This window comes from Enterococcus sp. S183_ASV_20 (assembly GCF_018919685.1).
Lineage (GTDB): Bacteria > Bacillota > Bacilli > Lactobacillales > Enterococcaceae > Enterococcus > Enterococcus faecalis.
The window spans coordinates 57,672-98,449 of the sequence record NZ_JAHLRI010000005.1 but is presented as its reverse complement, the minus strand read 5'-3'; the positions used below and the strand labels follow the sequence as shown (position 1 = coordinate 98,449).

35 protein-coding genes and 2 pseudogenes (1 of these 37 only partly in view) are annotated in these 40,778 nt (G+C 40.0%); 6 read left to right on the top strand and 31 right to left on the bottom strand.

All coding sequences use genetic code 11. From position 1 onward, the window contains the following. The 4 genes and pseudogenes from KQI94_RS03595 to gnd all read right to left on the bottom strand — a co-directional run. Positions 1-1,028: ISL3-like element IS1251 family transposase (locus KQI94_RS03595; RefSeq protein WP_216454298.1), on the bottom strand; the 1,028-nt coding region annotated here is incomplete at its 3' end. A gap of 130 nt (positions 1,029-1,158) precedes the next feature. Further along, positions 1,159-1,617, bottom strand: a pseudogene (locus tag KQI94_RS03590) (iron-containing alcohol dehydrogenase); the annotation flags it as partial. 14 nt (positions 1,618-1,631) lie between these two features. Then, a complete protein-coding gene (locus KQI94_RS03585; protein WP_002368455.1) occupies positions 1,632-2,633 on the bottom strand; it encodes a D-isomer specific 2-hydroxyacid dehydrogenase family protein in 1,002 nt (333 codons plus the stop codon). A 12-nt stretch (positions 2,634-2,645) separates the two neighbouring features. Then, a complete protein-coding gene (gene gnd, locus KQI94_RS03580) occupies positions 2,646-3,581 on the bottom strand; it encodes a phosphogluconate dehydrogenase (NAD(+)-dependent, decarboxylating) (protein ID WP_002368456.1) in 936 nt (311 codons plus the stop codon). 373 nt (positions 3,582-3,954) lie between these two features. Between gnd and KQI94_RS03575 the strand changes: the two genes are divergently transcribed. Then, complete coding sequence (locus tag KQI94_RS03575) at positions 3,955-4,842, top strand: MurR/RpiR family transcriptional regulator (protein WP_002383224.1); 888 nt, start codon at positions 3,955-3,957, stop codon at positions 4,840-4,842. A gap of 404 nt (positions 4,843-5,246) precedes the next feature. On the opposite strand, the pseudogene KQI94_RS03570 reads toward KQI94_RS03575, so the two are convergent. From KQI94_RS03570 to KQI94_RS03545, 6 genes and pseudogenes are all read right to left on the bottom strand, one after another. Then, positions 5,247-7,030, bottom strand: a pseudogene (locus tag KQI94_RS03570) (ABC transporter ATP-binding protein). Then, positions 7,030-7,629 (bottom strand): MarR family winged helix-turn-helix transcriptional regulator, encoded by a 600-nt coding sequence (locus KQI94_RS03565; protein ID WP_002368458.1) that lies wholly within the window; start codon positions 7,627-7,629, stop codon positions 7,030-7,032. The pseudogene KQI94_RS03570 and the gene KQI94_RS03565 overlap by 1 nt, the downstream one beginning before the upstream one ends. Before the next feature lie 247 nt (positions 7,630-7,876). Further along, on the bottom strand, positions 7,877-8,455 hold the full coding sequence (pgsA, locus tag KQI94_RS03560; protein WP_002365382.1) for a CDP-diacylglycerol--glycerol-3-phosphate 3-phosphatidyltransferase: 579 nt from the start codon (positions 8,453-8,455) through the stop codon (positions 7,877-7,879). Positions 8,456-8,579: 124 nt separating this feature from the next. After that, entirely contained in the window at positions 8,580-9,446 is an 867-nt protein-coding gene (locus KQI94_RS03555) for a RodZ domain-containing protein (RefSeq protein WP_002359020.1), read from the bottom strand. Positions 9,447-9,613: 167 nt separating this feature from the next. Further along, the gene (locus tag KQI94_RS03550) at positions 9,614-10,918 is read right to left on the bottom strand and encodes a pitrilysin family protein (protein ID WP_002368459.1); all 1,305 of its coding nucleotides are present in this window, start codon (positions 10,916-10,918) and stop codon (positions 9,614-9,616) included. Beyond that, a complete protein-coding gene (locus KQI94_RS03545) occupies positions 10,911-12,179 on the bottom strand; it encodes a pitrilysin family protein (RefSeq protein ID WP_002368461.1) in 1,269 nt (422 codons plus the stop codon). The genes KQI94_RS03550 and KQI94_RS03545 overlap by 8 nt, the downstream gene beginning before the upstream one ends. A gap of 208 nt (positions 12,180-12,387) precedes the next feature. Between KQI94_RS03545 and mscL the strand changes: the two genes are divergently transcribed. Beyond that, positions 12,388-12,837, top strand: a complete 450-nt coding sequence (gene mscL / locus KQI94_RS03540; protein WP_002359018.1) for a large conductance mechanosensitive channel protein MscL — start codon at positions 12,388-12,390, stop codon at positions 12,835-12,837. 40 nt (positions 12,838-12,877) lie between these two features. Here the strand turns inward: mscL and KQI94_RS03535 are convergent, their stop codons facing one another. The 3 genes from KQI94_RS03535 to treR form a co-directional block, all read right to left on the bottom strand. After that, complete coding sequence (locus KQI94_RS03535; protein WP_002368462.1) at positions 12,878-13,594, bottom strand: WxL domain-containing protein; 717 nt, start codon at positions 13,592-13,594, stop codon at positions 12,878-12,880. A gap of 96 nt (positions 13,595-13,690) precedes the next feature. Beyond that, positions 13,691-14,398: a WxL domain-containing protein gene (locus tag KQI94_RS03530; protein ID WP_025186757.1), complete on the bottom strand. Its 708-nt coding sequence runs from the start codon at positions 14,396-14,398 to the stop codon at positions 13,691-13,693. Between the two features lie 401 nt (positions 14,399-14,799). Then, positions 14,800-15,513 carry a trehalose operon repressor gene (gene treR / locus KQI94_RS03525; RefSeq protein WP_002354877.1) on the bottom strand — a complete coding sequence of 238 codons (714 nt, stop codon included), beginning with the start codon at positions 15,511-15,513 and terminating at the stop codon, positions 14,800-14,802. Between the two features lie 260 nt (positions 15,514-15,773). Here treR and KQI94_RS03520 point away from each other — a divergent pair, with 260 nt between their 5' ends. Further along, positions 15,774-18,518: a glycosyl hydrolase family 65 protein gene (locus KQI94_RS03520; RefSeq protein WP_002368465.1), complete on the top strand. Its 2,745-nt coding sequence runs from the start codon at positions 15,774-15,776 to the stop codon at positions 18,516-18,518. A gap of 14 nt (positions 18,519-18,532) precedes the next feature. Beyond that, positions 18,533-19,183: a beta-phosphoglucomutase gene (gene pgmB / locus KQI94_RS03515; RefSeq protein WP_002368467.1), complete on the top strand. Its 651-nt coding sequence runs from the start codon at positions 18,533-18,535 to the stop codon at positions 19,181-19,183. 171 nt (positions 19,184-19,354) lie between these two features. Here the strand turns inward: pgmB and pepG1 are convergent, their stop codons facing one another. The 11 genes from pepG1 to KQI94_RS03460 form a co-directional block, all read right to left on the bottom strand. Next, positions 19,355-19,498 (bottom strand): type I toxin-antitoxin system toxin PepG1, encoded by a 144-nt coding sequence (pepG1, locus tag KQI94_RS03510; protein WP_002392696.1) that lies wholly within the window; start codon positions 19,496-19,498, stop codon positions 19,355-19,357. Between the two features lie 231 nt (positions 19,499-19,729). Continuing rightward, positions 19,730-20,701: a ribose-phosphate diphosphokinase gene (locus KQI94_RS03505; RefSeq protein ID WP_002381060.1), complete on the bottom strand. Its 972-nt coding sequence runs from the start codon at positions 20,699-20,701 to the stop codon at positions 19,730-19,732. 174 nt (positions 20,702-20,875) lie between these two features. Next, positions 20,876-21,313: a peptide-methionine (R)-S-oxide reductase MsrB gene (msrB, locus tag KQI94_RS03500; RefSeq protein WP_002354871.1), complete on the bottom strand. Its 438-nt coding sequence runs from the start codon at positions 21,311-21,313 to the stop codon at positions 20,876-20,878. 132 nt (positions 21,314-21,445) lie between these two features. Continuing rightward, entirely contained in the window at positions 21,446-22,000 is a 555-nt protein-coding gene (locus KQI94_RS03495; protein WP_002354869.1) for a Maf family protein, read from the bottom strand. 24 nt (positions 22,001-22,024) lie between these two features. Then, positions 22,025-24,157 carry a DNA mismatch repair endonuclease MutL gene (gene mutL, locus KQI94_RS03490; protein WP_002368469.1) on the bottom strand — a complete coding sequence of 711 codons (2,133 nt, stop codon included), beginning with the start codon at positions 24,155-24,157 and terminating at the stop codon, positions 22,025-22,027. Positions 24,158-24,188: 31 nt separating this feature from the next. Beyond that, entirely contained in the window at positions 24,189-26,765 is a 2,577-nt protein-coding gene (mutS, locus tag KQI94_RS03485; RefSeq protein WP_002368470.1) for a DNA mismatch repair protein MutS, read from the bottom strand. Continuing rightward, on the bottom strand, positions 26,766-27,152 hold the full coding sequence (locus tag KQI94_RS03480) for a YlbF family regulator (protein ID WP_002368471.1): 387 nt from the start codon (positions 27,150-27,152) through the stop codon (positions 26,766-26,768). 73 nt (positions 27,153-27,225) lie between these two features. Continuing rightward, positions 27,226-28,023, bottom strand: a complete 798-nt coding sequence (locus KQI94_RS03475) for a TIGR00282 family metallophosphoesterase (RefSeq protein ID WP_002354864.1) — start codon at positions 28,021-28,023, stop codon at positions 27,226-27,228. Between the two features lie 159 nt (positions 28,024-28,182). Next, positions 28,183-29,739, bottom strand: coding sequence for a ribonuclease Y (gene rny, locus KQI94_RS03470; RefSeq protein ID WP_002354863.1), 1,557 nt, complete (start codon positions 29,737-29,739; stop codon positions 28,183-28,185). Between the two features lie 396 nt (positions 29,740-30,135). Beyond that, the gene (recA, locus tag KQI94_RS03465) at positions 30,136-31,182 is read right to left on the bottom strand and encodes a recombinase RecA (RefSeq protein ID WP_002354860.1); all 1,047 of its coding nucleotides are present in this window, start codon (positions 31,180-31,182) and stop codon (positions 30,136-30,138) included. A 113-nt stretch (positions 31,183-31,295) separates the two neighbouring features. Beyond that, the gene (locus tag KQI94_RS03460; RefSeq protein WP_002354857.1) at positions 31,296-32,540 is read right to left on the bottom strand and encodes a competence/damage-inducible protein A; all 1,245 of its coding nucleotides are present in this window, start codon (positions 32,538-32,540) and stop codon (positions 31,296-31,298) included. A 191-nt stretch (positions 32,541-32,731) separates the two neighbouring features. Between KQI94_RS03460 and KQI94_RS03455 the strand changes: the two genes are divergently transcribed. Beyond that, positions 32,732-33,931, top strand: coding sequence for a hypothetical protein (locus KQI94_RS03455; RefSeq protein WP_002368472.1), 1,200 nt, complete (start codon positions 32,732-32,734; stop codon positions 33,929-33,931). A 79-nt stretch (positions 33,932-34,010) separates the two neighbouring features. On the opposite strand, the gene KQI94_RS03450 is transcribed toward KQI94_RS03455, so the two are convergent. The 3 genes from KQI94_RS03450 to KQI94_RS03440 form a co-directional block, all read right to left on the bottom strand. Further along, positions 34,011-34,640, bottom strand: coding sequence for an NAD(P)-dependent oxidoreductase (locus tag KQI94_RS03450; RefSeq protein WP_002354854.1), 630 nt, complete (start codon positions 34,638-34,640; stop codon positions 34,011-34,013). Between the two features lie 58 nt (positions 34,641-34,698). Then, positions 34,699-35,124, bottom strand: coding sequence for an Rrf2 family transcriptional regulator (locus tag KQI94_RS03445; protein WP_002383201.1), 426 nt, complete (start codon positions 35,122-35,124; stop codon positions 34,699-34,701). A gap of 88 nt (positions 35,125-35,212) precedes the next feature. Then, on the bottom strand, positions 35,213-35,596 hold the full coding sequence (locus KQI94_RS03440) for a YccF domain-containing protein (RefSeq protein WP_002358999.1): 384 nt from the start codon (positions 35,594-35,596) through the stop codon (positions 35,213-35,215). Between the two features lie 163 nt (positions 35,597-35,759). Here KQI94_RS03440 and KQI94_RS03435 point away from each other — a divergent pair, with 163 nt between their 5' ends. Continuing rightward, complete coding sequence (locus KQI94_RS03435) at positions 35,760-36,551, top strand: hypothetical protein (protein ID WP_002368473.1); 792 nt, start codon at positions 35,760-35,762, stop codon at positions 36,549-36,551. Between the two features lie 52 nt (positions 36,552-36,603). Here the strand turns inward: KQI94_RS03435 and KQI94_RS03430 are convergent, their stop codons facing one another. The 4 genes from KQI94_RS03430 to KQI94_RS03415 form a co-directional block, all read right to left on the bottom strand. Next, positions 36,604-37,740: an ArgE/DapE family deacylase gene (locus tag KQI94_RS03430; RefSeq protein WP_002368474.1), complete on the bottom strand. Its 1,137-nt coding sequence runs from the start codon at positions 37,738-37,740 to the stop codon at positions 36,604-36,606. A 129-nt stretch (positions 37,741-37,869) separates the two neighbouring features. After that, complete coding sequence (locus tag KQI94_RS03425; RefSeq protein ID WP_002365402.1) at positions 37,870-38,754, bottom strand: RsiV family protein; 885 nt, start codon at positions 38,752-38,754, stop codon at positions 37,870-37,872. 24 nt (positions 38,755-38,778) lie between these two features. Further along, entirely contained in the window at positions 38,779-39,276 is a 498-nt protein-coding gene (locus KQI94_RS03420) for a sigma-70 family RNA polymerase sigma factor (RefSeq protein ID WP_002368475.1), read from the bottom strand. Positions 39,277-39,512: 236 nt separating this feature from the next. Next, positions 39,513-40,778, bottom strand: the 3' portion of a protein-coding gene (locus KQI94_RS03415; protein WP_002368476.1) for a helix-turn-helix domain-containing protein. The gene runs 216 nt beyond the window's last position; only the last 1,266 of its 1,482 coding nucleotides appear in the window; its start codon lies off the right edge, out of view; its stop codon occupies positions 39,513-39,515.

Here is a 40,778-nt window from a genome sequence, read left to right as displayed (position 1 = left end):
ACAGCGTAAAGAAAGTCTTGATATAACTGATAGCCTACACGCAAAGCAGGGCTCCCTTTCAGTAAGCGATCCACAATATCGGTCTCTGTTAAATGAGCTTTGAAGCCAGGTCGCCAAAGGCGTCGAGTATAATCAAGCTTGCGTTCATCTTTTTGAAGAAGTTTCCAGTATCTTTTTAATTGCTTACCTAATTGATAGTGTTTTTGTTCTTTGCTTTTTAATAGTTGGTTCGTTTCTTTGATTCGATGATTGCGAAAGGTACGACCAATATGTTGGACGATGTGAAACCGGTCAATAATCAGCTGTGCTTTTGGAAACAGCTTTTTAACGAGCGATACATAAGGAGCGTACATATCAATCACGATCCATTCGACCGCTTCACGAATTTCTCGTGAAAAATGACTAAAATAACGTTTTAAAAAAGGCAGTTGTCGGTTCTCGACAATGTCCAATAAGCGCTGTGTTTGTCCATCCATCATGATGAAACTCATAGCACCTGAAACACCCCGAACTGATTTGAATTCATCAAAACAAAGTACCTTAGGTAACGGTGTCCGAAAAGGATTCAACGGACGATAAAATCGCTTCATAATACGGTAAACAGAAGAGACCGATAGATTTTTCTGAGCGGCGATCTCTGTCATTGAGGTATTTTTTTTCAGACGAGTCACGACAGACCAGCGGACTTTCTCACTGATGAAACAATGTTTTTTCGCAACAGAAGTATCTGCGACAAAGGTCCGCTGACAAGCTTTGCATTTGAAGCGTTGCTTTTTCAATTCGAGGTAGGTACGGTATTCAGAAACATCGTTCATTAACAACCGGACGGTTGTTGTACCCCAACGCACAATATCTGAAGCAATCTGGTGTTTACAGTGGATGCATTCTTGGGCTGTATAAATCAAGTTTCCACGATAAATATGACAGATTTGCCCTTTGTATTTTTCTTTTGTGAGACAATTTTCGTTAAAAGTAACTGATAAGTCTAGAATATCTAATGTTTCTTTGATAAGGTGAGTGTAAGACATCTTGATTCCTCCTTTTGGGTTGGTTCGCCAAATTAATTCTAAAGGATTTCAAGGTGTCTTTTCTATATGTTTTGGAAAATAAAAAAGATGCTGGTGTCATCCACCAACATCAAAAAGTATAGAGCCTTAAAAACGCAGCTTGGCGAAAGAAATGTTCCGTTTTGCCTTCGGCCGCGCCATTTTCTTGATACATCACAGCTAACGGTGTCCACGGCGCACAGTTACTAGCCAAAGTAGGGACTAAGCCAAAATTCAGATTGTTTAAATGGGCGCTGTAGCCCACTAAATCGGCTAACTTACCGCCGCCGACTCCCAGAAGAAAGTCAATCTGGTGTTCCTTTATTTGCTGTGAAATTTGTTCGGCGCCAAAATAACTACATTCTCCTGTGTAAGTGTGATAGAAGAATTGATACTCTGAATCTGCCAAGAATGGTAAAAATGGCTGAGCTTTTTCAAAGGATACGGTGCCATGCACCACCAAAATTCGTTGGGCGTGATATTCCTTGAAAAGTGACGGCACCGAAGCTAAGGCGCCTTCGTGGTAACGATAAAATTGCGGTCCAACTTTCACTTTTAAATCAGTTAACATGCTCCTCCTCCTTCTTAACTAACGTAACGACTGACTTCTTGCACTGCCCGTTGAGGTAAAATACCTTGCACCACGTCTTCCACATCTTGCACGCATTTTTCTCCCATCGCTTGCAGGCATTCCATGGTATAAGCGGAGGTGTGCGGCGTCATTACTACATTTTCAAACGCAAGATAAGGATGATTTTTCCGACCTGGTTCCTCTTCTAAAACATCTGTCCCAAGCCCAGCAATTTTGCCCGATTCTAAGCCGGCAATCATGGCTTCTTCATCAATCAAGGCGCCTCGTGCGCTATTGGAAAGATAGACGCCGTCTTTCATCTTGGCAATTTCCGCCGAGCCAATCATGTGATAACTTTCTTCAGTTAAATTGGCACATAAACAAATGATGTCAGCTGAAGCTAGCAACGTATCTAAGTCTACTTTTTTGGCTCCATAACTTTGCAGATAAGTGGCGGATTTATAGGGATCATACGCTAACACGTCACAGCGAAATCCGTTTCGTAACGTCTCCACGACACAACTTCCTGTGTTCCCAACACCAATGACACCCACAGTTTTGTTAAATAACGTCCGACCGACAAAATTCGCTCGTTTTTCCCATTGATCTGCTTTAACGCTGGCATCTGCAGCCACGGTTTGCCGTAAAACAGCTAGTAAATTTGTGACATTGTTTTCCGCCACGGCATCTCGTTCTACTAAAGCCGGGATGATGGAAACAATTGTGTCGTGCTGTTTTGCAGCGTCTAAATCGATGTTGTTATACCCAATACCATGGCGAGAAATCAGCAATAATTCATCTTTATGTTCAAAAAATTCTTTCGTGAAAAATGGCGTCACGCTAGCAATAATAATCGTATATCCTTGTAAACGTTCCGCTAACTCTTTCCCACCAATTTCACTGTCGACTGTAAAATGCTTTACGGTGCCTATTTTTTCTAAGCGCGTCAAGTGTTCAGGAAAAATTTGACCAAAACTACTGGAATTCACTATGGCAATTTTTTGTTTTTTTAACATGACTAAACTCCTTTACTGACTTTTTACGACTTCATGCCCGCCAAATCCTTGTCGCAAAGAAGCGACCACTTTGTTTGAAAAATGATTTGCTAGCATACTTTCATTTCGAGTAAATAAGGACAACGCCGTAGTTGGGACGGGCATCTCCAAACGCAATGCTTCTTCAATCATCCATTTGGCTTCGCCATTTGCTGCAACTTTCCCTTCTAAATTGGCTAACGTAGGATTTTCCGCAAAAACCTCTTTCGCTAAGCCCATCAAGCGAGCTTCAATAATCGAGCCGTGATTCCACACATCGGCTACTTTCTCCAACGCAAAATCATATTCGGCAGCTTCTAATAAATTGAATCCTTCGCCCATGGCTTGCATCATGACGTACTCAATCCCGTTATGCACCATTTTCAAATAGTGACCAGCTCCTGATTTTCCAGCATAAAGATACCCTTGTTCACAAGCTAAATCTTCAAAAAATGGGGTTAACACCTTGACAGCTTCAGGCGCACCGCCAACCATTAAACACGCTCCTTCCCGCGCTCCTTTGATGCCACCAGAAGTACCACAATCAATAAAATAAATTCCTTTTTCCTTAGCAAGCTGAGCATTCGCAACACTATCATGAAAATTTGAATTGCCACTATCCACAATGATATCCTCTGGTGCTAATTGCTCTACCAATTCTGCCACTAATTGATTGGTAATCTGACCAGCGGGGGTACTTAAAAAAATCACCTTCCTTTTATTAAGCGCTTTCAATAATTCCGGCAACGAATCTACAACGGAAAGCCCCTGCTCTCTAGCAGTCGCTCTTGCTCCCTTTGTTACATCAAAGCCAATAATGGGCCAGCCTTGTTCGTGAACATTTAACGCCATGTTCAAACCCATTTTCCCAAGTCCAATAAAGCCAATATCCATTTTTCTTTCACCTGCCTCTTTTGATACTTCAATCATAAAGGATAAAAAAAATAATGTAAACGATTACACTAATTAAAAAATATTTTTTATTTTTTAGCAAAAATCTTGCCTACTCAAAAGGTAAAACGTTTTTATTTTTAAGGAGCTTTCATACAAAAAACACAAGTAAATCTCTTGGTATCACGTTCTTTTTACTGGCTACTTTCTTTAGTTGAGAGAAGTCTTTTCAAGACCCCTTCATTTTTCAGAAAAAAGATTATTTATTTTTTTTGGCTTTTTTAAAGAATTTCTTTTTTGTGGAGAAAAAGAGAAATTGTATTTGTCCTCTTTTTCCACTATAATCAGTCTATACCAACAATGAAAAGGCATTCATTTTATTTTTAAAAAATAAGATTGGAGGAACGTGTTAATGAAAAACCACTATTTGGATCAACGGATTCGGATCAAAAAACCGAATTTGAGCCTCACAGAAAAGAAAATTTCCGATTACTTTGTTCATTCTGAATCATTATTGACACAAATGACGTTAGAAAGTCTTGCCAACGAAATTGGCGTCTCCCAATCTTCCGTGTATCAATTTGTAAAAAAGATTGGCTATTCTGGGTTCCAAGAATTTAAAATTGATATCGCCAGAAATTCTAATTATCAGCCGACTTTTCAAAACGTCAATAGCGTGAATGGCGCCGATGATATTTCACCAGATGATGATAGTATTACCATTGCTAAAAAAGTCTTACAAGCCAATATTTATTCCCTCAGTAACGCCACACAGTTCTTAACAAAGGAGCTGTTAGATAACGTGTTGGCTTTGATGTACTCTGCCAAAACACTTCACTTTTTTGGGCAAGGCGGCTCCTCGATTGTGGCTTTTGATAGTTTCCATAAATTCATTCGGACCAACTATCGATGCAACTACATTTTTGATTACCACATGCAGTTAAGCTTTGTCACAAAATTAACCAGTGAAGATTGCGTGTTTATTTTTTCCCATTCAGGCAAAACAAAAGAATCAATCAACCTAGCACGACAAGTAAAAAAAACCAACGCAAAAATGATTACGTTAACCGGTAACAGCGGTTCAGAGTTGGCAGGCTTGTCCGATGAAGCAATTATTGTCGTCACCGAAGAAGGCTTGTTTCGTGCGGAATCCTTGGCTTCACGGATTAGTTACTTAACGGTAATGGATATTTTATATACAAATACGATGTATCACAATTTTGATCAAAATGCCGATTCCTTGAAAAAAATCCGCGACAACATTAGCACGACTAAGACCGATCCGCATTACTTGTCGTAAAGATCTGAATGGTGCTTATTTTTGTAATATCGGTCCTCGCAAATTGGTTTTATACCGTGACTCTACATTTTATGAAGCAAGTGAACTATCATGGAGGTATTTAAAGAGGTCGGGACAGAAGTGTTTAACTCCGAGAAATAAGAAGGAATTTCCGAAAATTGTTCTTTAATTTTTGGAGAATTTCGGCTTATTTCCGAAGGAGTTGCTTCTGTTCCCGCCGTTTATTAGTTTTTGAGCGTAGAGCAAAAATCCAAAGTGATTTTTGTCCCACGCTTTTTATCTTGTGGGTAAAAATAAGTTAGAAAAAAGAACTTGGGGGTTATGTCCAAGTTCTTTCTAAATCTTAAGACAATTAGTTAAATGCACGTGTTGTCTTAGCTTCATTTTAAATTTGCTTATTTCGTTCATTCCGTTACTTTAAATTGTTCGGACACATATTTAGCGTAAGTTTTATGTTTACTTACTAGCTCATCATGTTTTCCTGAACCAGTTACTTTCCCTTTTTCAACAAAGTAAATGCTATCCGCATCAACAATTGTCGACAATCTATGGGCAATAACCAATGTTGTTCGGCCCTTCATTAAATTGGACAATGCCTCTTGAACCTTCATCTCAGATTCTGAATCTAGGCTAGCAGTAGCTTCATCTAACATTAGAATCTTGGGATTCCGCAAGAATGCACGAGCAATTGCAATACGCTGTCTTTGTCCTCCAGAAATTTTAACGCCACGTTCACCGACTTCCGTATTCAATTTATCTGGCATTTCTTCTACAAATTTTCGCGCATATGCTAGTTCCAAGACATCCCATAGTTGTTCATCTGAGAAGTTTTCTTCTAAGCCATACGTTAGATTATCTCTGATTGTCCCTGCCATAATCGCAGAATCCTGTGATACAAAGCCGATTTGACGACGATAATCTGATAATTTGATATCTTTTATGTCAATATCTCCAAATTTAATTTGTCCTTCTGTAGGTTCATAAAACCTTTCAATTAAACTAAAAATCGTCGATTTCCCGCCACCTGATGGGCCAGCAAAAGCAATTACTTGGTTTGGCTGAGCAGTAAAAGAAATGTCTGTTAAGATAGGTTCCTCTGGTGCATCTTCATAAGAAAATTTTACATTTTAACTGATAAAGTCTTTTCCGATAAATCAATATCTTGTCCACTTTCAAAGTCTTCAGGTTCTCTAGATAACAATTCTTGCACTCGTCGCGTTGATCCTGCTGCTTTAGCTACTTCAGAAAATAACGTCGCAATGATTGGCATGGCACCAATAAGATTAAATAGATACATTAAGAAACTCATCAATGTTCCGATTGTCATCACACCAATGGCAATTCGATGCATCCCATATGCTAATAGCCCAAATACCATGCTCATAAAGACCATCATCATAATTGGTTGCATAGATGCATCAAATATTGCTTCTTTTTTCCCTACATTAAATAACCGATCCACTTCATTTGCAGCACGAACCTGCGCCTGAGATTCAGCATTAGAAGTTTTGACTAAACGAATTTCACTCAACGTTTCAGTAGCAAGTCCATTAAATTGACTCATAGCATCTTGACGAATGTGACTAACTTTTGAACCAAATGCCATTACTGGAATCATACAAAGGATTACAACAGGAACAGCAATTACCATAGCAAGCGACATATGCCAATCCATTTTAATCATCATATATACCGTACCAATAACTGTAATCACACTGGCAACTGTTTGAGGAAAAGTAACGGCTAACAATTGCTTAACTTGATTAGTATCATTTACGACCCGGCTGGATATTTCACCCGCTTTAACAGAGTCAAAATAAGAAACTTTTAGAATAGTTAATTTATTCCATAAGCGTTTACGCATATTTTGGATGACATTTTCACCAAAAATACCTAAAATTGTCCCTCCTAATGCAGAAACGAGTGCTGAAAATATAAATAATCCAACAACTTTACCTAATAAACTATAATCTACTCCCTTTTGAAAATTATTGACTAAACTTGAAGCAAGTTTTGGAACGTACACTTGGATACTAGAAGAAATCACAAGAAATATCATCCCAATGCCAAGCAGTAAATAGTTAGGCTCTGTCATCTTGATTAAGCCTAAAAATTCTTTAAACGAAAATTTTGTTTTATCTGCTCGGATAGAATCATGACTATTTTTGCCGCCTCCACCTACTGCCATTATCTTCTCCGACCTCTCTTCCATCCTTCAAAGCCACCGTATTCACCATTGAATTCACCAAATCTACCAAAGCCATCATGTCCCATCATCTGTTCTCTAGCTCTACCATATCTAGCTGATATTTTTCTGAAATGTTCCCAATTTTTATCGTCGCCAAAAATTGTTTCAATTTTATCTAAAAATTCTTCACTAGAAATATTCTTTTCTATACGTTCTAAATAATTATTTAAAGACTCTAGTTCCTCCTCTGAAAAGCCCTTAAACATTTCTTCATTAAATCCATTAGAAATATTTCCTTGAGTACTTAAACTTTCTCGTCCCTTATCGGTCAATACAACGAATGTGACCCGAGCATCTGATTCATTTTTGACTCGCTTAACTGCTTTAACAGACTCTAATTTTTTTATGATTTGTGTCACACTAGAAGGTTTTATATCTAAATATTCAGCAATTCTTCCAGCTGTTACATTTTCTTCAGAAGCAAGCAATCTTAACGTTTCAAAAGTGTTATCTGGTTTCTCCTCTATGCTAGAAGCAAAGATTAAGTAAGGTTGTTGAGCAATTTTTAATAGTTTATTTAAAATATCTGTTTTTTTCATAATTTCCTCCAAAAAATTTATTTAGTTTATATATAAGCTAACGAACTAAATAGTAATCTATTTAGTTTACTTCGTCAACAACAAACTAATTATTTATATGTAGATATAACCAAAATGAAAAATAGCATACAGAAATTGCCGATTTGTTTTATCGATTCATCTGTTCCTCTACTTAAAAATCTATTTGCCGATTCAATCATGAATACTAAAAAACGCTTGGCACAAGCCAAGCGTTTTGATTCTCTCTTTACATCGAACCTTTAAAAACATCTTTATTCTTAGCAAAATAATCAACACCAGAGTAAATGGTGAAAATCAAGCAGGCATATAGCATGATTTGATCTAGTGGTAGATGGAGTGCTGAAAATGGAATGTTGTTAATGAACAGTAAAATAATTGCAACCATTTGGGTAGCTGTTTTTACTTTTCCCGGCCAAGCTGCTGCCATTACTTCGCCATGTTCGACTAATAACAACCGTAAACCAGTTACTGCCAATTCACGACAAACAATAATTGCTACAATCCAAGCGGGTACTTTGCCTTGACCAACTAAGACGATAAAGGCGGTCATCACTAGCATTTTGTCCGCTAATGGGTCCGCAAATTTTCCGAAGTTCGTCACCAAGCCTTGCGCACGGGCAATTTTGCCATCCAACCAGTCTGTAAAACTAGCAACTGCAAAAATAATCGCGCCCACTAATTGGGTAACGGCTAACGTTGTGTCGCCAAAACTAATCGTTCCCCAGTCCATCGGCACCGACACAATAATAATAAAAATCGGAATCATAAATATTCTTAAAACTGTTAATTTATTTGGTAAATTCACTTCAATTGCCCCTTCCTTCTCCTATTCTATTTTACGTTATCTTGCTGGCAGTGTCACGAAAAAAAGAAAAGAATCTGGAATAATTGCCGTTTGACAGTTTATCCAGATTCTTCTTACACCATTTCTAACGATACGTAATCCCTAATGTAACATCCTTACGAATTAAAACTGGCGTTTTTTCCAGTGTTAAATCGGCGCCATCGACTTGGATGGCGACGTTATTTGAAGCGCCTAGAATCAGTGTTGCATTGGCGGCATTCGCAGGTAAAGCTGTTGTTTGGGTCTCTCCTGCTTGCAGGGTGTGTTGGTAGGTGTAGTTGCCATCGACCATCACGCCAATCCAGCAAGAGCCTTCAGTCCCTTTAAAGGTAATGTTGATTGGACTATTCGCATCTTTAACCGTTGCAGTCACTTGATTGTTGGCATCGCTCACCACAGCCACAGCTGTTTTCTTCTCTGGTTCGCTTGAAGAAGACGGCGGTGTACTACTTTGTGTGCTACTTTCTGGGGCTTGACTTGATTCTTTGGGTTTTTCCACACTGGCACTAGTTGCCGGTGTTTGAATAATCGGTTCGGCTTTTTGATCTTGCCACATAATGTACAGCACTACGACCGCAATGGCTAAACCAATTAACGAAAAGGCAATGGCTGGTAAGTTCCGCAGTAACCAACTGGATTGCTTTTCTTCGTCATGCAATTGCTTACGTGATCCTTCAAGCTCTTCATACACTGGCTTGGGTTCTTCGACAATTGCTGGTTCTTTGCCATCATAGATATCTACCAATTGATTGCCATCTAAGCCGACCGCACTTGCATATTGGCGGATAAACGCCCGCACATAAAAGGTGCCTGGTAAGGACTCAAAATCGTTTTGTTCAATAATTTCTAAATATCTTTTTTGAATTTTTGTCATTTGTTGCAGTTCATCAATTGAGATGTTCTTCTGCAATCTTGCTTCTTTTAGTGTTTCTCCAATATTTACGCTGGCCACTCGTCCATCTTCTCCAGTCTATTTTGTTAATTTATCGATTGTCTCATCAGTCTTTTTCAATTGCCAAGGAAAACATTCCCGTCCTTTAAGAATACCACAAAAGAAGCCAACTGAGGATAACAAAATTGAAAGATTTCAAAGATTTTTCTTTTTCTTAAACAGTTGGTTTATTGCTCGGTTTCTCCTTTAGGATACATGTAGAAACGGCTCAATCCTTCTTCACGAATCAAGGTCTCTGCTACTTGGCGGACGTCGGCTAATTGAATACTTTCAATAACTTCAATCTTATCAAACAGCGTGGTTTCCCCAAACAATGATTGTGAAAATTGGTTGGCGATATACTCTAAAGAGTTTAAGGATTGAAAATATTTACCAATCATTTTTTTCTTCAATAAGGACAAATTTTCTTCCGTTAATTCTGGACTTGTTGTGGCAGATAATAAAATAGCTTCAATTCGTTCTGCTAAGACTTCTGGTTGCTCACTATCGCCGCCAATATCCGCAAAATGGAAACTGCGATCTAAATTAAAGTCATAACTAAAACTATCATCTAACAAGCCTTCATCATAAAGAGCCAAATAGTTTTGAGAGGTATTACCAAACAATAATTGTAACAACAAATTCACGGTGACTTGATATTTCATTAAGTCACGACCCGTTGTTGGCACTTCATCTAAGCCTTTCAAGCCAACAAGCACTTTTGCCCGTGTGACTGCCATTTCAATGGCGCTCTCTTTGACAATGTCAGCAGCTGTTTCTTCAGGAAAATGCCGACGAATAGGTTGGACGGCAGGAAACTCTTTCGCCGCTTGGTTTTCACGAATGAAGGCCATTAACGCTTCAGGGTCCATTTTCCCTACCACGAATAAGGTCATATTACTTGGATGATAAAACGTATTGTAGCATGTATACAAATCTTCTGCGGTAATCTCCGCAATACTTGCCACTGTACCGGCAATATCAATGTGCAATGGATGTTTCGGATAAAGGTTGCCTAAAATCCCAAAGAACAAGCGCCAGTTAGGATCATCTAAATACATTTGAATTTCTTGTCCGATGATGCCTTTTTCTTTTTCGACCGTTTCCTTCGTGAAATACGGCGATTGCACAAAATCAAGCAACGTTTCTAGATTTTGTGTCACTTGATCCGTCGTTGAAAACAAATAACTCGTTTTCGTAAAACTGGTAAAGGCATTCGCTGAAGCCCCTTGTTGTCCAAATTTTTGGAAAACATCGCCATCTTCTTTTTCAAACATTTTATGTTCTAAAAAGTGGGCGATTCCGTCAGGTACTTCAATCATTTCCTCTTGACCAATTGGCACGAACGTATTGTCGATGGAACCATAATCGGTCGTAAACAAGCCATACGTTTTTTGGAAATCATTTTTCGGTAATAGGTAAACCTTTAAACCATTTTCCAGTGTTTCTGTATACAATGTTTCTTTAATTTGTGCATAGTCTTTTTTAATCATTTTCCGTTTCTCCTTCCAAAAAGAAGATCGCTTGAAGTTCCAAGCGTTTGGCCACTTCTTGGATTTCTGAAATGGTCACGGCATTGATCCGCGCAATCCATTCCTCCGCCGTCAGCATCGTCTGTGGCATTAATTGGTTCAAGTATTCTTTTTCCAGCCACGCGCCTGCATTATCTAACGCTAAGATATACTGATTTTTTAGCATTGCTTTCGTTTGTTCAATTTCTAATTCGCTAATCTTACCTAAGCGAATATTTTCCAATTCTGTCGAAATCAAACGCAAGACCTGATTCCGATTTTTGCCATCGATTCCTGTTTGAACCGTCATGAAGCCGCGGAAAGTGTCGATACTACTAGAAGCATAATACGCTAAATGTTCTTTTTCACGGACATTCATAAATAATTTAGAATGCGGGAAACCGCCAAAAATTCCATTAAACACTTGCAACGCAAAATAATAGCTATCGCCATAATAAATATCTGTGTTGTAAGCCAAGTTTAATTTTGATTGGGCTAACACCTCACGCTCGGTCCGCTCTTCAATCACGTTGCGAATTGGTTGATTGTAGAAAATCGCGGCTTTGCCTTCTTCACGAGGTGTAAACGGTAATTGCTTGAATAATGGTACTAACTCCGCCTCATTGACATCGCCTAAAACAAAAATATCCACTTGATCTTCCGCCAGCATTTTTTGATAATACGCTGCTAATGACGCCGCTGTTTCCTCAGCTAACGCCGCGACGGTCCCGAAACTAGGGATTTTTTGATCCTCTGATTGATTAAAATAGACACTTTGAAGCGCCAAAGAAGCATAGGTTTGCTTATCCTCCACAATACTTTCCAAGTACGCTTTCAAATTCTCTTTCTCCCGTTGGAAGGTTTCCGCCTCGAATTGGCCCGCTTGAATATTGGGGGCAAAAATAATTTCCTTCAAAAAGTCCACCGCTTCGGCGAGAACCTGACTATCCTGTAAATAATGATCATTGACAATGTTCATAGAAATATTAAACCAATGTTGATTGCCTTTTTTGGAAACGCCAATCCCGAAGCTGGCGCCGTAAAGTTCCGCCAAACGCTCACTTAACTTGACTTGATTCGGGTAATTCAAGCTGTTGGTTTCCATCAAACTGGACAACAGCGTTCTTTTTGTAATGGTTTCATGATTTAATCGTGTATTAAAGCGGACTAAAAGACGCACCGTTTTATATTTTTCTGTAGGAATGACGTGTAAATTCACGCCTTTAACTAATTGAACAGACATTGCCGCATCGCTCCTTCATTTGCTTCATCTTACCTAAAGAATGCTGTGAAATATATGTATCGCGTAAATTCTAAAGCATTTTTTAATGTTTTTTCCAATAGCTCCATTATAACACAGCTTAAGGTGCTTTCTGAATGATAAGAGTTTTTCAGTTCAAATTTTCAAGAAGATTCGGTATACTGTTTTTAAAGTGAGGAGGGAAAAAAGAATGATTAAAGAATTTAAAGAGTTTATCATGCGCGGGAGTGTCTTAGACCTAGCCGTTGGTGTTGTCATTGGTAGTGCGTTTACAGCGATTGTGACACAAGTGGTGGAAGGCTTGATTACCCCGTTAATTAGTCTGATTTTTGTCTTGACGACTGGGAAAAAGAGCGCCGACGATGCATTGGGTGCCCTTGTCTATAAAGTCGAAGGCGTTGAATTCAATATTGGTAGCGTGATTAGTGCACTTATTACATTTTTAATTACGGCCTTCGTCCTCTTCTTGATTGTCAAAGCGGCCAACAAAATGAAAAACCGTGGCAAAAAAGAAGAAGCGGCAGAAGAAGAAGTAGTACCAACGAGCGAAGATTACTTAAAAGAAATTCGCGACTTATTAGCGGCGCAAACACCGCCTGCTGAAACTGTCAAAACAGACAGCACCGTCACAGAGAAATAAGCAAAAAGTCATCCTAAAGGGATGACTTTTTTGTTTGGACTTACACAGATGGTCCTGCGACGAGGTTCCATGTGATACTGCCTGTGTAGGCCCCTGCTTTAATATTGTTGGCTGGTGTTGTGATGTTTAAAGACGTATTAAACAGTGAAAATTGCCATAATCCTTGGCCTTGACCAGCTGCTGCGTTGGCCATTAATTGGGCTTCCCCGCCTAAATCAAGGGTCCAATTTTGCGGAGCAGCCAGTTGTGGTCTGACTTCTGGCGCAGAGACGGCTGTCGTCAGAGCTACATAGCTATTGTTTGTTGCCTCGTATTCCAAATCAAGTTGAGTAATCAGCGCCACTTTAATGTTGCCTTGTAAGCTTTCAGTGCCTAATTTTAGGCCATTAGATTGGGCTGTTAAATGCCAGCCTTCTTTGCCGCCGCGTACGTCACCGACACCAATCATTTCTGTATGGCCGTTGACGGCCTCTGGGTCTCTTTGGTTAAGAATTGGTTTCGTTAAATCATCAGAAATTGATAATTTCCCAAAATTAAATTCGCGAGGAATAAACAGTAAATCAAAGTTACTGTTTGAGCCATTCGGGTCTGGATCAACGGTATTGGCATCGCCGTTGCCGTCTGGCAACGTGCCGCCTTCAAATTCTGCTGTGATTGGTGTATTCCCTGTCGTAGTCGCCTGTACCGAAAGTGGTGCTAAACTTGCGCCAACAACTGCGCTACCAACTAATAAACTTGTCATCATTTTCTTTTTCATTTGTGTTCTTCTCCTTTACGATTGAATGATTATTAGAGGGCAGACCAGCAGCAGTTACCAGCTGATGGTCCGTCCTCTGTTTTTCGTTGCTTGTGCTTAGATTGATGGTCCCGCGACGAGGTTCCATGTGATGTTGCCTGTGTAGGCGCCTTTTTTCAGTTGTTGCATTGGAGTTGTGACGTTTAATGTCATATCATCAAAACGCCCTGCCCAAGTACCTTGACCTTTTCCAACAGTAGCATTCATTAATAAAGTAGCACCACCACCAATTTTTATGCTTGTTCCACTGAAATCAGGCGCCGTTGGGTCATTAGCAATATTTATTCCATTTTGGACAATTGCGGCTACATAATATCCTTTTTCAGTTTCAGGAGTGAGATATTGTGCATAACTAGCAGTTAAAGCTATGTCGATAGTCCCAGCTAATTGCTCTGTGCCGTTAGTCAATCCAGCTATTTCACTGGTCACATGCCAACCTTCTTTCGTTCCTCGTAAGTCCCCTACCATAACACTTCTAAAGCGTTCATTAGTAGGCAACTTGATAGCAGATAAATCTTCGCCAATTTTTGTCAAAGGAAAGTTCAATCCTTTCGGAACTGCCAATAAATCAAAATCTGTATTAGATGTACCAGGATCTGGATCTACAGTACCAATTTCATCACCTTGGTCTGGCAACACCCCTCCACCAAACTCTACCTGCACTGGCGTATTCCCTGTCGTAGTCGCCTGTGCCGAAAGAGGTGCTAAACTTGCGCCGACCACTGCGCTACCAACTAATAAACTTGCCATCATTTTCTTTTTCATCATAATATGTACGTCTCCTTTTATTGTATGAATTTCCAGAGCGCGTTGTTCTTTTTTTCTGCGCTTCCGAAGCTATAGCCTTATTATACAAGAATCTGCCCTCTTCGTAATTTTAAATATTTAACAGCCATTCGTAAAAATTGATGATTCCTTTAAAACCAAGCATTTCTCTTGATTTCAAGCTTTAATTTCAGCACTTTTTGATATTTATAAATGTTATTTAATGATTTTTTCGTCAAATTCGTTTAAAAAACAAGGAGAAAACGTCAAAAAGTAAGAGTTGTACCTCTACTTTTTGACGTTTTCTCCTAAAATCTTATACATTTACCGGCGGTTCTTGCGAAAAAACCGTCAATTTTCATTTAATGACAGCCGTTTTTGTATTTGTTCGTCACGAAGACTTACAATTTACGGCGACGAGCGAATTCCACAAACTTAAATTTGTTTAAGCGGTGACGAGATTCCGTATAGCCAAAACAACGGGTATCTTCCAAGTTCATGATACTACGGACCACGACGACATGATTGCCTTCGACTTCACCAATCAGCTGCTTGTCCATCTCTGTGAGCGGTTCCACGGTAATCTCTTTCTGGGCATAACTAATCGCCAAGCCAAGGTCGTTTTCCAGATAATCGAAAATCGAATCTTCGGCACGGTGCTTCGGCAGTTCTGGGACAATCTCTTTAATCAAGTAATCAATATCTAAAATATCGACTTCCCCTTCAATCTCCCGTTGCCGAACTAAGCGCCACACAGGGGCCCCTTCCGTCCAACCAGTCAACTGAGCCAAGTTGCGCTCCACAGGAATTTCTTCTAAGGAAACCACATGAGTATGACTTTCAATATGCTGCGTTTGTTGTAACTCCTTGTAACTGGTCACCCCTGAAATAGGAAAATTAAACTTTTTAAAGTTGAGCACAATCGAGCCTTTGCCTTGTTTTTTCTGAATGTAGCCAGCGTTAATCAGTAAATTCAAGGCTTTCCGAATTGTTTCACGGGAAACATTGTAAGTTTCCACTAATTGATTTTCACTAGGTAATAAATCGCCTGGCTGATAGTCGCCTTGGACAATTTGTTGTTCTAATTCTAAAAATATGTCATGAAACTTGTTCATGCCGATCCTCCTCTACCAACAATTTCTTTTCTAAAAGCATAGCATATTCCCTCCGAAAAACCTAGAGCTGGTCAGAAAAATCCCCCGCACTTTCTGCCTTGCTTACGCCACAAACTCCCCCAGCCAAACCACTGCTTGACCGCCTTTTTTCGGACCCAGCGTAGTCTGTTGCTGCCCCCTTCTGGAAAAGTTTTCCCAAGAATCTAGGGAAAATCCTTGTAATTCTGATTCGTTCATACTATACTGTAGTCAAACGAAACATGTCTATACAAGTTCGCAAGGAGGCGCCAAACATGACCATTTTAGAATTAACATTCGCAACGAACCAACTAACGACGACTTTTTTTAACCATAAATTGGAACCGCTTCACCAAAAAACGTTCCCTTTTGAAGCCTTGACTATCGAAGAAACGGTTCCTGAACTGTGCCAATTGATTGTGGCAGAGGCTGCGCCGATTCTGGGGGGGATTGTGGCTGATTTCCCAGAGGACTTCTTTTCGCCAGAGGAAACGTTGGCGCTGGTTCCGCAAGCGGTGATTCAAGCATTCGCGGAACAGTTGAACACGCCACTTTTAACGGCAGCCGAACAAGCGGCGGCACCGAATCTGCTGGCAGCATTTGAAGAAAAACGGCAGTATCTGGCTTGGCATTTGGACTATTATGGCTACGTGCCTGGGAAAAATGAATATGCGGTGGAGTCCCTGTTAACTGTCGGCAATGGCTTTTTAGGCTTGCGCGGCACAACACCTGAGATGACGATTTCTGATGATCATTATCCAGCGACCTACATTGCGGGACTTTATAATACAGCGGCTTCGGAAGTGGCGGGTCAAGTAGTGGAAAATGAGGATTTCGTCAATGCTCCTGACAACCAACACATCGCTTTAAAAATTGGCGATGCCACTGACTGGTTAACTATTTCTCCAGACACGCTACAACAATTACATCGTCAATTGAACTTGAAAACGGGGTTGTTTGTCGCAGAAATGATTTTGAAAGATGCGGACAATCAGCAAATTAAATTAACGACGAAAAAAATCGCCAATATGGCACAGCCGAATGACTATCATCTGCAATATACGTTTGAGCCGTTAAACTTTTCGGCCCCGATTACTTTGAAAACCGTCACGGATGGCAGTGTCTACAACTATAACGTGGCGCGGTATCGCAACTTAACAGCGAAACATTTTCAGGTGACAGCATTAAGCGCGCAGGAAAACAAAACCGTGATTGAGGTTTGTACCAATCAATCCAACTTAAGCGTCCGAGAAACGGCCTTGATAACTGGTGATTTTTTTGAAAAAGAAGCCATTATGATTCAAGAAGAAGCGGAAAAAATCGCCCAAGTGGTGACCGTGATGGCGCACCAAGGAACGCGCTATACGCTAGAAAAACAAGTCTTTGTGCAAGCCAGCCACGCCGAACAAAGTTGGCAGGTACCGTTTACGCCGAAGGACTCTTTTGCGGCCGCCGCTCAGGAAAGCGCCCGCGCTTGGCAAACTCTTTGGCAACAAGCCAACATTACTGTGACAGGCGATTTGATGTCTCAAAAACTTTTACGGATTCACAGTTATCACTTGCTGGCTTCGGCTTCGCCTTTTAGTAACCAAGCGCAAGCATTGGACGTCTCGATTACCGCCCGAGGCTTGCATGGTGAAGCGTATCGTGGACATATTTTCTGGGATGAAATTTTTATTTTACCTTTTTATATTCAACATTATCCTGACACAGCGAAACAATTGTTGCTATATCGTTACCACCGATTAGAGAAGGCGAAGGAAAATGCGGCGGCCAGCCAGTATCGTGGCGCAATGTATCCGTGGCAATCAGGACGTGATGGGCGTGAAACCACGCAAAAACTTCACTTAAATCCGTTGAATGGACATTGGGGCGAGGATCATAGTATTTTGCAACGGCATGTGTCCCTAGCGATTGCTTACAATGCTTGGTTGTATTGGCATAGTACACAGGATCATGAATTTATGAAACAATATGGCGGCGAAATGTTGTTAGAAATCGCTCAATTTTGGAACAGCGCTGCGACGTTAGATGACGCAACAGGACGGTTCTTTATTGATAAAGTGATGGGACCTGATGAGTTTCACGAGGGCTATCCAGACCAAGCGGAAAGCGGCTTGAAAAACAACGCCTATACGAATTTGATGGTGGTTTGGCTATTCGAAGAATTAACCAACATTTTGGCACTTTTCTCTGAGGAAGAACAGGCACAACTTTTTGCCAAAACGCAGACCACTTCGGATGATTTAGCCCGCATGCAGCAAATTCAAAATTCACTGGAAATTGAAGTTAATTCTGACGGTATTATTGCGCAATATGAAGGGTATTTCGGCTTAAAAGAGATTGACTGGACAGCGATGAAAGAGAAATACGGCAATATTTACCGCATGGATCGAATTTTAAAAGCCGAAGGAGAATCTCCCGATGATTACAAAGTGGCGAAACAAGCCGACACGTTAATGTTGTTCTACAACTTAGACAAAACTCGGGTGGATCAAATTTTAGAAGATTTAGGGTATCAATTGCCTGCGGATTATTTGGAAAAAAATCTTTTGTATTATCTAAAACGGACGTCTCATGGTTCGACTTTGTCACGAATTGTTCATGCCCAATTGGCAGAAATGGCGCAATTCCATGAGCTATCTTGGCAACTTTATCAAGAAGCGTTGTATTCCGATTATCGTGACATTCAAGGTGGCACGACCGCTGAAGGGATTCATACAGGGGTCATGGCTGCGACGATCCACGTTACTTTAGCGACGTATGCAGGCGTTGACACGCGCCAGAAAGAGTTATCAATTTGTCCAAACTTACCTGAACATTGGCAAGCGCTGGCCTTCCAGTTTATTCATCAAGGCGTGACCTATCAATTTTCATTAACACAAACCAGTGTCACGATTACAGCAGATAAAGACACACAATTATTGGTTCAGGGCGCGTTGATTCCGTTAACCGCCGAACGACCAAAAGAAGTACATTATCAATAAAGGAGCGAACCACAATGACGATTGGATTTATTTTTGATTTGGATGGTGTCATTACAGACACCGCCAAATTTCATTATCAAGCTTGGAAAGCGTTGGCCGATTCGCTAGGTATCCCCATTGACGAAACCTTCAACGAAACATTAAAAGGCATTAGTCGGATGGATTCCTTGGACCGCATTTTAGCCCATGGCCACCGTGAAAATGCGTTTACTCCAGCAGAAAAAGAAGCCTTAGCTCAGCAAAAAAATGACCACTACGTTCAATTATTAGAACATTTAACAACAGAAGATGTTTTACCTGGTGTCGTGCCATTGCTACAGCAAGCCCAAGCACGTCACATTCCCTGTGCCGTGGCTTCGGCTTCAAAAAACGCACCCCTGATTTTGGAAAAATTAGGCGTGCGTGCGTACTTCGCCACAATTGTCGATCCCGACTCGTTAAGCAAAGGCAAACCTGATCCTGAAATCTTTTTAGCCGCCGCTAACAGTATTGGCGTGCTACCGCAAAACGCCATTGGCTTTGAGGATGCACAATCAGGCATTGACGGCTTGAAAGCCGCGGGCATCTATGCCGTCGGCTTGTCGGCCAGCCAACCCTTAATCGGAGCCGACATGCAAGTCTCTGAAATGACTGAACTAAGCGTTGATGCACTGCTCAATCGCTAAAGAAGGACACGAACCTTTAGCAGCAGGCACCTCTTTTCATCTACATTGTATCTATGCTAGAATGTAGATGAAAAGAGAGAGATGCGTCAACATACCTCTCTAGTGTAGAGCCGTTTGAGACGGTGACCGATTTTGTTACAAAAAATAACCGTACTCGATCAAAGTAAACGGTTATTTTTTATTGTCATTTTTAAGCAATTTCACAATCAGCGCAATCAAAGCAATGGTAAACATACCAAACCCTAGGATCGTCTGAATTGTTTCATATGCTGACAACAGGCCTCTCCTTTCTGTAAATTTTGGAAGTACGCTCATACGCACCACCTCACCGAAAGAGGAAAGTCTCTGCTCCTACGCTTCTCACTTTGTTGCGATGCTCGTCGCAAAGCGCATGTTCCTTTGCGCTTGCCTCCGCCTTAACTTCTCTACACTTATCGTATATCATGAATGCCTAATAAATATTCAGGTTACAATATTTTTTTAGATAAAATGATTTAGAGAAAAAACCGCCCACATCAGAAAAATGATGTGGGCGGTTTTTTGTAATTATTTATTTTTTGTTTCAAATAACGGACTAACTGGTTTGTTTTCGTGGATACGTTTAATCGCATCTCCGATTAATTCACCAACGCTGACTTCGTCAATTTTTGCAATTTTACGATCATCAGATAGGTAAATAGAGTCTGTTACAACTAAGCGTTCAATTGCTGAATCTTCAATACGTTGTAAGGCTGGTCCTGATAAAACGGGATGTGTACAAGAAGCGTAAACGTCTTTTGCTCCGGCTTCTTTCAATGCGTTTGCAGCAAGAGAAATTGTCCCCGCTGTGTCAATCATGTCATCAATTAAGACACATGTTTTGCCTTCCACATGACCAATGATATTCATTACTTCTGCTACGTTCGCTTTTGGACGACGTTTGTCAATGATCGCAATTGGTGCTTTTAAGAATTCTGCCAATTTACGCGCACGCGTTACACCACCATGGTCAGGGGAAACAACAACGACGTCATCGCCTTGAATGCCGTGTTCGATGAAGTAATCGGCAATTAATGGTGCACCCATCAAATGATCCACTGGAATATCAAAGAATCCTTGAATTTGGACCGCATGTAAGTCCAATGTCAACATTCTTGTTGCACCAGCTTTTTCAATCATGTTTGCAACAAGTTTAGCAGTGATTGGTTCCCGGGCACGTGCTTTACGGTCTTGACGTGCATACCCATAATAAGGCATAACCACGTTAATTGTTTTAGCACTCGCACGTTTTAACGCATCAATCATGATTAATAGTTCCATTAAGTTATCGTTAACAGGGCTACTTGTTGATTGAATGACGTAAACATGTGCACCACGAATACTTTCTTCAATATTCACTTGAATTTCGCCATCACTAAATTGTGTTACAGAGCACTTTCCTAGCTCCACACCCACAGCATCCGCAATTTTTTCTGCTAAGGGACGATTAGAGTTCAAAGAAAAGATTTTCAATCTTGGATCAAAATAATGTTTCGACATTAGAACCTCCACTTTCTATTTCAGCCAATTCGTTAAAACTGAACAATACTTTCCTTCTAAAATAATAGTAGTCCTAGCCAAATAAATCAAGAGATTTTCTGTATTTCATACAAGATATTCATCAAAAGTCGCTTTCTTCTAACTATTTTATCGTATTTGTCTAAAAAATGAGGATTATTTGAATAAAGAAAGGTACTCGCCATAGCCTTCTTTTTCTAAATCTGCCACTGGCACAAATCTCAAAGCTGCCGCATTAATGCAATAACGTAAGCCGCCTTCTTGGAGTGGGCCATCAGTGAAAACATGCCCTAAATGTGAATCCGCTTCTTGACTGCGAACTTCTACTCGGTGCATGCCGTGACTAAAATCAGCTTTTTCTTTGACGCCACGTTTTTCAATTGGTTTGGTAAAGGATGGCCAGCCGCAACCAGCATCGTATTTGTCCAAGGAGCTAAACAACGGCTCGCCACTAACAATGTCTACATAGATTCCGTCTTGGTAAAAGTCATCATATTCTCCTGAAAAAGGGCGTTCTGTTGCGTTTTCTTGTGTGACGGCATATTGAAGATCCGTCAAGGTTTGTTTTAATTCTTCTTCTGTTGGTTTTGTCATTCTGTCCACTCCTTTTCTTCTGTTCAATTTATTGGGTTCAATGATACCACGTTTGCCAAACAGGCACCTAATAGTTTGCATAGTAAAAGACAGTCCTTTCTCTTTTTAACGAATGAAAAGGACTGTCTTTTATTAGTTGAATTCTTTTAGTAGTCGGGCTACTTTGGCAATTGGTAAGCCCATAATGGCGTAATAATCGCCGGCGATTGCTTCAATTAGTAATGCTCCTTGTCCTTGGATACCATAAGCGCCTGCTTTGTCGGCATATTCTGCGGTATCTAAGTAAGCATGGATTTCCGTGTCTGTCAGTGGATAAAACGTCACGGTTGAATGAACTGTCGCGGAGCGCTCTTTTTCCCCTTGTTTCAACGTCACACTTGTATACACGTCATGTGTTTTGCCACTTAGGAGGCGCAACATGCGATAACCGTCTTCCCGAGAAGTGGGTTTGCCGAGGATTTCTCCCGCCAATGCCACAATTGTATCGCAGCCAATGACTAGTGCTTCGGGGGATTGCTCTGCTATAGCCGCTGCTTTTTGGGCAGCCATTTGCGCCACATATTCTGCTGGTAAGCCGTCTTTACCAACAGTTTCATCGATATCGGCTGGTGCAATCGTAAAAGTTGGGACCACACGCTTTAATAACTCCTGACGGCGAGGAGATTGGGATGCTAAAATAATTTGCATAAAATGATGACGCCTCGTTTCTTTTTAATGGGGGTCTTGAATGCGTTTAAACATTCGTTCCATATCTGAATTCGTAAAATGAATCAGCACCGGACGTCCATGCGGACAATTAAACGGATTTTCGCACAAGGCTAAATCTTTTAATAGCACGCGTGCTTGTTGCTCATTGAGGTAATGATTGGCTTTGATGGATCGCTTACAGCTCATCATAATGGCAGTTGCTTCACGGAATTTTTTCACGCTGACCGAGCCAGTTGTTAGCAACATGTCAATCATCTCGCGAACAATGCTTTCCTCTTCGCCTGCAGGATACCAAGTTGGGTGCGCCCGCACAATGAAACTATTTTGTCCAAAGTCTTCCAAATGGATGCCGACTTCTGCAAGGGTTTCTTTCTGCTCTTTAATTTTCAAGGCATCACTATTTGGATAATCAATAACGATTGGTACCAATAATTCTTGTAAATCATCACTGACTTCGCCAATTTTTTCACGGAAGTACTCGTATTTAATTCGTTCTTGGGCAGCGTGTTGGTCGATAATAAACAGGCCATCTTTGCTTTGTGCGAATAAATAAGTTCCGTGCATTTGACCGAAGTATTCTAACTCAGGAAAACGTTCTGTCGGTCGTTCTTCTTCCAACTTATTCAGGGCTTGTTTCAGTTCTCTTTGACTCGCAGCGCTATTGGCATCGAATTCCGGGTGAAGTTTCATTTCTTCTTGGAAAACCTCGTCAGCAGCCTCTGATGAACGCAGAGAAGGTTCTGAATCAGATACTTTAGTTACTTTCGTTTCTTTGGCTATTATCTGTTGCTCATTACTAGATGTTTCCCAATGATTTGCGGAATCAACAGCTGCCGAAGAGGTTTCGTAAGCTGACGTTTCTTCCGCTACACTCGTTGATTCTGGCACTGGCGGCGCAAATGGGTCGTCCATTGGGTCCACTGCTCTTTCTGTCTGGTTGACAGTTTCAGGGGCGCTTGAGACTGGTGTTTCGTCTGTCGCATGTTCCGCATAGAAGCGACCCGTTGCGGGATTATAGCTTAAGCTGCCCGGTCGTTGTTTTACCGCAGGTTGTTCAGTCGATAAAGGAATTTCCATTTGTTCGGCTTTAGGTTCTGGCGGTAGTTTCTTTTTAAAACGCAAATTGTCTGCCGCATTGGGAATCAACTGTTCTTGGCTCAACACTTCTTGAATCGCCTGTTCAATTAATGCCATTAAATCTTTTTCTTTACTTAAACGAACTTCTTGCTTAGTAGGATGGACATTGACATCGACTAACAGCGGATCCATTTCAATTTCTAACACAGCAATTGGAAAACGCCCCACCATTAGTTTCGAACCATAGCCGGCTACAATTGCTTTATTTAACGCGAAATTTTTAATATAACGACCATTGATAATCGTTGATAAATAGTTGCGGCTGGCCCGTGTGACTTCTGGCAATGAAACATACCCTGTCAAAGTAAAATCAAGGTCTTTTCCTTCAATTTTCAACATTTTCTTTGCGGTACTAATGCCATAAATCCCGGCAATCGTTTGTTTTAAATCACCATTGCCTGTTGTACTCATCATTTTGTGGCCGTCATGAACTAAGCGAAAAGCGACTTTAGGGTGGCTTAACGCCAGACGATTGACAATGTCACCAATATTGGCCAATTCCGTTTGGATCGTTTTGACGTATTTCAAACGAGCGGGCGTATTATAAAATAAATTAGAAACGGTCATTTTTGTGCCTTTACGGAGGGCTGCTGGTCGGTTTTCTTCGACCTTGCCCCCTTTTAGAATCACATAGCTGCCTTCTTCTTCCTCAGCTGTGGCAGTTTCGACAATCATTTCAGAAACTGAGGCAATACTTGGTAAGGCTTCGCCTCGGAACCCCAAGCTGCGAATTCGAAACAAATCATCTCTTGTATGAATTTTGCTTGTGGCATGGCGTTTGAAGGCATTCAGTACATCTTCTTTGGCAATTCCTTCACCATTATCAATAATTTGAATGGTTTTCAAGCCAGCTTCTTCAATAAAAATATCAATTTGGGTGCTTCCTGCATCCAATGCATTTTCCACCAATTCTTTGACGACAGAAGCGGGACGTTCAACAACTTCACCAGCAGCAATCTGGTTGGCTAGTTGTTCGGATAGTTCTTGAATTTTCCCCATTTCACGACCTCCTAACCGGTTCGGTTCCTAATTAGATACGTTTTTGCAATTGATGAAGCATGTTTAACGCATCTAGTGGTGTCATTTCTAATAGATTCATTTTCTTCAATGTGTCAATGACACTTAATTCTTCTGTTGAAACTTCTTTAAATAATGAAAGTTGCTCGGTTTCTTCATGGACTTCTGAAACTTCTTCATGATGAACTGAACTTGGAATCGTTGTTTCTTCCGCTTCTAAAGCGGATAAAATGGTGGCTGCTCGTTCTAAAAGCGGGCTTGGTAAACCAGCGATTTTAGCAACGTGTATCCCATAGCTCTTATCAGCAGGTCCTTCCATCATTTTATGAAGAAAGACCACTTCGCCATCTTTTTCGACAGCGCCCACGTGAATATTCTTCAAGCCTTTTAAAGTTTCATCTAGAACAGTTAGTTCATGATAATGTGTAGAGAATAGCGTTTTGGCTTGTACTTCACGATGGATATATTCAATGATCGCTTGCGCTAGCGCCATTCCATCATAGGTTGCCGTGCCGCGCCCTAATTCATCAAATAAAATTAGGCTGTTAGGCGTGGCGTGCCGCAGTGCTTGGTTGGCTTCCATCATTTCTACCATAAAGGTACTTTGCCCTGCAATTAGATCATCAGAGGCCCCAATCCGTGTAAAAATTTGATCGAAAATTGGCATTTCAGCACTTTCCGCTGGTACAAAACAGCCAATTTGCGCCATGACCACCGTCAAAGCCAATTGACGCATGTAGGTACTTTTCCCTGACATGTTTGGTCCAGTAATCAAGAGAATATCTGTTTCTGGGTTCATGCGGATACTGTTTGGAATGTATTCTTGGTGCCCTAAAACTTTTTCCACGACTGGGTGTCGTCCTTCGACAATCGCCAAATTTTTCGTGTTACTTCTTAACGTTGGTCGAACGTATTGATACCGTTCACTAATTGTTGCAAAAGATTGTAAAACATCAACCGCACTAATGGTTTTAGCCAGTGTTTGCAACCGATCAATGTTCGTTTTCACTTGTTCTCTCACGGCCAAGAACAATTGATATTCTAGTTCAACTGATTTTTCTTCGGCTTCTAAGATTAAACGCTCTAGTTCTTTTAGTTCGGGCGTAATAAAGCGCTCCGCATTAGCTAATGTTTGCTTACGCTCGTATTTTCCTTCTTCTAAATTCGCTAAATTTGACTTAGTGATTTCAATGAAATAACCAAAGACACGATTGTAGCCAATCTTCAAGTTTTTAATCCCTGTTTCTTGGCGTTCTTTCGCTTCTAACTCCGCTAACCATTGCTTACCATTGCGCATGGCATCACGGTATTCATCTAATTGGTCGTTATAGCCGTCCTTAATAACATTTCCTTCAGTAATTTGTAAAGGGGCTTCTTCATTAATCGCCGTCGCAATCAATGCCACTAAATCTTCAACAGGGTTTAAGTCGACTAACAAATCATCCCATTCCCCTTGATTGATCCCGACAATTAACTGTCGAATCGTTGGTACTTGTTCTAAAGAGGTCCGTAATTGAATTAAATCACGCCCATTCACACTGCCGAATGCCACGCGTCCTGCTAACCGCTCTAAATCATAAACGTTCGTCAATGCTGCTTGCAAATCTAAGCGTTCAAAATAGGCATTTAATAAGGATTGCACCATTTCTTGACGCGCCTTAATTTGACGTTCCTGAATTAGCGGACGATCCAACCATTGTTTTAATAAACGGCCGCCCATAGCTGTTTTCGTTTCATCTAATAGCCACAAAAGAGTCCCTTTTTTCTGTCCTGTTCGAATCGACTGACTCAATTCTAAATTGAATTTAGAATAATGATCCATTTTCAAGAAATGATCTGGCTGATATTCCACAGCTTTCTGAATATGGGACAAGCTCCGCTTTTGGGTAACGGATAAATAAGATAATAATTTGCCTGTAATTTCAATTTCTAATGGATTAATCAGTTCATTGGTTAAAAAACTAAACTCGGCATTTTCTTCCACCGTTTCTTGTGTCGAAAAGATGATGTTTAAACGTAAACTTAAGTTCTCTTTTAACGATTCAGGAATCCCTGAGCCTAGGACCATTTCTTTTGTTTGCAACGCAGAAGCTTGGTTCAAAACGCCCTCTTCATCAGCCAAGACTGCTGTTTTTAATTCGCCTGTACTCAAATCTACATAGGCAAAACCGAACTGATTACCATCTGTTAGCACAGCGGTTAAGTAATTATTGTCTTTGGCTTCCAAGCCTTTACTATTCATCACCGTTCCTGGCGTTACCAACTGCACCACTTCTCGTTTGACCATGCCCTTGGTAGTCTTTGGATCTTCCACTTGCTCACAAATCGCTACTTTATAGCCTTGCTCAATCAACGTATCAATGTAGCCTTGCGCGGCATGATAAGGAACGCCACACATAGGAATCGGATCATCCGCATTGCGGTTACGACTGGTTAACGTCAATTCTAAGATTTGCGCTGCATTGATAGCATCTTCATAAAATAATTCATAAAAATCACCTAAGCGATAAAATAAAAACGCATCCTTGTATTGGGCCTTAATGGATAAATATTGTTCCATCATGGGTGTATTTTTTGTCTTTTGTGGCATTTAATTCCCTTCCTTCTCTAGCTCTTCGTTCACGCGGTATTGAATGAGCGCCGTGACATGTTGGACTAAGTCATTGGCTTCGATCAGTTGTTCGCGGTAGGATACAACGAGTGGGTGCTCATCAAACTCTTTTGTTTTCGCATCAGCTCGTTGAATGGCTTCTTTTTCAGCAGTTGGTTTGCCATAGTGAGCAAATTGAACCGCATCTTTTTGCGCAGCTTTAATTTCTTCCACTAATTCTGTCAGCTTTTTGTTTTTCTTTACCTTTTCTTCAATCGCTTGGTAGCGCTGAATGACTTCATCTTGTCCAATTAAATGTAACAATTTTTCTAATTCTTTATTACTTTGTGCATCTAAATTCAACGGCTCCATTTTTTTCACCTTCATCTTTCACCGGCACTTTTTCTATAAGAGCAGAAAAAGTTAACCTCTTAATGATCCGAGATTAACTTTTCTTCTATTATTCTTGAAACGGGCGATCTTCGCTAATCTGAATCGGCTCAATCATCTTCGCTTGGCCCGTTTGGTCATCAATCTCTAAAATACAGGCAGATAAAATCGTCCGCCCTGTTTCGACTACCTCAAAGCGCTTCGGCAATGCTGTCATAAACTTCTCAATAATCGGTTCACGCTTCATTCCTAGAATCCCATCATAAGGTCCGGTCATACCGACATCACTTAAGAAGGCTGTCCCTTTCGGTAAAATCCGAGCGTCATTTGTTTGAACATGCGTATGTGTTCCAACAACGGCTGAAACTTGGCCATCTAAAAACCAGCTCATGGCTTGTTTTTCACTCGTCGTTTCGCCATGAAAATCCACAAAAATGAGCGGTGTCCGTTTGCGAGCGATAGCCACTAGCTCGGCGGCTTTCTTGAAAGGATCTTCCAATGGCACCATAAATGTGCGGGCCTGTAAATTAATCACCGCTAGTTCCAATTGATTGACTTTCACAAAAACCATTCCTTGACCAGGCACATCTTCTGGAAAGTTCGCTGGACGAACCATTTTCTTCGCATCATCAATGAATTCAAAGATATCCTTGTTGTCCCACGTATGGTTACCCATCGTAACAACATCGACACCATCTTGCAAAAATTTCTTATAAATCTTGCCAGTAATTCCCCGACCAGATGCCGCATTTTCACCATTGGCAATGGTCACTTGTGGACGATATTTTTTCTTTAATTTAGGGACATACGTTGCTAGGGCTTCTCTTCCTAAAGAACCGACAACATCTCCTATAAATAATATACGCAAAAAGGTTCCTCTTCTCTTTTTAACATCTCTTGTTTATTATAGTTGTTTTCGCTTTGAAAAGAAAGTTTTGGTTTTAAAAGATTAAAAAAAGTGTCTCAACGAACAATCCTTGCAATTGTTCGTTGAGACACTACACGCGATACTTATTCGCTTTTTATTTTATTTCGCATAGTCAACGGCACGTGTTTCACGGATAACCGTTACTTTGATATGTCCTGGATAATCCAAGTCATCTTCAATTTTCTTCCGAATGTCTCGAACTAAACGAACAGATTCTAAATCAGAAATTTCTTCTGGTTTCACCATGACACGAACTTCACGTCCTGCTTGAACAGCAAAACTTGAATCAACGCCTTCAAAACTATTAGAAATATTTTCTAAGTTTTCTAAGCGGCGAATGTAGTTTTCTAACGATTCACTACGTGCACCTGGACGGGCTGCAGATAACGCATCTGCGGCTGCCACTAAAACAGAAATAACTGAGGTTGCTTCCACATCACCATGATGTGAGGCAATGGCATTAATAACTACTGAATTTTCTTTATATTTCGCAGCTAATTCTGCGCCAATCTCAACGTGAGAACCTTCAATTTCATGATCTAATGCTTTCCCAATATCATGTAGTAAACCTGCACGTTTGGCTAATTGAACATCTTCGCCTAATTCGGCGGCTAAAACGCCAGCCAGTTTTGCTACTTCGATTGAATGGTTCAAGACATTTTGACCATAACTTGTTCTGAAACGTAAACGGCCTAAAATTTTAATTAAATCAGGATGTAACGTATGAGCACCTACTTCAAAGGCTGCTTGTTCTCCGTATTCACGAATCCGTTCATCCATTTCTTTACGTGATTTTTCTACCATTTCTTCGATGCGAGCGGGATGAATCCGACCATCTTGGATTAATTTTTCCAAGGTCATTCGAGCGATTTCTCGTCTGATTGGATCAAATCCGGATAACACAACCGCTTCTGGCGTATCATCAATGATTAAGTCAATCCCTGTTAATGTTTCCAATGTACGAATATTACGTCCTTCACGACCAATAATGCGACCTTTCATCTCATCATTTGGTAAAGTGACCACGGAAACAGTTGTTTCAGAAACAGAATCGGCGGCGCAACGTTGAATTGCTAGGGAAAGCAAGTTCTTCGCTTTGCGATCAGATTCTTCTTTGGCACGTTGTTCTGACTCCTTGACCATCAAGGTTAGTTCATGATTCAACTCTTCTTCTGTTGACTTCATAATAATCGATTTTGCTTCTTCTTTTGAAAGGGAAGCAATTCGTTCTAATTCTTGATGTTGCTGATTAATTAAGTTTTCTACTTCTTTTTCTCGCTCATCAATTAATTGCTGTCTAGCACCGAGTTTCTCTTCTTTTTCTTCCAGTGAGCCTTCACGTTTTTCAAGAGAGTCATCTTTACGATCCAACGTTTGTTCCCGTTGAATTAAACGATTTTCTTGAGATTTAAGTTCTAATCTGCTTTCTTTCAACTCACTTTCAATTTCTGAACGATACTTCTGGTTCTCTTCCTTAGCTTCTAGCAATGCTTCTTTTTTCAGTGTTTCTGATTCTTTCCGAGCGTTCTCGAGAATACTCGACGCTGAAATTTTTGCACCATTTATTGCTTTATCATGACGTGACTTTGCAATAACAAATCCTAAACCAAGACCGACAATCAAACCGACGATAGCGAGGAGAATATTTAAAACCATATTTCCACCTCCATACTATCTTTTTGTTAATTCATATCTTGTAGTTTTTTGATAAACTAAAATCAATTATCAATATGCCTACTTGCATATTTGTGCATACACACAATTTTATTCTAATGTTTGTCGCGAAAGGTGTCAACTTAAAAAAGCCCTTTCTTTTGGAAAGGGCAGCAAATATTAGACAACGTCACATTTTTAGGTTTCCGCCGTCACGAATTGTTTAAATTTTAGAACAAACGCCGCATAGTCTGCTGTTTGACTAAGCTGCTTGATGTGGATGGGTTCGGACATGGACAACAGTCTATTTAACAATTTAGTTCTAAACAAAGAAAGACAACACCTGTCCTGTTCAGTAAGTGTTGTCCTTCTTCTTAACGAGTCGTATTCACTCGTTATTTATTCGTCTAAGGGTAATTCTTCTTGACCTTCTGCTTCTTCTGTAATGGTTGAACCGTCACCGATGCCGTATGCATCACGGACCAATTTAGACACTTCTGCCATCATTTCAGGATGATCCGCCATGTATTGTTTGGCATTTTCACGGCCTTGGCCAATTCGTTCTTCTTTGTAGCCATACCAAGCACCACTTTTACTGATAAGGTCTTTTTCCACAGCCATATCTAGTAATTCGCCTTCTTGGGAAATCCCTTGGCCATACATGATATCAACTTCTGCCACTTTAAATGGTGGCGCCACTTTGTTTTTAACGACTTTAATTTTTGTGCGGTTACCGACGATGTCTGTTCCTTGTTTTAACTGTTCTGCACGACGGACTTCTAGACGAACCGTTGCGTAGAATTTCAATGCACGTCCACCAGGAGTTGTTTCAGGATTTCCGAACATCACGCCAACTTTTTCACGAATTTGGTTAATGAAAATAGCAATTGTTTTTGTCTTATTAATTGAGCCTGATAATTTACGTAGTGCTTGAGACATTAGTCGAGCTTGTAAGCCGACATGGCTCGCTCCCATCTCACCATCAATCTCTGCACGAGGAACTAACGCAGCAACCGAGTCGATGACAACGATGTCAATCGCACCACTTGAAACTAAGGCATCGGCAATCTCTAAGCCTTGCTCGCCCGTATCTGGTTGAGATAAAAGTAATTCATCAATGTTAACGCCTAGTTTCTCCGCATATTGAGGATCCAATGCATGCTCAGCATCGATAAAAGCGGCTGTTCCACCATTTCGTTGCACTTCTGCAATTGCGTGTAAAGAAACAGTTGTTTTACCTGAACTCTCAGGACCATATACTTCAATAATTCGGCCACGTGGATACCCACCTACGCCCAATGCAACATCTAACGCTAAAGAACCACTAGGGATAGTTGAAATTTTTTGATCAGCTTTTTCGCCTAATTTCATAATAGAGCCTTTCCCAAAGTTCTTTTCAATTTTTTTCAGTGCGGCATCTAAAGCCACTTTACGATCATCTGCCAATGGATAATCCTCCTTTAATTTATATAAACTTATTTTTCATTTCCTGTTAGTAGGTCTATCATATCTCTTTTGTACCAAAAAAGCAAGAAAAAACCGAACAAACATTCGCATATTTATTTTTTATTAATGATTCGGCGCCGCAAAAGATCTAATCCTCGCATAACCGCACTCTGTCTAATATAATTTCGGTCACGGTTAAAATGGAAACATTCTGCAACGGTTGGTTGGCCTTCTTCCGCCAGCCCAATCCAAACAGTGCCTGTCGGTTGACCTTCGATTGGGTCACCAGCGACCCCAGTAAATGATAAACCATAGTTAGATTTAGCTAACTGACGCGCTTTCTCTGCCATTTCTTTGGCACACGCTTCACTTACCGTGCCATGTTCTTCTAAAAGTTCATGAGAAATTCCTAAAAAGTTCTCTTTTGTTTCTTGCGAATACGTCACGAAGCCTCCCTTAAAAATCTTCGAAGCACCCGCAATTTCCCCCAGTGTACTTTGGAATAGGCCAGCGGTGAGGCTCTCAGCAGCCGTGACGGTTTGTCCGTTTTGTAATAACAAATCCACTGTTACCTTGGCTAAACTATTGTCATCCCCATACCCATAAAAATAGTCTCCCACTTTAGCTAAAACCTTTTCTTCCGTCGCTGTTAATAATTCTTCGCCAGCTACTAAGTCTTTTGTTTTAACTGTTAAACGAAGTGTCACTTCATTAGGCTTAGCATAAGGCGCAATGGTTGGATTCGTTTGGTGCGCAATCAACGATTGAATCTCGGTCACCAGCTGTGATTCACCAATGCCATAAAAACGCAAGACTCTTGAAATCAATTGTTCTTCTTGTGGAAACGCATTAATCAATAAAGGTCGTGCCGCTTGTTGAAACATCGGAATTAATTCATTGGGCGGCCCTGGTAAGAGCAAATAGCTTGTTGTGCCTTCTGTTACGAAAGAACCAACCGCTAATCCTGTCGGGTTTTGAAGAACTTGTCCACCTTCAATGGCTAACACTTGTCGTAGATTATTTTCCGTCATTGGCCGCTTAGACTGTTGGAAAAACTGGTGTAAGCGGTTCAATCCTTCTTGATCTTCTACTAATGATTTATGGAGATGTTGTGCGACAACTTGCTTGGTTAAATCGTCTTCTGTAGGTCCTAGCCCTCCACAAAGGACAATTAAATCACTTCTTTGTTCTGCTTCTGTTAGTAGCGTTTCTAAGCGGCCGCCGTTATCGCCAACAACGGTCTGATAGTAAACATCGATGCCTAGCGCAGCTAACTCTTCTGATAAAAAGGTGGCGTTGGTATTCACTACTTGTCCCAGTAATAACTCTGTTCCGACTGCAATGATTTCTGCTTTCATTGATTTCCCCTTCTCTAATAACATACGTAGTTAAACTCACTTTCCATTTTAGCACAACAAAATTTTTACAAAAGAATTTGAGCTCCAGGAAATAATTTTTTTATCAGGAAATTTATTAATTATTACGAAAAAAATGTTCATTTTCTCACAATACATTGTATAATAACGTTATATCGAAAGGAGAGAAATGAATGAGTGTAGTATTAGGACTTTTGGGTCTATTAGGGTTACTTGTCAGCGGGGGACTGACTATCAAAGCATTAATTAAGAAACAACCGAAAAAACAATATGGCTATGCCGCGTTAGCAAGTGCCGCTCTATTTATTGGTGGGGTTGCCACGACAGATTCTTCCCCAACGCTTTCACTTGATGCAGAGAGTGTTGAAACCGATGCCAATGGCTCAGCCACCATCAAAGGCGAATACGACGGCAACAGCAAACTAACGGCCAATGGCAAGGAAGTAAAAACGAAAGACAAAACGTTTGCTTACAAAGTAAAACTGTCCGATGAAAAAACGCAAAAAATCACCTTTGTTGCTGAGAAGAAAGATACCAAAGTTGAAAAATCAGTCGAAGTCACACCGTCAAAAGAATTTATTGCGAGCATCACAGATTCTGAGCAAGAATTGGCCAAAACAGAAAAAGCCTTAGCTTACGCTGAAAAACAACCTTCTCAGAAAAACTATGATGAAGCCGCAACCTTAGTATCTTCATTAAGTCAAGAATACGAGGAATACAATGATCGCCTTGAAAAAATCAAAGAAGCAGTACCTGTTGATGAAGCAGTTACAACTGCTGAAAAATCTAAAAGTAAAAGCGATTATCAAGCAGCTGAAAAATTAGTAGCTGCTGCCCCAGTTGGCAAAGAAGGATTTCAACAACGATTAACGACTGTTCAAACCGCTATCGCTGAAAAAGAAAAAAATGAACAATTAGTCGCCAGTGCAACTGCCGCTGTTGAAAAAGCTGAACAAGAACCAACCAATGAAGCTTACTATAATGAAGCGATCAAACAAATTGACGCTTTAAACTCCCCAAATCAAGCTTTAACAAAACGGGTAGCCGTTGTTAAAACTCAATTAGATGCCCACAAAGAAAAACAACGAAAAGAAGCAGAAGCTCAGAAACTAGCCGCTGAAAAAGCGCAAAAAGAACAAGCCGAAGCGGCAGCAAAAGCGCAAGCTGAAGCAGAGGCGCAACAAGCCGCACAGGCGCCGGTGGAAGTCGAGACGGCTGCTGCAAATGCTGGTCCAGAAACAAGCACAACTGTTCTTGTGACATCAACTGGCAGTAAATACCATGCACGTAAATGTGGAAATGGAACCTATACAGAAACTACTTTAGAAGCAGCTCTAGCAAATAACTTAACTCCTTGTTCTAAATGTTATTAATTTTTGGGTAAAATAAAGAAAGAAGTGAGAGATAAAATATTTTATTCCTCACTTCTTTCTTTATTAATAATTTTTTCTTTTATTGATACACACTGATTCGTTGATTTGGGTGTGCATTACTTTCCACTTCATCTAACATGGCAACGGCGTAGTCTGCGTAACTAATGTAGCTGTCACCTTGACTATTGGTTGTTAATTCTTCGCCAGCGACTTCATAATGGCCTGTCGCAGGACCTTCAGCATCAAACATGGCTGCAGGACTAATATAGGTCCAGTGGATGTTTTGAGCTTCTTTCAATAAGTTTAAAGCTTCGCCCATCGCCGAAGCTAATGGCTGAATTTCTGCTGGGAATGATGGTGTATCTTTTAATTGAGTTGTGTGTTCTGGGTCCACATACAAGGTTCCAGCGCCCCCAACGACAAACAAGCGCGTTTTTTGATTGGTTAAAATCTCAATCAAATGCTGGGTAGATTTGGGGAAATCTTGCACATCAGGGAATCCTAAGGCACTAATTAATACATCAAACGCTTGAATATCTTCTGTTGTTAATTGATAAACATCTTTTTCAATGGTCGGTGTGCCATCTGTTATTTTTGAGGCATTACGAACGATGGCTGTCACGTCCATCCCGCGACGTTTAGCTTCTGCTAAAAGTAATTGTCCTTCTTTTCCTGTTGCTCCTAATACTGCTACTTTCATGTAAATCATCCTTTCATTTTTAAATAGAACTAAAATAGTTACATTTAATACTTTAAAAGTAGAGAGATTACTTATCTCTCTTAACTTCTATTTCATGAATCACATCTGCTAAGGTGATGCTTTTCAATTCTTCTTCCATTTTTTGTTGCACTTTAGTAAATTCAGTTTCTAGTACCGATTGGATATTTGCCCCAACGGAACAGTTTGGATTAGGATTTTGATGGATATTGAAAATCTCTCGTTCCAATTCAACCGCTGTATAAATTTCATACAGCGAGATCTCTTCTGGTTTCTTTAATAAGGTATTTTTATTGGCTCCACGCATGGAATGAATCAAGCCGGCTTTTTTTAACTGACTCATTAGTCGTCGAACAACGACTGGATTCGTATTCACGCTCGAAGCAATGTATTCAGAAGTCACTTGTTCTTGAGGACCTGTTTCAATCAAACTTAAAATATGAATCGCAACACTTAATTTCGTTGACATGGCCATGTCTAATCACTCCAAACTAAATGTAACGTTATTTGTTACATTTACAGAATACGCTGTTTCGTTTTATTTGTCAATGAGAAACCTCTGACTATTCAAAATAAAAATCATTTGTTGAAACAACACGTGCCCCAAACGGCATTAACGCTAATTTCGCCAATTTAAAGGACTGTTGCCCAAACGGAATACCGATGATTGTCAGACAAAGCAACAAGCCACTAATACAATGCCCAATTGCTAATGGTAGTCCACTGATAATCAGCCAAATAATATTTACCACCAAAGATACGCCACTATCACTATACACGACTCGCTTTTTAAACGGCCAAAAGCTCAATCCCGCTAATTTGAAACATTGTAAACCAATCGGAATACCAATGATTGTAATGCACCAAATCACGCCTGCGAATAGCCAAGATAAGCCACCAAAAAAGCCGCCAAAGATGAACCATAAAATATTGCCAAGTGTTTTCATTCTTGTTCCTCTACTTTCCTCATTAAAAATTATGTATGTGAGTAAGTATACCACGAAAGCTTCTTTTTGTTTCAAACAATATTGTAAGGTCGCTGACTCGTTAAAAGACGAAGACGCTATTTCATGATACAATGAAGAAACTAACGATAAAGGAGCAGACTTCATGGACTTACATTTAACCGTCGATCTAAAAAAAACAAAGACACTCATTGACTTAGCCGATCAGGCCCACTTAATCATTGAACAAACAACTAAATTACCGAAAAAAGAGGCAGCGATTCTTTTCTTGCTAAGAGATAACCAACTAGTTGCTTTAGGACTTGCTGAAGAAAAATCTACATATAAAGAAGTTTCTTTTGATTACTCGATTTTATTGAAACCGACTTGGGACACAGAACTTGCCTATTTAGCGCAAGCTTTCCTAGATGATGCGAAAGAAAGTGGTTTAACATTGGAAGCAACCCCAGCGACAGTCAAAATTCCGAAAAGTGCGGTAGCGACAGTGACTAACTATAAAGAAACAGTCACCTTTATCTTGGAACGTTTTGGCTACTCTCTGTTTAAAAAACCGGCGCCGAAGAAAGCCAGACCAGCCAAAGCACGCCACAAATGGACAAAAGAAGTTAGCCAAATTCCTTTTTATATTGATACTCGACAAAGCAAAGCAACTGTTTTTTGGCAAAAGCGCAATGAAATGCTTATTAAAGCTGGCGCGACAATGATGCCCGAAGCCCCTTTAAATAAAGACGGGTCTGTCGGTTTCTCCGCCAGATTTGGTGAAAAACTTCGTGATGAACGCAAGGGCCAATTTAAAGACTTTGTCACAACGGAAGATATCATCTTAAAAAGCGTTAATGAAGTCGGCTTGTTTCTCTATTTTGCTGGAACAAACAGCTGGTTAGAGCTAGTTGATGAGAACGGCAAAACCTTAAATGAATGGACTGTGGTGGAATAAACCTTATAAAAAATGTCGCACCTGATTTTTATGATTCAGGCGCGACATTTTTTTAATTTAAATAACTTTTTGCTATCGCTTGATACTTATCAATCATATCTAAATAATTATCAATTTCGACATATTCGTCGACTTGGTGTGCAGTAGTGGTCACACCTGGTCCAAAGACAACGCAATCAAATGTATTGTCTGATTTAGTAAATTCAGCTAAGTCTGTGGTCCCAGCGCTTGTCACTAATGGTAATGGTTGATCAAATTGGGCTTGAATGGCTTGAATTAACGCAGAATCTTTCTCAGCTTTTACAGGAATTTTATTGTAATCAATCGTTAATTCTAACTGATGTTTTTCTTTTTTGTTCAATTCATCGACAATTTTTTGTAATAATGCAATGACTTGGTCGTTGCTGAATTCTGGAATTGAACGGATATTCCCTTGCAAGGCTGCTTGACCTGGAATACTGTTCACTTGTGTGCCACCTTTAATGACGGTTACATTGTGAATCGTTCGACCTAATTCAGGATTTTCATAGTTTGCTGTGACTTCCGCCATTTGTTGGTTTGCTTCTGTAATAAATTCGTTCAAATTATTAATCGCGTTAATGCCTTCTTCTGGCATCGAACTGTGGGCTTCTTTTCCGTGTGACACAACAGAATAGTTAATTGAACCCATGTGCGCATACATCAAGTTATAATTGGTTGGTTCTCCAATGACTAAGGCACTTAAATCATCCGCATAGCCTTTTTCAGTTAATTGGCCAGCACCTAGCTCACCGACTTCTTCACCAACTGTACCTAAAAATTTAACCGCTCCATTTAATGGGACTTTCTTTTCTTTTAATTCAATCATTGCTAAAACCATTGCGACTAAGCCGCTTTTCATGTCTGTTGCGCCACGTCCATACAATTTATTTCCTTCAATATGGGCCGCAAATGGCGGGAAAGTCCATTGACTTTCGTCCCCTTCAGAAACCACGTCCATGTGGCCACTAAACCCTAAGACTTTTTCTCGGTTTTCACCTAAATAAGCAACCAAACTACTACGATTTGGTGCATAAGAAACAAGTTCAGAAGGGATCTCATATTTTTTCAAAAGATTTTGTAAATAGATTGCCACTTCTTCTTCGTTTCCATTTACAGATTTAATTTTAACCACATCTTGTAAAATACTAATTTTTTCTGATTTTTCCATTGCCATTCGCCCTTTCTTGTTATGCTTAATTCTAGTGTACGCTTCTCTCAGTAAAACCGCAACTGACTTGGTTAGGTCAGCAAAAAACACGCGACATTTCTTAAAACTGTCGCGTGTTTTTTGCTGAGTTTATTTTAAATAATTAGGCGCTGCCAATTCATTCTCAATGACTTGATTAGGGATTACAAATTCAGGGGTGCCCATATAGTAAGGCGCAATTTCTCCTTGAGGAAACACAATCACTAATTGGTGTTTTTCATTGATATAGAAAGGTTGGTCCTTTTTAATTTTTTTGAAGGGTTGAACATCACTGGGGGCATCCTCTTTTTCGGACCAGTATATTTTATTGCTATCGTTCTTCATTTGGTCTGCTATTTGTTGTTTAATTTCACTACTAATGACATCAATGTAAAAATCATTTTTAAAAATTAAGGGGAGTGAAACGACAACATTGGCTCGTTTGTCGATGGTGTCATATTTCGTTGTCGTCGCAGAGCTGCCTTTAATTTCTGTGAAGGTTCGTTTGACCACTAGGAAGCGACGGTCGTCCACGACTTTTTCATAATCTCCAGTGACTGAAACACGAGAACCATCAAACAATTGCCCTTTGACTTGTTGAAATTCTGTTTGGGCTTCTTTCAAGTATTTTTTGTTGAGCGTGTCGGCTACTGAAGATTCTTGGGATGTTTGGATTTTAGGGACATCGATGTTTACTTCACTTTCCTGTTTTTTCGCTGTCAACGTTTTGATGGTGACTAATTGAACAATTTTATCTAACACAGGGATGTTGCGGGCTGCTTCACTAAAACCTGGAAACAAATTGACTGATAAGACAAAGCCACAAGCTACTACTAGACTACTTTGCAGTGAGCGGTTTCTAAAACGAAGCCAGGTGTACCGCTTTTTCTCTTTATGAAAACGCGCTTTGACTTCCGCTTGTAGATCCGTTGGCAACGGTTGTTGGCGGTATTCTTTTGAAAAGTTTTTAACAACGCTTTTTACAAAATCTTCCATTATTTTTTCGCTTCCTTTCTTTTACTAATTCAATAGACTTCGGAGTTCATTCAAACTGCGGTACATCTTCGTTTTAATCGTATTTTCGTTAATATCCAGGATCAAGGCGATTTCTTTTAGCGTAAATCCTTCAAAAAATTTTAATAGAATAATTTCACGATTGGGACTATCTAATTGATTAATAATTTCTTCAATTTCTAAAAAACTGCGTTGGGGATTATTTAAAAGGGCTAACACCTGTTCATCTTTTTCAATATGAACAGCTTCTCGTTTCTTTTTACGCCAATAATCTGTCGCTACAGAAAGCAGAATTCGAAAGAACCACGCGTCAAAATCCTTAATATCGGATCCTTTTTGGATGGCCTTCAGTGCCTTTTCAAAGCTTTCTTGAATCACATCCAAGGCATCTTCTTTCGAATGTGTATAGTTAAAGGCAATGCGATACATTTTTTCATATTTGGTATCCACAAGCGTTTCTAACGCGCGAATTTGTTTTTTTCTTTTCCAACCATCGAAAACCATCGATTTCTGGAACCTCCTTTCCTGTACACTTATATAGACGAATCACAAGCATAAAAAGTTTCAACTTTTTTATTATTTTTAATTTTTATATTCTAAAAGAAAAAGCGCGGTACAAAAATCACTTTGGATTTTTGCTCCACGCTCAAAATCTGATAAACGGCGGGAACAGAACCAGCTCCTTCGGAAATAAGCCGAAATTATCCAAAAATTAAAGAACAATTTCCGGAAATTTCTTCTTATTTCTCGGAGCTAAGCGGTGCTGTCCCGACCTTATTTTCTTCTCCCGAGTGCGGTCTTAGTGCACTCAGCGTTTTAATAAAATGCGACCAATCAACAGGACGTGGTGGCGCTAGCCAAATAATTTGAGTAATCTCAGGCCAATCGACAAAATGAATATCCGATAAAATTAATTGTACACTTTCATCTACATGTGCTTTGAAAATGATATTCCATTCCGTAATTTTTTCAATATTTTTTTGTATCATACGATTATAGGCTTCACCAAAGGAAAAGTCGACACACAATGTAATCGGAGCCAAAACTTTTTTCAATGGTAACGCATCCACCATTAACAACAGATACCGATAAAATAAAAACCGTCTGGCATCCCAAACAGCGGGATTCGTTTTTTGTTCTTGAATAAATTGTCGACTAGCAGAAAAATACTCTGTATACGTTTCTGCAAAGTAGGTTATATCCATTTTGCGATAACTATAGTTTGCTTCTATTGGAAAATGGAACAATTTAAAATGTACGATTGTTACTTTTTGTTCAAAACCTTGCAGGACTTCCTCGGAAAGCTGAAATTGTATTTTTAAATAGCTTAACAAGTCACGATTCAATTGTTGAATTTCTGCAAATCTTTGGCAAAGTGCTGCTGAAGCTACTTGAAGCCACTCTTCAGCAATTAAAAATAAGAGTAAATAATTGCCTTCGTTTGTTCGTTGTGGTTCTGGGATTTGAAGACTCTCTAACCAATTGAAAACATTCTGCTGATTGTCACCGGCTAATTGTTTTAACACTTGCGAATCTACTTTTTTCTCTACATAAAACTGTTGCTGCGTTCGTACTAAAGAAACCGCCAAAAAATGAAAACATTTAGCTTGTGCATAGCCCGCACGCTGATTAAGATGAACTTTCTCAGAAAAAAATAGCTCAAAGTTCCGAATCTGCTCTAAAACTTTTTTACCGTACAATGAAAAATCACGTTGGTATAATTGTAAAAAAACCAGTGTTGTTACTTCGCGTAAATTGGTTTCATTTCCCACCAAGTGAAATTCTTTATTAATTGTAATTTGATAATTTTCCAGCATTTTCTTTAATTCCTTGAACTCCTTATAAGCCAATGTGTGACTAACAAAGTGTTCTAAAGCAAACTCATTCACAGAATCAAAACGCTGAAAAAAGAAATCTTGAAACATAGCAAAACGTAACGACTCTTTAATATAGCAATCAATCAAAGTAGCGGAAGTTTCCGTTCCTGATTCATTAAGAGTTAAGAA

Bases quoted from the DNA above. Each gene is read 5' to 3' on its own strand.
- KQI94_RS03585 (WP_002368455.1), bottom strand. From the start codon at position 2,633: ATGTTAAAAAAACAAAAAATTGCCATAGTGAATTCCAGTAGTTTTGGT.
- KQI94_RS03440 (WP_002358999.1), bottom strand. From the start codon at position 35,596: ATGAAAACACTTGGCAATATTTTATGGTTCATCTTTGGCGGCTTTTTT.
- KQI94_RS03445 (WP_002383201.1), bottom strand. From the start codon at position 35,124: ATGGCCATGTCAACGAAATTAAGTGTTGCGATTCATATTTTAAGTTTG.
- KQI94_RS03480 (WP_002368471.1), bottom strand. From the start codon at position 27,152: ATGAAGGTGAAAAAAATGGAGCCGTTGAATTTAGATGCACAAAGTAAT.
- KQI94_RS03535 (WP_002368462.1), bottom strand. From the start codon at position 13,594: ATGAAAAAGAAAATGATGACAAGTTTATTAGTTGGTAGCGCAGTTGTT.
- KQI94_RS03575 (WP_002383224.1), top strand. From the start codon at position 3,955: ATGAAAAACCACTATTTGGATCAACGGATTCGGATCAAAAAACCGAAT.
- KQI94_RS03430 (WP_002368474.1), bottom strand. From the start codon at position 37,740: ATGGAAAAATCAGAAAAAATTAGTATTTTACAAGATGTGGTTAAAATT.
- rny (WP_002354863.1), bottom strand. From the start codon at position 29,739: ATGGTTTTAAATATTCTCCTCGCTATCGTCGGTTTGATTGTCGGTCTT.
- KQI94_RS03425 (WP_002365402.1), bottom strand. From the start codon at position 38,754: ATGGAAGATTTTGTAAAAAGCGTTGTTAAAAACTTTTCAAAAGAATAC.
- pgmB (WP_002368467.1), top strand. From the start codon at position 18,533: ATGACGATTGGATTTATTTTTGATTTGGATGGTGTCATTACAGACACC.
- msrB (WP_002354871.1), bottom strand. From the start codon at position 21,313: ATGACAAAACCAACAGAAGAAGAATTAAAACAAACCTTGACGGATCTT.
- pepG1 (WP_002392696.1), bottom strand. From the start codon at position 19,498: ATGAGCGTACTTCCAAAATTTACAGAAAGGAGAGGCCTGTTGTCAGCA.
- mscL (WP_002359018.1), top strand. From the start codon at position 12,388: ATGATTAAAGAATTTAAAGAGTTTATCATGCGCGGGAGTGTCTTAGAC.
- KQI94_RS03530 (WP_025186757.1), bottom strand. From the start codon at position 14,398: ATGAAAAAGAAAATGATGGCAAGTTTATTAGTTGGTAGCGCAGTGGTC.
- KQI94_RS03460 (WP_002354857.1), bottom strand. From the start codon at position 32,540: ATGAAAGCAGAAATCATTGCAGTCGGAACAGAGTTATTACTGGGACAA.
- KQI94_RS03455 (WP_002368472.1), top strand. From the start codon at position 32,732: ATGAGTGTAGTATTAGGACTTTTGGGTCTATTAGGGTTACTTGTCAGC.
- KQI94_RS03520 (WP_002368465.1), top strand. From the start codon at position 15,774: ATGTCTATACAAGTTCGCAAGGAGGCGCCAAACATGACCATTTTAGAA.
- treR (WP_002354877.1), bottom strand. From the start codon at position 15,513: ATGAACAAGTTTCATGACATATTTTTAGAATTAGAACAACAAATTGTC.
- KQI94_RS03505 (WP_002381060.1), bottom strand. From the start codon at position 20,701: ATGTCGAAACATTATTTTGATCCAAGATTGAAAATCTTTTCTTTGAAC.
- gnd (WP_002368456.1), bottom strand. From the start codon at position 3,581: ATGATTGAAGTATCAAAAGAGGCAGGTGAAAGAAAAATGGATATTGGC.
- KQI94_RS03450 (WP_002354854.1), bottom strand. From the start codon at position 34,640: ATGATTTACATGAAAGTAGCAGTATTAGGAGCAACAGGAAAAGAAGGA.
- KQI94_RS03550 (WP_002368459.1), bottom strand. From the start codon at position 10,918: ATGATTAAAAAAGACTATGCACAAATTAAAGAAACATTGTATACAGAA.
- KQI94_RS03495 (WP_002354869.1), bottom strand. From the start codon at position 22,000: ATGCAAATTATTTTAGCATCCCAATCTCCTCGCCGTCAGGAGTTATTA.
- KQI94_RS03565 (WP_002368458.1), bottom strand. From the start codon at position 7,629: ATGAAAAAAACAGATATTTTAAATAAACTATTAAAAATTGCTCAACAA.
- mutS (WP_002368470.1), bottom strand. From the start codon at position 26,765: ATGCCACAAAAGACAAAAAATACACCCATGATGGAACAATATTTATCC.
- KQI94_RS03435 (WP_002368473.1), top strand. From the start codon at position 35,760: ATGGACTTACATTTAACCGTCGATCTAAAAAAAACAAAGACACTCATT.
- KQI94_RS03545 (WP_002368461.1), bottom strand. From the start codon at position 12,179: ATGTCTGTTCAATTAGTTAAAGGCGTGAATTTACACGTCATTCCTACA.
- mutL (WP_002368469.1), bottom strand. From the start codon at position 24,157: ATGGGGAAAATTCAAGAACTATCCGAACAACTAGCCAACCAGATTGCT.
- KQI94_RS03420 (WP_002368475.1), bottom strand. From the start codon at position 39,276: ATGGTTTTCGATGGTTGGAAAAGAAAAAAACAAATTCGCGCGTTAGAA.